Raw genomic sequence first — 57,671 nt, forward strand, 5'->3', positions numbered from 1 at the left:
GATATCCGCAAAAAGCCCCAATTCTGCGCCTCGATGTTCAAATCGAGACCAGATGAAAACATCATTTTATGCAAACAAATCATTGACTTACGATCCTCTGATGTGAAAACGTTGGGACACTAGTGATGTTAAATGATTATCCAGACGGTGCAAAATACGTGTTGTTGTCATGTCGCTCGTACCCTGTCCTTGTCCTTACATTAGCAAGGGCGGTCCTGCACCTATGAGGAGACGAAGTTGAAGAAATGGATAATCCGTATCATCCTGATCCTGTTGGCCTTGCTGGCAGCGGTACTGGCGTATTTGCTGCTGGCCCCGGTACCCATCAACCCGGTTGCCTGGCAGGCCACGCCATTTACCGGCTATTCGCCACCGCATGCGCGCAATGAAAAACTGGCCGCGCTGAAGACCATAGCTATCGGCAATGAAACCGGGCCAGAACATATTGCCATGGGGCCGGATGGGCATCTGTATGCCGCTGTCACTTCCGGCGCCATTTTGCGCATGCTGCCAGATGGTAGCCAGCGCGAAGTCTGGGTGAATACCGATGGCCGGGTTCTGGGGTTCATGTTTGATGCGGCGGGCAATATGATTGCCGCAGATGCCTTCCGTGGCCTGTTGTCGATTGCGCCGGACCGGCAAATAGTGGTGCTGACCGACAAGGTGGGCGACAGCCCGATTTTATATGCCGATGCTGTGGTGGTCGCCAGGTCCGGCAAGATGTATTTTACCGATGCCTCGCAACGGTTTGGCGCGCGCGAATCGGGCGGTACCTTTCATGCCAGCGTGCTCGACATCCTCGAACATTCATCCACCGGGCGGGTGCTGGAATATGATCCCGCCAGCAAACAGACACGCGTAGTGGCAGAAGGAATGTGCTTTGCCAATGGCCTGGCGCTGAGCGAAGACGAACAGCAACTCATCGTTGCAGAAACCGGTGAATACCGTATCTGGAAAATCTCCATCCATGCCAGCCAGTTGAACCTGAAACACAAACCGGATAAAAAGCTGGCCAGCATACTGTTGCGTGATTTGCCCGGTTATCCCGATAATCTGATGCGCGGACGTGATGGCCGTATCTGGCTGGGGCTGGTCAAGCCGCGTGGTGCGGCGATAGACAGCATGGCTGAAAAGCCCTGGCTGCGCAGCCTTACCCTGCGCTTGCCGCGCGCTTTGTGGCCGGTACCGCCAGCCTATGGCCACGTGCTGGCTTTCAATGAAGGAGGCAAGATATTGGCGGATTTGCAAGACCCGTCGGGCCAGTATCCGGAAACCACAGGCGTTACCGAAACCGCTGACCGCCTCTACATACAAAGCCTGCATGCGAATGGTATAGGCTGGTTGCCAAATCACCTGGTCAAGCAATGAATGGCATACCGTAGATGACAGCGCAGATGACAGAATCGATGGTGGAAGTGGATGTGCTGGTGATAGGCGGCGGTATCAATGGCACCGGCATCGCCCGCGATGCGGCTGGCCGTCGCCTGAGTGTGCTGTTGTGTGAAAAAGACGACCTGGCCGCGCATACTTCATCGGCATCCACCAAGCTGATACACGGTGGCCTGCGCTATCTGGAATATTATGAATTTGGCCTGGTACGCAAGGCCCTGCTGGAACGCGAAGTCCTGATGCGGTCTGCACCGCATATCATCAGCCCCCTGCGTTTTGTCATGCCGCATGCGCATGGCCAAAGACCGGCCTGGATGATACGGGCCGGCTTGTTTTTATATGATCACCTGGCCAGGCGTGAATTATTGCCAGGAGCCGAAAGCCTGGATTTGCGCACGCATATTACCGGCAAGCCCCTGCTTGCAGACTTCAGGCGCGGCTTTGCCTATTCCGATGCCTGGGTGAATGACGCCCGCCTGGTGGTGTTGAATGCCATGGATGCGGCAGAAAAAGGTGCCCGTATACTGACCCGCACCACCTGCCTGTCTGCAATAAGAGAAGATCAGCATTGGCTGGTGCAATTGCAGCAAGCCGATGGCAGCCAGATCACGGTGAAAAGCCGCAGTCTTGTGAATGCCAGCGGACCGTGGGCGGTGAATGTACTGCATCAAATACTGCATCAGGGCGCAGCAAAAACCCTGAGGCTGATCAAGGGTAGTCACATCGTGGTGCGACGCCTGTTCCATCATCCGTATGCGTATATTTTCCAGCATCCGGATGGCCGCATCGTGTTTGCGATTCCTTACGAACAAAACTTTACCCTGATAGGGACGACCGATCTGGATTACACCGGCTCGCTGGATCAGGTTGCCATTACTGAACAGGAAATCCTGTATCTGTGCGAGTTGGCCGGGCAATATTTTAGCCAACTGATCACGCCTGCCGACGTGGTCTGGTCGTATTCTGGCGTGCGACCACTGGTGGAAGAGCCGCACATAGGTGGCAAGGAAAAAGCCGCGGCACTGACCCGCGATTACCGGCTGGAACTGGACGCCGATGGCCCGCCCCTGTTGAATGTCTACGGTGGCAAAATCACCACTTACCGCAAGCTGGCAGAAGAAGCGCTGGAGTTACTGGCGCCTCTGCTGAACAATGCCAATTCAGACTGGACGGAACATGCCTGCTTGCCGGGCGGCGATATCCTGGGTGAGCTACCACAAAATCAGGCGGTACTTGAATTTCCCCTCTTCATCCAGCATTGCCAGCAGCAATATGCGTGGCTGCCGCCTCATCTGACAGAAAGGTTTGCGCATGCCTATGGCACCCGCATCCATGTCTTGCTCAAGAACCGGCAATCCTTGTCAGACATGGGGGATATGCTGCTTCCCGGCCTGTATGTTGCTGAGGTGGAATATCTGATCCGTCATGAATGGGCGCGCACCACCGAAGATATCTTATGGCGGCGCAGCCGCCTGGGCTTGCATATGCTGGGTGAAAATACCGAAAGACTGACAAGATGGCTGAGCCATCATCTTGACAAACATTTAAGTTAGTCTTGTTCAAAATATAAAACACGCTTCACGCACAGGATGTTTCATTCCCGCATCCTGCATAAAATACTCGCTAGCCACTGCTGCCTGTCCCTGACTTTTGCATTTCATCCTTCCGAATATGCGCACTGTCGCATGCCGATGGTTTTGCCCCCTGGGATTGTTTATTCTCAAAATACGCAATCAAAAAAACAGGGAGAAATCCATGAACAAGACTGAATACCTGCAGGCCCTGCGCCAGGCACTCGATGGTTTGCCGGCAACAGTAATACAAGAAACCGTCTGGGAATATGAAGCCAGCTTTGCCGATGCCATGGCATCCGGCAAATCGGAAGAAGAAGCTGCGGCCAGCCTGCCCAAACCGGAGTTGGTTGCTGCCCGCAAAAAAGCCAATAACCGCTATCAGGTATTGAAACATCATTTCACCGTCGGCAATATCGCCAGCTGGCTGGTGGCCCTGATCGGCCTGATGGTCTTCAATCTTTTCATGTTCATTCCGGCAGTCGTGTATTTCAGCCTCTTGTGTTCCAGCTATGTGCTTGCCCTGAGCCTGTATGTGGCAGGCATAGGCGTGACCGCCGCCAGCCTGTCAGGTGTTGATCACTTCAGTATGGATGTGCCTTACCAAAACTATCATGCTGTCAGGCACGGTCATCACAAAGTCACGAGTACTCTGCAACATGAGAACATGCGGGTGGAGATTACTGAATCCGGCATTTTCATCGATGGCGAAAAAGCAAACAATGACAGCAAAGTTGCACAAGACGCTGGTGTTATCACGATCGACAGCACCAGCAGTGTCGCTGGCAGTGTGCCCGCCGCTACTGCGGAACCAGGCAAACAGGAATTGCATGTTGAAGTCGGCAATCATTTTTATGGCAGCAAGGCCTTGCTGGGTATCGGCATGATCATCGCCTCTGTGCTGTTACTGATGCTGAGCATGTTCATGACCAAATATACCTTCATCGGTTTCAGGCATTACCTGCGCTGGAACCTGTTGCAATTGCATCTGGTCCGTCCGGCTTGAAAGTCTGTCATTAAGTATCGTTTCTGAGACATCGTTTCAGAGGTATCGTTATAGAAGCATCGCTTCAACATCAGGAGAACAAGATGAAAAACATTATTCGTACCGGCGCAGGCATGTTGGCCCTGTCTGTCATATTGACTGGCGCATCGGTCGTATTTATCAAAGCCCATGCCGCCAATGTTGCTACGGCCAGTGGCGGATCAGCGGCCAGTGAAGCGCGGCCCGTGAATGCCACCGTGGTGAATGTCGTCATGCATGGCCCGGTTGACCTGATACTGAAACAGGCCAGCACACCGGAAATGCTGATCAGGGGTGACGCCAAACTGGTATCCCGCATCACCACTACCATCGAAGGCAATACCCTGCACATCGGTACCCGTGGCATTTATATTTCCATCGGCAAGACTGAGCAGACCAAGGTGGAACTGAGCTTGCCGAATCTGGAAAAACTGCAACTCTCAGGTAGCGGTGATGCAAGCATCAAAGGCTTTCGCGGCAATAAAATGGATATTTCCGTCAATGGTTCAGGAGATGTCAACTTTGATGGCGACTTCCAGCAAGTCAATGCCGGCCTGCATGGCAGTGGCAACCTGAACCTGAACCTGGGTAATAGCGACACGGTTGAACTCAGCGTCAATGGTTCTGGTGATAGCGTCATCAAGGGGCAATCCAAGGTATTGAATGCCAGGCTGAATGGCTCAGGCGACTTGAACGCTGTCTCATTGAAAAGCGCCCAGGTCTTCATCAACTCTGTCGGGTCGTCCAGTGCCAGGGTATTTGCCAGTCAGGAAGCCAGACTGAAGTTGACGGGCAGTGGTGACGTGCACGTTTTTGGTAATCCTGGCAAGCGCAATGTTGAGCGTGCGGGCTCTGGCGAGGTGCGTTGGGACTGAAAAAGCCGGATATCAGTGTTGTTTATTGGCGTAGGGCAAATGTCCTTGCTTTAAGGTATGATATTTTCTTTAGAGGAATATTTTAATTAACGAATTATATTCCGAAAAAATGTGATTAATGCAGCAAAGATTCGACGCTGGCTGGTTGTTACCAAAACTCTATTTACTTGGTGCATTTTTCTGCAATAATCATCGCAGATATGTAAGTATTTGTTTCAATACCAAGAATAAGTTCTGTATTTGTCAATACAGACCCATTGTCAACCTGACCAGCCGAGAATCATGACTGCTACTCAAAGTAAGTGCCTGACCGCGTTGTTTGTTATGTTCAGCTTTATTTCTGGCGCTTTTGCCCAGGATAATCCCATGCAATTTCTTAGCAAGGCGAATGCCAGAGTAGCACGAGCGGCATCCTTGAAAAACCATTGGGAAGGTCCGGCTGACGGACCCCGGCTACAAAAGAAAAAGAAGATTATTTTCGTCGCTGCCGATCTCAGTGATCCGGGCACGGCCGGTGTCTTTGCCCAGGTGCGTGAAGCCAGTGCCAACGGTGGCTGGGAAACCCTGCCTATCGATTGCCGTGGTCGTTGCAACCAGGGTTCTGCCATCGTTGCGCAGGCGCTGGACATGAAGGCCGACGGCATCATCATGGCAGGTGTGGATGTCGGCACCCAGACCAAGGGCATGGCAGCAGCAGCCAAGGCCAAGGTGCCGGTGGTGGGTTGGCATGCTTCCACCAAAAGTGGCCCGACAGATGGTCTGTTCACGAATATTGCCACCAACCCGAAAGAAGTAGCACAGGTTGCTGCACTGTATACCGTGGTGGATTCCAACAACAAGGCAGGCATCGTGGTGTTTACCGATTCCACTAATCCCTATCTGCAGGCCAAGTCCGCCGCCATTATTGAAACCATCAAGCAATGTGAAGGCTGCAAGTTATTGAGCGTGGAAGATGTACCGCTGATCGATGCCCATATCAAAATGAAAGGCGTGGTTGAAAACCTGGTCAAACGCCATGGCAGCAAGTGGACACATGCAATCGGTGTCATTGATTTCTACTTTGACCTGATGGAAGTACCGGCCACTGCCGCCCTGATCGCCAACAACAAACTGGTTGGCGTCGCTGCTGGTGATGGTTCACCTACCGCCTACAAACGTATTCGTGCCAACAGCTTGCAGACCGCCACCGTTCCTGAGCCACTGTCCATGCACGCTTGGCAACTGGTGGACGAACTCAATCGCGCTTTCTCTGGCGTTGAACCGAGTGGATTTATCAGCTCTTCTGCCCATTTGGTGACCGCACAGAATATTGCTTATGACGGCGGACAGAAAAATACCTTTGAACCGGGCAATGATTTCCGCAATCATTACCTGCGTTACTGGTCAAAATAGATTTGTTTGAACATGTTGGGAGCGCAGGCCGGAAATATTCCGGCCTGTTTTTTTAATCAGGACTTACGCAAAACCGCCCCAACTGCGTTGCAGCTCCTAGCCGTACTCAAGTACTGTCTTCGTCGCCGCGTCTTGCTGGGACGATTTTGCGTAAGTCCTATTAATGTGGAATCTACAGGCGCGTTCTTTGCGTGACTGCCGCCAGGATATTGTCGGGGACTGACTTGTCGAGGTACATGCGTTGATCGGCCGCCTGCATCAGGCGGTCGGCAGTGCGTCCATCCGTCGGGTACATGGCAGAACCCAGCGCTGCTTCAATATTCACTATATGGCCTTGTATGGCGCAGGGACCAACCAGCATTTTTTTCAAGCGCAGCAAGGTGCTGTCGAGTTGCGATTCCTGGTTCACACCAAAAGTGATGGCAACAAATTCATCACCACCGATACGGCCGACAAAATCGGCATGCCGGCAAAAATTCTTGAGGCGTTTTGCCACTTCCTTCAGCAACAGGTCACCGACCTGGTGCCCATGACGGTCATTGACTGCCTTGAAATGGTTCAGGTCTATCAGGATAAAACCAAAACCTTGCTGGTTACGGGCGCTCAGGGCTATGGCACGCTCAAGTATTTCATCGACGTGCCTGCGGTTGGGCAGGCTGGTGAGTACATCTTCGCGTGCCATTTGCAATATGCTGTTTTGCGCCCGCAAATTACAGCAGACGCTGACACCATACGTCCAGCCCAGCAGACACAAGACGACCACCAGATACACCATATTCAGCAGGGGATGGCTGGCCAGTTGCGCATTGCTGTCAGCACCGAAGGCCAGGTACCAGCGCAGCATGAAAGCCGCAGCCATGGCGGACAGGGATAAGGCGCCTATGCCTGCGGCCAGCAATTCGAGGTCGCGGGTTTTTCTGAGCAGGATAACGACGGTGGCCAGCATCAAGGCCGCAGCAATCGCGTCATGGAACAGGTAACGGCGTATCATGTCGTCCCGGTTGATGAATGCCAGCAGGACGAATAAGGGAATCAGCACCAGGCCAGCGCGCCAGCGCGTTTGCGACGGGTAGCCACGAAAGCGCAAGGTGCCTTCCAGCATCAGCAGAATGGTGGTGAGGGTCAGGGAATTGTTGATGGCAATGATCAGCGCTTTGGGAACATCAATCACGCCGATGAAACGCGTCACCAGAAATGCGGGTGCGATCACCGACGCGGCTGCTGCCCAGACCCCCGTACCGGGTATGCCGCGATTGATGCGCCAGACAGCCAGCATGACCAGCATGGAAATCACACTGATGCAGACAACGACAAGATCAAGCGTAGTACGATCCAGATTAACCATAGACAGGTATGGGCGGTATGGGTGATATGGGTGACACAGCAGCAGTCGCTTCAGACGATAGATGCGACAATTCCGCATTGATGTCATTCGACCATACATAAAAACTAGTACAAATGACACTACATCCTATTATGACGCAAACTTATGCAAACGCCTTTAAATAATTCACAAAATGACAACGCAGATGAAGTGATCGTCATCGGTGGCGGGCCAGCTGGCCTGATGGCTGCCGAAACCCTGGCCAGCCAAGGTCTGGCTGTCAGTCTGTATGATGCCATGCCTTCGGTAGGACGCAAGTTTTTGATGGCCGGCAAAGGGGGGATGAACCTGACCCATTCGGAAGATTCTGTCTCTTTCATGACACGGTATGGTGAACGAGCAGCTGTTTTATCACCCATGATCAGCCAGTTTGATGCTCAGGCCTTACGTAGCTGGGCTGCCGGTCTGGGTATAGAAACTTATATAGGTAGTTCAGGCCGGGTCTTCCCTGTCGACATGAAAGCAGCGCCTCTGTTGCGTGCCTGGCTGCATCGCTTGCGTATGCAGGGCGTGCGGTTTCACATGCGGCATCGCTGGCTGGGATGGCGTGATGCGCAGACACTTGCGTTCGCCACGCCCACAGGCGAAGTCCTGCGGCCAGCACGTGCGCTGGTGCTGGCCCTGGGCGGTGGCAGTTGGGCCCGCCTGGGCTCGGATGGCAGCTGGGTCGACACCTTGCGCCAGCGTGGTATCGCAGTCGCTGATTTGTTGCCGGCAAATTGCGGTTTCGACGTCGGCTGGACACCTTTTTTCCAGGAACGCTTTGCCGGACATCCGCTGCTGACGGTGGCTGCCAGGGTACAAGGCAGTGACCTGCCGATGCGCAAAGGCCAGTTCGTGATGACTGCCGGTGGTGTCGAAGGCAGCCTGGTGTATGCCCTGTCTGCCGCCCTGCGCGAGCAGTTACGGACTAGCGGGCAGGCAGTGCTGGAACTGGATTTGTTGCCGGATACACCCTTGCAAAAAGTCATGGCGGAATTGCAGCACCCGCGTGGTTCACGTTCTTTATCCAGTTATTTAAAAACCAGGCTCAGGCTGGATGCACTGAAAACCGCCCTTTTGCACGAATGCCTGCAAAAATCGGATTTTGCACAGCCCCAGCTACTGGCACAGGGGATCAAATGCCTGCCGCTGCAACTCAAGGCCGTGCGCCCCATCGATGAAGCCATCAGCAGTGCCGGCGGTGTTTGTTTCGAAGGACTGACTGTCGGGCTGATGGCGCAACAGCATCCAGGCCTGTTTTTTGCGGGAGAAATGCTGGATTGGGAAGCACCAACCGGTGGTTATTTGCTAACGGCATGCATGGCCAGCGGCAAGCAGGCGGCGCAGGGTGTTATAGACTGGCTGAAGAACGACAAATAGTTTTGTATGCTCTTGTTGCAAGTCGGCAGAGCTTGGCAGAAGTCGGTACAATGTGTGTTTCTTGAGATCAATTTTTTGGACTACATGTCTTTGCATTTCTTTTTCGTGTTTGTATGAGTGAAACCCGTACCAATCCGCGCTCTAACGTGACCTGGCGCGGCGCTATCCAGGTGGTCCCCGGTAAAATCGTACCGGTCAAAATCGTTAATTTTTCCATCAGTGGCATACAGATGCAGTGCAGTGCCCTGTTGAAAGAAAAACAAACTTACCAGATGATGATGGAAGTCCCCAGCCTGCGTGATGCGTCCCAGCGCACCCAGGTGGTCTGCAAGGCAACCTGTATCTACTCCATACTCAGTGGTAGCGAATACCGCGCCGGCATGAAATATTTTGACGTGCCGCTAGAATACGTAGACCTGCTTTCTGCATGGTATGGCTGACCTGCCTGCAAGCCAGCCCGCAGTTGCAGTTCACGGCTGACAGCACAGGTTCAAGGCTTGTGATATAAACAGTTTTTAGCTTATTTTTTGCTGCATCATGTCCAAGCATTCTGAATTGCCTGAAACCGCCTTGCGTGTCGCCCGTCTACTGGAAAGCCTGGGGCATGATCAATCCATCGTTATGTTGCCGGCCACCGGCAAGACCTCGGCTGAAGCGGCCGCCGGTCTGGGCTGTGAAGTCGCTGAGATTGCCAAATCCATAGTCTTCCGTCGCTTGCTGGATAATGCTGCCGTCATGGTCGTCGCCAGTGGCATCAATCGCGTGGATGAAACCAAGGTTGCGGCCCTGGTGGGGCCGCTGGGTAAAGCCGATGCGCGTTTTGTCAAAGAAAAAATTGGTTATGCCATAGGTGGTGTCTGTCCTATCGGCCATCTGGAAAAAACCGTGATGCTGATCGACCAGGATTTGCTGCAATACGCCCATGTCTGGGCGGCAGCCGGTCATCCGCATGCCGTGTTCAGGCTTACGCCGGAACAATTGAAAACCATGACAGGTGCACCTGTTGCTGACGTGGCCTTGCGCGCATGAACATTTTGCATGAATTTGATCCGGCCCAGTTTGTCATGGCACCTGGTAGCGCCGTGCCTTCACCTTGTGTGAATATCTGTCGCATGGATGAAAAAACTGCACTGTGTAGTGGCTGTTATCGCAGCATTGATGAAATCATTTGCTGGAGCAAGGCAGATAGTCATAAAAAACTGGAAATCTGGGATTTGATACAGCAAAGAATGTTGCCCTAACGCTTAGAACATCTTTACGTTCTTACAGCATCCCGGGCTGGGTCGGCAGGCAGAGGAGGCGTCATGAAACAGCTGGACTGGTATTTTGATTTTATTTCTCCCTTCGCCTACCTGCAGCATGAACTGCTGGCGCGCGCGCAGATGACCGAAAACCTGCACTACCATCCGGTCTTGTTTGCCAGCCTGCTTAATCACTGGGACAACAAAGGTCCGGCAGAAATTCCGCCCAAGCGACAATGGACTTTTGAACATTGCGTCTGGCTCGCCCGCAAGCACGACATCAGCCTGCGCATGTTGCCCGAACACCCATTCAATCCCCTGCCTTTATTGCGTCTGTGCCTGGTGCTGGGTTCTAGCGCAGCCGTGGTCAGTCGCCTGTTCAGCTTTGTATGGCAAGATGGCCATCTGCCTACCCAGACCGGGCACTGGCAAGCCCTGCTGGCGGAATTGCAGGTGACACCAGCCATGCTGGACACACCCGAAATCAAGCAGATGCTCAGGCTTAATGGTGAAAAGGCCATTGCCGCCGGCGTATTTGGGGTACCCACGACGGTGGTGGATGGCCGCTGTTTCTGGGGGCTGGACAGCACTGACATGTTGCAGGCTTACCTGAATGGCGATGACTTCTTTAACTCGCCCGACCTGCTGGCTGCGCGCAAGATGCCGTATGGCCTGCAGCGCAAGATCACGGAGAAAACATGAGCCAACTGCCCGCCGGTATGCAAGTCTTTGAACGCGGCTGGTTGTCTTCGAATAACATCTTGTTCATCGGTGAACAGCAAACTGCACTGGTGGACAGTGGCTACCTCAGTCATGCGCCACAGACCCTGGCATTGGTGCAGCAAGCCCTGGGTGAGCGCAAGCTGGATTTACTGGTGAATACCCATTTGCATTCCGACCACTGCGGCGGCAATGCCCTGTTGCAGCGCCACTATGGCTGCCATACCCTGATACCGGTTGCCGAAACAGCCGCAGTAGCAGCCTGGGATGAAGCCGCCCTCAGTTATGCCGCCACCGGCCAGCAATGCGAGCGTTTCGGTTTTGATGCCGCCATACAGCATGGCGACAGCCTGCAACTCGGTGGCATGGACTGGCAAGTACTGGCTGCACCCGGGCATGATCCGCATTCCATGATCTTGTATTGTCCACAAGAAGGCCTGCTGATTTCTGCTGACGCCTTGTGGGAAAACGGCTTTGGCGTGATCTTTCCAGAACTGGAGGGCGAATCAGGTTTTGCCGAACAGGCCGCCATACTGCAAGTCATACGTGAATTGAATCCCCGTATCGTCATTCCCGGTCATGGTCCTGCCTTCGGCAATGTGGCTGCCGCACTGGAACGGGCAGAGTCGCGGCTGGATTACCTAAGCGCCGATCCTCGCCGCAACGCCCGCAATGCAGCCAAGGTCCTGCTGGCATTTCTGTTGCTGGAGTCACAGCGACTTAGCCTGAGTGCCACCCTATCCCAATTGGGTAGTACACGTCTGGTAAGCTCCTCTGCCAGACTGTTGGGCCTGGAAACAGACGCGTTGATGCTGCAAATGGCCAATGAATTGGTCACCGCCGGTGCTGCCCGCCTGGAACACGATATGCTGATCAGCACACGTTAGCGTAGTGCTGCACTCTACGGCGTTCATTATTACGCCGCGTTTTTAATTGACCCTGATGGCCATCACATCGAAACCGTAACCAAGACTGCTGAATAAAATTCATTCATGAATACATCAATCCAGATACGCCCTGCCACGCACGATGACGCACTGTGTCTGAGTGTGCTGGCGATGCAGGTTTTTCTTGATACCTATGCGACGACCGGCATACGGCCAGCCATCGCCAAAGAAGTGCTGCATGCATTTTCCGTATCCGCTTTTACAGATTTGCTGACCCGGGATGGCAGGTTCATTCATGTCGCCGAACGTGAAGGGAATTTATTGGGGTTTTCTCAAATTACGCTGGGAACCAGGCAAGAGCTGATCACCGCCACGCATCCTGCCGAACTCGACAGATTGTATGTACAAGAACCCTTTACCCGCATGGGCCTGGGTAGCGAGCTTTTGCGGACTGCGGAAGCCACAGCTGTGCAACATGGTGCGGATGTGATGTGGTTGACGCCGTGGGTACATAACACCAGAGCCTTGCAGTTTTATGCCAGGTTGGGGTATGCGGATATGGGCAATACCAGTTTTTTCATGGAGGGGGAAGCGCATGAAAATAGGGTGTTGTGCAAGCGCTTGTAATGCTATGTCTTCCGTATGGCTTAGTCGAGCTAACGATTCTTTGATACGCGAGCAATATTACACAGTGATGTAGGTTGGGCCGGGCCTCGCTAGGCTACGCTTCATCAGCCCAACACTGGACCTGCGATTAACGTAGGCCTGCGATTGACTTGCGTCCATGCCGGATTTTAGTTCGTTCGTTTCAATACTTTGCTGTAATTACTTTGTCGCTTTGTGATATTTATGGGCCGTGCTTTGAAATGACTTTCTGTCGTTATTGACGATTGCAGGCCGGTGGTAGACCGGCGGCTACATACCTTTTTGCTTCGCCAAAAAGGTATGCCAAAAAGGCGACCCAGGCGTCGTCGCCCCTGCGGGGTTCCCGTTTGTGCATTACAAAAAATGGGAAGGTCCGAAACTCGCTTCGCTCAGACACCGGCCCTTCTTTTTCCATTTTCTGTAATGCACAAACGGCGTCGACACATGGGAACCGCACAAGTCAAAAGCAACCGCAACTTCAAAGGCAACCGCAACTTCAAAGGCAACGTCAATATGACCTATAGTCACATTGTCGGCTTCGTTTTTGATCAAACCACATCTACTTTAAATCATAACCCGCCTCAGAAAACGAACTCACAGGTGCCAGATCTGCATACTCCGTTGGTCTACCCTGCTGTTTCGCCATAAAGGCTTCCATCAGGTTGCTGCTTTGCCAGATGCCGGATTGTAGCCAGCCCATTTGTTGCAGGGCGTCGTGGGTGCTGTGGTCGCGGGCGTAGTGGATGGCTTGTTTGCTGCCCCAGATGGCGACCGGGGGTTTTTCGGCGATTTCTGTGGCCATTTGCAGGGCGGCTTCCAGCATGTTTTCCTGATTATCAAATACCTCGTTGAGCAGGCCAACCGCAAGCGCGCGTTGGGCGGGCAGGCGGCGGCCGGTGTAGGCCATTTCGTGGACTATGCCTTCGGGGATCAGCTTGGGCAGGCGTTGCAGGGTGCCGAGGTCGGCGGTCATGCCTATGTTGATTTCCTGTATGCAAAAGAAGGCATCGCTGCTGGCCAGTCGTATGTCGCTGGCACAGATCATGTCGACACCGCCGCCTATGCAGCCACCGTGGACGGCGCTAATCACCGGCATGCGCAGGGATTCGATCAGGTTGAAGGCGTGATGCATGTCCGTCAGCGCCAGGGCGATATTGGCACGGCCAACGGCGCTGGCATCATCCAGTGTGATGCCGCCACCGGCAAATACATCCAGCGCCATGCCAGCGGTGAAATGCTTGCCGGTCGAAGAAATGATGAGCACGCGGGCATTTGCCTGGTTTTGCAGATTTTGCAAAATTTCTGTCAGTTCACGAAAAAATACCGGCTGCATGGTGTTCAGCGTGGCCGGGCGATTCAGGCGCAGGTGGGCGATTTTATTGCTGATACTGAAGTCAAAACATTGATAAGTCATGGTGTCTCCACAGGATTTTTATTAGCACGGTAAAATCATACTGGATATGTGCAGCAAACTAGCTGTATATGCTTACCGTTAGAGGATACCGACTATGGCTCTCGACTCACCTGTATCACATTCAATGCCACGCTCATCTTCACGCTTGCCAGCAGTGTTACAACATCTGACCTTGCCCGTCATCGGTTCACCCCTGTTCATTGCCAGTGGCCCCAAACTGGTGGCGGCGCAATGCAAGGCGGGCATCGTCGGTTCTTTCCCGGCCCTGAACGCCAGGCCGGCAGAAATGCTGGATGTGTGGCTGACTGAATTGCAGGCTGATCTGGCCGCACACCAGGAAGCCCATCCGGATGCGCTGATAGGCCCGATTGCCGTCAACCAGATCGTCCATCAATCGAATGACAGGCTGGCACATGATGTCGAAGTCTGCGTCAAACACCAGATTCCCATCATCATTTCTTCGTTGCGTGCGCCGCCGCCAGACATGCTGGATGCGATTCATAGCTATGGCGGCATTGTCCTGCATGATGTGATTTCGATACGTCACGCGCAAAAAGCACTGGAAGCCGGGGTCGATGGCTTGATCCTGGTGGCCGCCGGTGCCGGTGGTCATGCCGGTGGTTTGTCACCGTTTGCCCTGGTGGGGGAAGTACGACAGTTCTTTGATGGCCCTATCGCGCTGTCTGGTTCCATCGCGACGGGCGATGCGGTGCTGGCGGCACAGGCCATGGGGGCTGATTTTGCCTATATAGGCTCGCGCTGGCTGGCTACGCTTGAATCGAATGTGGATGAAGCATATCGCCAGGCCATCCTTGATTCGGCAGCGGCAGATATTGTCTATACCAATCTGTTTACCGGCGTGCATGGCAATTACCTCAAGAAATCCATCATTGCTGCCGGGCTGGACCCGGATAATCTGCCAGTGGCCGACAAAAGCCAGATGAATTTCGCTTCCGGTAGCGGCAGCAAGGCCAAGGCCTGGCGCGATATCTGGGGGGCGGGCCAGGGTGTGGGTCTGATGAATGATGTCCTGACTGTGGCAGAAGTCGTGGCGCGCCTTAAATCTGAATATGCTGCAGCCAAAGCCCGTATCCAGGCGCTTTGATAAATTTTTAACCACTCTTTTCAGGAATTGTATGAGTAAAGCATATGTCGTCGCCGAAATTCAGGTGACCAGGCCCGAACCCTATGCCGAGTACCGTGTACTGTCTACCGCCAGTGTAGACCAGTATGGTGGTCAGTTTTTGGTACGCGGGGGTACGCGCTTGCAAAAAGAAGGCGGGGATGACCAGCATCATGAAGGCTGGCGTACCGTGCTGGTCGAATTTCCCTCGCTGGCCCAGGCACAACTGTGGTACGACTCGGTCGAATATAGCAAGGCCAAGGCAATTCGCCAGGCCAATTCCATAGGTCGTTTGTTCATCGTTGAAGGCGTGGCAACGGCAGCCTGACGACACAAAAACCACAAATTGCCAGCAGGAATTCAAGTTTGCAAAGGGACTTGCCGTAATAAGGGTATCTGCCTGTTTTATTCCAGGTACTTGTTCCCTTTGCTTATTCCCGTTACTTATTCCTACTATGCGTCGCTATCTTGCTCTGCTTGTTACCATGCTGATGGCTGCGGCCGTTCACGCGAACGACCCGCCGCCATCCAAGCCGATCAAACCGGCATCTGCGAAAGAAGAGGCGTCTGCATCTGCGTCCGGTTCAGCGTCTGCCTCGGCATCCGCGTCCGCATCCGCCAAGGAAGAACGCAAGCCCACTGCCAAGGAAAGCAGGGAATCCGCCAAGGAAGCCGCTGCCCGCGCCAAGGATGCCCTGGCTGCAGATGAATTGGCAGCGCGCATTGCCGACCGCCTGAGCGTCATCCGCAAGGAAAAAGACGAGACCGCCCGCACGGCCCCCAGAGCCACCGCACGCCCCGCTTATGCACCACCGGTGCGCAGGCCGGAGCTTGCCAAAGCCAAAAGTGAACATGGGACGAATGGCGGCAGCGGTGGCAGCACTGCGGCATCCGCCAGTGGCATGGCTGCCAGCCATGGCGAAATACACTGGAGTTACCAGGGTGAAGGCGGTCCGCTTAACTGGGGCAAGCTGAACCCTGCCAATGCCAAGTGTGATATCGGCGAAAGACAGTCACCGATTGATATCCGCGACGGCATCAAGGTGAATCTGGACCCGATTGCTTTTGACTACAAGCCCAGCCGTTTTTCTGTCCTGGATAATGGCCATACCATACAGGTGAATATGGGGGCTGGTAACTACATCAATGTACTGGGGCACAATTATGAACTGGTGCAGTTTCATTTCCACAAGCCTTCTGAAGAACGTGTGAATGGCAAGAGCTTTGAAATGGTCGCCCATCTGGTACATAAGGATGCGGATGACAAACTGGCTGTGGTGGCCGTGCTGATAGAACAGGGCAAGGCGCACAGTCTGGTGCAACAGGTGTGGAATAACCTGCCGCTGGAAAAGAATGACCCGGCACAGGCTTTGGTTACCATGGACATGAATGACATCTTGCCAGTCAAGCGTGATTATTTTACCTACATGGGCTCGTTGACGACACCGCCTTGCAGTGAAGGCGTATTGTGGCTGGTCATGAAAGAGCCGATAGAAATTTCACCCGATCAGTTGATGATATTCAGTCGTCTGTATCCCATGAATGCGCGGCCTGTACAGAAAAATTCCGGGCGTTTGATCAAGGAATCAAATTAAGCTGACGTAATATAAACATGATGAAATATGCATAGTGCCTGCAAATTTGCAGGCACTATGCATTTGGCCATGCCGCCCGCAGTTCTTTACGCACGACGATCTTCAAGCCTGACCATATCTCGCTGACGGCACAGACCTTGATGTCGACATAACCGAGTGGCAGGGCAACTTCCCTGATGCTGTCTTCGGTGATGTCGGTGGGTACTTTGGATGATTTTTTTGGCCAGGATACCCAGATTGCAGCATCACTGCGCAGCTTTGACTTATACGCAGTCAATTCCTTGACCAGTACCGTTTTCTGCTCAGTAAACAGGTGGACAATATCGGTTGCTGCTGTCAGCTTTTTTTCAAAGACGACATCGGCTGGCAACTCTGCCAGCAAGTCCAGATAATTGTCAGGCGCATGTTTGACCAAGACCAGGCTACCCGCCCGGATCCCCAGTTTCTTTGCCAATGGTGTACCGGAATAGCCGCTAGTTGTTGAAGTCATCGCAGGATGGGGAACAAAAAAAAGCGGTACCTGTTATGCAGGTACCGCTTTTTTTTGGATTAAGCTGCCTTGAACGGCAATTCACGCCAGCGCTTGCCACCTGCCCTGGCTATCGCATTCGCAAATGCCGGTGCCAATGCGGGTAAGCCCGGTTCACCCATGCCGGTAGGCGCATCGGCGCTAGGCACGATGTGCACCGCGATTTGTGGCATGTCGGTAATGCGTGGCACCACAAAATCACTGAAATTGCTCTGCTCGACCACCCCATCCTTGAGCGTGATGGCGGCACCCGGCAGGCACATCGACAATCCCATCAGGGCCGCACCTTGTACCTGGGCTTCCACGGTTTTAGGATTAACCGCCAGGTTGCAATGCACACCAGCCGTCACCTTGTGCAGTTTGGGCTGACCATTTTTCATGGATGCTTCAACCACATAGGCCACGATGGAAGAGAAGGATTCATGCACGGCGACACCATAAGCACGGCCTGCTGGCAGTTTTTTCTTGCCGTAGCCGGATTTTTCCACCGCCAGTTGCAAGGCAGCCTTATGGCGCGGATGCTTGTCACCCATCAGTTTCAGGCGGTAGGCAACCGGGTCTTGCTTGGTGGTCTCGGCTATTTCATCGAGCAGGGTTTCCATCACAAAGGCGGTATGGGTAGAACCCACGCTGCGCCACCACAAGACTGGCACATTGATTTTTGGGTGGTGGACAGACAGCCGCATCGGCATTTCATAGGGCTCTTTCATGCCTTCCACGGCGGTCGCATCGACACCATTCTTGACCATCATGCCTTCGAAAGGTGTACCGCTGACGATGGACTGGCCGACGATCACATGATCCCAACCGAGGATATTGCCCTGGGCATCAAAACCTATTTCAGCCTTATGCAGATGCATGGGGCGGTAGTAACCACCCTTGACATCGTCTTCACGACTCCACAGTGTACGGATGGGGGCATCCAGGCCGGCGGTCACTGCCGCTTTGGCTACGCCACAGGCTTCCACTACATAATCGCTGGTGGGAATGGCGCGACGACCAAAGCCGCCACCGGCCATCTGGGTATGCACGGCTATATTTTCAGGTTTCAGGCCGAGAGCGGTGGATGCGGCAAAACCGTCAAGGCCGGGCATTTGCGTGCCCACCCACAATTCTGCCTTGTCACCTTTTATCGCTACCGTGCAGTTCAAAGGCTCCATCGGCGTATGGGCCAGGTAAGGGAAGATGAATTCTGCATTCAGTTTATGCGGCGCTGTTGCGATTTTTGAAACATCGTCGTTGTACTTCAATGCGCCTTGCTGTTTGGCCGTTTCCCTGTAACTGGCTAGTTGTTTCGCACTATCGACTTTTTCCACACTGCCCAGTTCCCATTCCAGCTTCAGGGCATCGCGGCCCTGTTTGGCTGGCCAGTAGCCGGTGGCGATGATGGCAACGCCTTCACCCCCGCGATCAACCGGCACGCGCAGCACGGCTTTTACACCTTTGATGGCTTTGGCCGCTGTATCGTCCACAGACTTGAGTTTGGCACCAAATACCGGTGGCCGGGCAACCACGGCAGTCAGCATGCCTGGCAAGTGGGTATCAATACCGAAATCCTGGGTGCCGGTAGATTTGGCTTTGGCATCCAGACGACCTGTGGGTTTGCCTATCAGGCGGAAGCTTTTTGGGTCTTTCAGCACGACTTTTTCTGGTACCGGCAATTTCATTGCCGCTTCAGCCAGGTCGCCATAGCCCAGTTTCTTGCCACCTGGTCCGATGACGAAGCCATTTTCTGTACGCAGGGCCGACGCCTCGACATTCCATTGTGTCGCTGCTGCCTGTACCAGCATGGCACGGGTGCGTGCACCCAATTCACGGTATTGGGTGTAAGAGTGGGCGATGGAATTCGAACCCCCCGTCAAATGCATGCCAAATGCCGGATCGACATAGGCCGGGTGATTATTGCCATTCGCGTATTTGACTTTCGACCAGTCGGCATCCAGTTCTTCAGCCAGTATCAGGGGCAGGGCGGTCTGCACGCCCTGGCCAAATTCCAGGCGATTGATGGTGACGGTGACCGTGCCATCCTTGGCAATCTGGACGAAAGCACCAGGTTGTTCCGTGGGTTTTAAACCTGCCGGGGCTTTTGCCGCAGCATCTTGTGCTGTTGCCAGCATGGGGTAACAACCCAGGGCAAAGCCGCTGGCGGTCGCCATTTTGAGGAAACTGCGCCTGCTGAAGCCGTTTGTATCCGGCTTGTCTTCTACAGACGCCTGTTGCATCAGGGACTGCAAATGTTTTGGCATCTCAGCCAAACGGGAATCAAAATGCATAGCGTTCTCCTGAATTAAGCCAAGGTGGATGCGGCGTCGTGAATCGCAGCGCGTATCCGTACATAGGTGCCACAGCGACAGATATTGCCTGCCATGGCGGCATCGATATCGGCGTCGGATGGTTTTTTATTGGTTTTCAGCAGGGCGGTTGCACTCATGATCTGGCCACTTTGACAGTAGCCGCATTGGGCCACGTCGTGTTTGACCCAGGCGGTTTGCACGGCTTTGCCGACCTTATCCTGGCTCATGGCTTCTATGGTGGTGATTTTCTGGCCGGAAACAGCAGAGATGGGGGTAACGCAGGAACGTATGGCCTGGCCGTTCAAATGCACGGTACAGGCACCGCACAGGGCCGCGCCGCAGCCAAACTTGGTGCCAGTCAGGCCGAGGGAATCACGCAGGGCCCATAATACAGGGGTGGAAGGGTCAGCATCGAGCTGATGATCTTTGCTGTTGATATTCAACGAAGTCATTGTGCAGATCTCCATTTTTAAGGGTTAGCAGGCCACTGCCGGGAAAGCCAGCCTGTGAATGATTGCGTAGGATTGTTCAGTTTGTTTACCTAACTACTATAGAATAAATTTGAATATAGCGTGCAGACTGCTGTCAGATGCATATTTTTTGTGCAGTTGTTGCAGTTGTTGCAGCGGGCATGCGAAGTTCTTAAAGTATTCATCAGACCTTGCGCAGCAGTAATTTATACTGTCCAGCTTCTGCATAAATACGACCGTTCTGGCCACTGATGCTGTTTAACTCATTTACCTTCCTGTTGTTTTTTATCCCGGTGTATGGCCTGTTCTGGCTATTACCCGGATGGGCATCCAGGAAGAGTCTGTTGCTGGTGGCAAGCTATGTGTTTTATGCCGCCTGGAATCCGCCCTATGTGATCCTGCTGATGTTGTCCACGCTGGTGGACTGGCTGTTGGCCAATCGCATTGCCGCCTCTGCCTCGCAGGTAGGACGTCGTCTGTACCTGCTGCTCAGCCTGATTTGCAACCTGGGCATGCTCAGTTATTTCAAGTACGGTAATTTCGTGCTGGATATCTATGCGGATCTGGGTGCCGCCCTGGGCTGGCAATTTGTGCATGCCGACCATTCCATCATCCTGCCGATAGGGATATCGTTTTATACCTTTGCCTCGCTGTCGTATACGGTCGATGTATATCGTGGGGTGCTGACTTCGCGCTATAGCCTCAGGGACTATGCCCTGTTTGTCAGTTTTTTCCCGCATCTGGTGGCCGGACCCATCCTCAAAGCGAATATCCTGATGCCGCAGCTGGAAAAGCCGGTATTGCCAGACCAGCACCAGGTCGGCTGGGGATTTTGCCTGTTCTTGCTGGGCCTGTTCTGCAAGCTGGTGCTGGCAGATACCCTGTTTGCACCGCTGGTGAATGAAGTGTATGCGCATCCTGAACAATCCGGCATTCTGGAAACCTGGTGTGCGGTCTTCAGTTTTTCAGGGCAGATTTATTTCGATTTCTGTGGCTACTCGCTATGCGCTATCGGCCTGGCGAAAAGCATGGGGTTTTATTTCCCTGAAAATTTCAATTATCCCTACACTGCCACCAGCTTTTCCGATTTTTGGCGGCGCTGGCATATTTCCCTGTCCAGCTGGTTGCGAGATTATCTGTATATCCCGCTGGGTGGTAACCGTCATGGCTGGGGCCGGACATATCTGGCCCTGTTCGCCACCATGCTGATCGGTGGTTTGTGGCATGGCGCTTCCTGGATGTTTGTGCTGTGGGGCGCTTTGCATGGCAGTTTCCTTATCGTCGAACGTGCCTGCAGCGGTCGCGCAATCGCCGCTTACCTGACCCCAGCCATGCGCAGGGGCCTGGTATTTATACTGGTGACACTGGCATGGATACCCTTCCGCGCAAATTCACTGGCACAGGTGCAAGCCATAGGCGCAGGTTTATTCGGCAAGCATCATGCTGGTGAATACCTGGACTGGTCACACGCCCTGGCGCTGGCCGTGATGGCGCTGGTCGTGGTCGGTGTCACTTACCTGCGGGATATGAGCCTGGATAAAATATTTGCCCGGCTGGGCATGGCGCTGCAGATTGCGCTACTGTGTCTGTGCCTGATGTCCCTGTTTGTTTTTTCAGGGACAGGACAAAATGCCTTTCTGTATTTTCAGTTCTAGCGACCTCATGCCTGCTTATCCCTGGAAGCGTATTTTCGCCTTTATCCTGCTCCTGACACTGGCAGCTATCGTCGCCATGGAACTGAGCCTGCGCAGCCTGGGTTACCAGCCCACTGCCCTGGATTCCAAAGAACGCTGGAGTCATGAACGTGGCCGTGCCAGCCAATTGGGGTCGCAAGCATTGACGTTGATAGGGACATCCCGTTTTCAACTGGGGATGGACCTGGATGTCTTGCGCAAAGGAACAGGGCTGGAGCCGATACAACTGGCTGTCGATGGTAGCTCGTTTGTACCGGTACTGAAAAACCTGGCCGATGATCCCCGTGTCACCGGCACCATACTCATTGATTACACGTCGGGGGCTTTGGCCAATGCCAGGCAGGGCAGTTTTGGTTCGGCCCGCGTGTTTGTCGATGAATATGAAAAGCAGCAGTTACGCTTCCAGGTTTTTTCGGCAGATACACTGGAGAAAAAACTGACGGCTGGCATCCATGAAAACCTGAGTATTTTTTCTGATGGCAGCACTCCCTGGTTTGCCCTGCGTTACCGTATTTTGCCGTGGAAACGCTCTTCCCAATACATCACGACCCGGCCCGACCGTTCGCGGCTGGCAGATTACAGCCGTTTGCCCTGGCCCGATGCGTATTATTCGCGAGTGGCCAAACAGCTGGGCATGGAATGGAATCCGCATGCCGGGCGGGGTAGGGCAGAGGCCCGCTTCCGTGACAAAATTAAATCCATGCCCGTTGCCAGTCAGGAAGATTTTCTATATGGTGCCCAACTCATACGCGGCTATATTGATACCATACAAAAGCGCGGTGGCAAGGTATTGTTTGTCAAAATGCCGACCACCGGCCTGATCAAAGAGGCGGATGACCAGCGCTATCCGGAACAGCAGTTTCTGGAAGTTTTCTTTACCAGCAGCCACCTGCCCATCCTGTATGACAAAAATCAGCCTGCCATCAGGGATTTCAAATGTCCCGACGGTTCCCACCTTGACCAGAGGGACAGGGCCAGTTTCAGCGCCATTGTTGCCAAATTTGTTGTCGATTTTGTAGCTGGCAAGGCTTGAACCTTATTCGTACTTGCGGGCATCATCGATCACCTTGCCATCATTCGGCAAACTGGCTTCCGCCACGAATAAGGCATCCGCCCGCAGCTTGGTGATATCGCGCAGGCTGTCGATAATCGCTGCCTTCAATGCCGGGCTGTGGTCGCGGCTTTCGCAATGCAGGGTCATGGCATCATTCGCCATTTCGCCTGTGACCACCAGTCTGGCCTTACTGATTTCAGGGTGGCGCTTGACCACTTCTGCCACTTGTGAAGGGTGCACGAACATGCCCTTGACCTTGGTAGTCTGGTCGGCGCGCCCCAGCCAACCCTTGATGCGCTGATTGCTGCGGCCGCAGGGCGACATACCCGGCAAGATCGCCGACATGTCGCCAGTACCAAAGCGTATCAGCGGGTAATCTGGATTGAACGAAGTGATGACGATTTCACCGACTTCACCTTCTGCCACCAGATCGCCGGTACCAGGCCGTACAATTTCCAGTATCAGGTCTTCGTCCAGTATCATGCCGGGGTTCACCTGGCCATCTGTTATGCTTTCATAGGCAATATTGCCGATGTCGGCGGTGGCATAGATTTGCAGCACCTGCGCCACGCCATGCTCCTGCAGCCACTTGCGCAGCGAGGGTGGCAGGGCTTCGGCACCGACTATGGCGCGCTGCACGCTGGAAATATCTGCACCCATGTCCAGCGCTTTTTCTATGATGATCTTTAAAAAGCTGGGTGTCCCTATGTAGGCATCGGGGCGCAGTTCTGCCATGGCCTGCACCTGCATTTCAGTCTGGCCTATACCAGCGGGAATAACGGTGCAACCCAGACGGGCAGCGGCGCTTTCCACCATGAAGGCCGCTGGCGTGAAATGATAGGAAAAACAGTTTTGCAGCAGATGCCCGCTACGCAAGCCCACTGCATACATGGGGCGGGCGAAGCGCCACCAGTCCGGCCCACGCCCTTCCGGGTCAAATATAGGGCCGGGTGACATGAAGATGCGCCCCATCTGATGTGAGGAAGTGGTGTTCAGGCCACCGAAGGGTAGTGACTTTTTCTGCAAATCCTTGAGATCGGATTTGCGCGTCACCGGCAATTGCGCCAGGCTGCTGCGGCTGTGGATATCAGCGGCGCTGACACCGGCCAGTATGCCTGCCCAGCCTGGCGCTGTCTGTGCATGCGCAATCAGTTGCGGCAAGCTGTGCATCAGTGTTTGTTCTCGGCTTTGCGGATTGCGGGTTTCCAGTGCGTCCAGATAATCACTCATGAGCGTGCTCTATCGATGATAAGTTGATGTTTGCTGTCAGGGAGCTGGCCTATGCCAGCCAGCGCTTGCGCCTGCGATAAAACTTCATATCCTTGAAACTCTTGCGACCGGCACCCGATACACCAAGATAAAATTCCTTGACGTCTTCGTTCGTGCTCAGGTCTTTGGCATCGCCTTCCATGACGACCCTGCCGTTTTCCAGGATGTACCCAAAGTCGGCATAGCGCAGCGCGATATTGGTGTTTTGTTCGGCCAGCAGGAAAGACACGTTCTCCTGCTTATTCAGGCTTTTGACGATTTCAAAAATTTCTTCCACCAGTTGCGGAGCAATACCCATCGACGGTTCATCCAGCAAAATCATCGATGGCTTGGCCATCAGGGCACGGCCGATGGCGCACATCTGTTGTTCACCGCCCGAGGTATAGCCCGCCTGGGAATTGCGGCGTTCGCGCAGGCGTGGAAAATAGTGATACACCTTGTCCAGTGCTTCCTTCAGTTCTGCACGTGACAGGCTGCGGGTATAGGCACCGGTCAGCAGGTTTTCTTCCACCGTCAGATGCGCAAAGCAGTGGCGTCCTTCCATCACCTGTGACAGGCCACGTTTCACCAGTTCATTCGGTGTCAGATGGTCGACGCGTTGCCCGCGAAAACTGATGTCGCCCTTGGTGATGTCGCCGCGCTCATTTTTCAGCAAGGTTGAAATGGCTTTCAGGGTGGTCGATTTACCCGCCCCATTGGCACCCAGCAAGGCCACGATTTTTCCTTGCGGCACCTGCAAGGAAATACCTTTCAACACCAGGATCACATGATCGTAGATGACTTCAATATTGTTGACGCTGAGGTAGGCCACATCGGCTGTCGCCGCGTCTGCCCTGGCACTCTGAATACTTTGGATACTCATGATCTGGGTTTGCAATGAAGTTGGTGATACTAGTGGACTGTAACAGTAGAAAACAGAGTGCCTTCCGCTTGCGCGACGACCATGGCTGCGTTGCAAATGCTCGCGATAGTTCACTATCGCTGTGCATAAGTGTTAACCTTGCCTTGCCCTGATCGCCGGGCAAGCGTCTTTCACTTCTGTTTCAAAGTTACAGTCCACTAGCGGAGACAGCTTGCTGCCTCCACCGGTTGTACATTTATTTCAAACAGGCAGGCGTGATTTTTTTCTCGACCGCATATTTGTTCGACGATTCTTCCAGCATGGCACGTGTCAAAGCCTTGTCACCCGTGATCCAGTTGGGCGTGATGGCTTTCCATTTGTCACCTGTCCATTGCTGTACTTTGACAGCGCCGGAACCTTCATGGTCTTCACACGACGTTTTGACCGGTGGGAACATGCCCATCGCACCCAGCGCCTTTTGGCGGGCTTCATCGACGTTCAGGTTTTCAAAGCCCCAGCGTATCTGTTCGGACGTCATCAGCTTGCCCTTGCCGAATTTCTCTTGCGCTTTCAGGATGGCTTCTGTCCACAAGATCGCCGCCGTTATACCACGCATGTGATATACCGTACCGATGCGGGATTTGTCGCCCAGGTTGCCCTTGCCAGTTGCATACACCTTACTGCGGATTTCATCCAGCACAGGATAATTGCCAGGGGTATTGAAAGTCATCGTGGTATAACCTTTGGCGGCGTCACCAGCTGGTATCGCATCTTCTTCTGAACCAGCCCACCAGACACCCAGCATTTTTTCACGTGGATAGCCATTGCGTTGCGCAGTTTTGATTGCCACCGCGTTCATGACACCCCAGCCCCACAGAATTACATAATCAGGATTGGCCTGGCGGATTTGCAGCCATTGTGATTGTTGTTCATTGCCTGGATGGGCGACCGGGATCTTGATCAGTTCAAAACCATATTGTTTGGCCTGAGCTTCAAGCACCGGGATAGGTTCTTTGCCGAAAGCCGAGTCATGGTACAGATGGACAATTTTCTTGCCTTTGAGTTTATCCATGCCACCCGACTTATCACCCAGGTATTTGGTCATGGCTGCGGCCTGGTTCCAGTAACTGGTAATCAGCGGGAAAATATACGGAAATACTTTGCCATTGGCGGCGTCAGAGCGTCCATAACCCAGCGTCGTCATGGGGATTTTGTCTTCAGCAACGCGATCCAGGATACCGTAGGCGATACCGGTAGACAGTGGTTCTATCAGGGATGCACCACCCTGTGTCTTTTTCAGGCGTTCATAGCATTCAATACCGCGTGACGCATTGTATTCAGTCTCGCACTCTTCCCAGGAAATCTTGATGCCATTCAGGCCGCCTTTGGAGTTGACCAGGTTGAAATAATCGATAGCCCCACCGAAAAACCCGGAGCCGCCAGCCGCATACGGGCCGACGCGATAGGACAGGATGGGAATGAATTGGTCATTCGCCTGCGCTGTGCCGATTGCCCCGCAGATCGCCGAGGCCAGTAGTAGGGATTTAAGCAGTTTCATAGTGTCTCCTTGTGGTTGGATGGGTATTGCCTGACGCTTGTCATCTTCGATAAGATGCTGCGTCTTTTTATGAATTTCTTTTTCACACCTGATACATCTCTTGTTACATCAAAACTTATTGTCAGCACTTAATGAGGAAACGGCCAAAGCCGCAATTTCTCTTTAGTGATTTGCCACAGTCTTGCCAGCCCATGTGGTTCAACGATCAGGAAGAAAATGATCAGGGCACCGAACACCATCAATTCCAGGTTGGATGCCACATTGGTCGGTAATGACAGGCCGTGGGCCAGCAGGTTCAATACGATGGGCAGCAGGATGATGAAGGCCGAACCCAGGAAAGAGCCGAGGATGGAGCCGACACCACCAATGATGATCATGAACAGGATGCGGAAAGACAGGTCCAGGTTATATGCTTCCGGTTCCACCGTACCCAGGTAGGCATAGGCATACAGGGCACCGGCAATGCCACAATAGAATGAAGACACGGCAAAGGCCAGCAGCTTGGTGCGCATCAGGCGAAAACCAATGACTTCGGCCGCCACGTCCATGTCGCGCACCGCCATCCATGAGCGACCGACGTTGGAGCGCACCATGTTTTTCGCCAGCAGGGCCAGTACACACACCACGCTCAGTGTCAACAGGTATTTTTTGACCGGGGTATTGAAGCTCATGCCCATGATCACCATCTCTTGCGCGGTGATGACGCCGGAAGAGCTGTAGTTGGTGAACCACTGTATCTTGGTCAGGCACCAGACCACAAAGAACTGGGTCGCCAGGGTCGCTGCCGCCAGATAAAATCCACGTATGCGCAGGGATGGCAAACCAAAGGCAATGCCAACCATTGCAGCTGACAGGCCGCCCAGCACAAAGGCCAGCAGCACCGGGATGCCAGGTATCCTCAGCACGAAATTGTAAGATGCAAATGCACCCACCGCCATGAAAGCAGCCGAACCCAGCGACAATTGCCCGGCATAGCCAGTCAGGATATTCAAGCCCAGTGCCGCCAGTGAGAAAATCAGGAAAGGAATAAAGACGGCAGAAAAGGCATAGTCGGATGCCAGCCAGGGCACGCCGAAAAATGCCGCCACCAGGATAATCACGATGGCGATGCGGTCCTGTCGTATCGGGAAGATTTGATTATCCGCCTGATAACTTGTTTTGAACTGACCTGCTTCACGGTAGAACATGCTTGACCTCTGATCTTGATTTGCCGGTATGGCCCGCGCAATATTTCATTCAAATTCTGCGTATGATTTTTTCGCCAAACAAACCTTCCGGCCTGACCAGCAAGAACAGCAACGCCAGTACATACGGGAACCAGCCTTCTATGCCACCCCCCACCAGCGGGCCTATATACACTTCCGCCAGTTTTTCTGAGGCACCGATGATCAGGCCACCGACTATCGCTCCTGGCACCGAGGTAAATCCTCCCAGTATCAAGACCGGCAAGGCTTTCAGCGCCACAAAGGTCAGCGCAAACTGCACACCATTGCGGGCACCCCACAGCAAGCCGGCTACCAGGGCAACAAAACCAGCCACTGCCCAGACGATGCCCCAGATCTGTTGCAGGGGAATACCGACAGCCAGTGCCGCCTGATGGTCATCTGCCACTGCGCGCAGGGCACGGCCTATCTTGGTTTTGGAAAACAGCAGGGCCAGACCGGTCACCAGCATGGCGCAGATCAGGGCGGCAATGACATCAAATTGCGATACCAGGATATTGAATTTTTCCATCAGAAATTCTATCGGCACGTCATCAATCGGCAATGTCAGTTTGTGTGGTTGCGAACCCCACAGCAATTGCGCCAGGCCTTCGATAAAAAAGGTCAGGCCTATGGTGGCCATGAACAGGGTAATTTCTGGCTGGTTAACCAGTGGGCGCAAGACGATGCGTTCTATCGCCAGACCCAGCGCTACCATCACCAGCATGGTCAGCGGTATCGCCAGCCACAAGGGCAGTTCAAATTTTTCTGTCAGGCCGACACAGGTCAGGGCGGCAAAAAAAACCATGGCTCCCTGCGCAAAATTGAATACGCCGGATGCCTTGTAGATCAGCACAAAACCCAGCGCAACCAGTGCATACATGACCCCGGACAACAAGCCACCAATAAACACTTCAAAGAAAAAACTGATATTCATTTCAACCTCTTGTTCACATCAACATGCGCGAATAACTGGGATGATTAACGAAGACCCCTCAACACAGAGGCACAGAGACACAAAGGAAAACCATGAGGAAAGCTTTTCAATTCCAGATTTTTCTTGTGATTTTCTTTGTGCTTTTCTCTGTGTCTCTGTGCCTCTGTGGTTAATGGTCTTAAGTTCTTCCATATTTAATGCGCCACGCCCAGATAGGCATTGATCACTTCCTGATTCGCCAGTACTTCGGCAGGGGTGCCGTCGCCAATTTTTTTGCCGTAATCAAGCACCACCACACGATCAGAAATATCCATGACCACACCCATGTCATGTTCAATCAGTACGATGGTGGTGCCAAGCTGGTCATTGACATCCAGGATGAAGCGGCTCATGTCCTGTTTTTCTTCCACGTTCATGCCAGCCATGGGTTCATCGAGCAGTAAAATTTCTGGCTCGGCTGCCAGCGCCCGTCCCAGTTCCACCCGTTTTTGCAAACCATAAGACAGGCGACCTACCGGTATCTTGCGGATGTGCTGGATTTCCAGAAAGTCGATGATTTCCTCAACTTTCTGGCGGTGGGCAATCTCTTCCTTTTGCGCAGGTCCCCAGTACAAAGCCTGCATGAGGAAATTGCTTTTCATTTTCAGGTTACGCCCGGTCATGATGTTGTCGAGCACACTCATGCCTTTGAACAGTGCGATGTTCTGGAAGGTACGGGCGATGCCACTCTTGGCTGCCGCATAGGTATTCATGCCCTTGCGATGCTTGCCGCGATACGTGATGTCACCCTGCTGTGGCCGGTATACGCCATTGATGACGTTCAGCATCGAGCTTTTGCCCGCACCGTTGGGGCCGATGATGGCGCGTATTTCATGTTCCTTTACATTGAAGGAAATATTGGTCAATGCCTTGACGCCGCCGAAAGACAGCGAGATGCCTTGCATGTCCAAAATCACCTCGCCGATTTTCCTGTTATCTGCCATTACTCTTCCTCACGCCGCCAGCTTTTGGGCAGAAAATGTTTTGACATCGCTGATATGCAAATCGGCACTGACCTGGCCCTGACGGCCATCTTCAAATTTGACCAGGGTTTCTATGAATTGCGAACGCTTGCCGGAATACAGGGCATCAATCAGCACAGCATATTTGTGTGAAATGAAACTGCGCCTGACCTTGCGGGTACGCGTCAGTTCATCATCATCCGGGTCCAGCTCTTTATGCAGTACCAGGAAGCGATGGATTTGCGTGCCCGCCATCAAGTCTTCACTGGCCAGGTCGGCATTCACTTTTTCCACACAAGACAAAATCAGCTGATAGGTCTCGGCCTTGGCCGCCAGGTCGGTATAACCGGAATAGGCAATGCCGCGTCGTTCCGACCAGTTGCCGACGGCTTCCATATCGATGTTGATGAAAGCGCACACCATGTCACGTTCATTGCCAAAGGCGACGGCTTCCTTGATGTAGGGGAAAAACTTGAGTTTGTTTTCAATATAGTTGGGGGCGAAGATGTCGCCCTGCCTGAGCTTGCCGACGTCGGCAGCGCGGTCTATGATTTTCAGGTGTCCATCCTGATCAAAAATGCCAGCGTCACCGGTATGGAAGTAACCTTCTGCATCCATCACTTCTGCCGTGGCATCTGGCCGTTTGTAATAACCGGTCAGCATGGCATCCGACTTCACCAGCACTTCTCCATTCGTGGCCAGTTTGACCTCGACACCGGGGGCTGCGGCACCAACGCTGTCGAACTTGATTTTGCCATCAGGTTGCAGGCAGACGTAGGCACAGGTTTCGGTGGAACCATACAACTGCTTCAGGTTGACACCGATAGAGCGGTAGAAACGAAACAGGTCAGGGCCGATGGCGGCACCAGCGGTATATGCAACCCTGACGCGGGATAAGCCCAGTACATTCTTGAGCGGTCCGTACACCAGCAATTTGCCTAGTCCATAACGAATTTTATCGATGAGTGCGACCGGCTTTTTATCCAGGATATCGGCACCAACGCGGCGCGCCACTTCCATGAAATGCGCAAACAGATGACGCTTAATGGTACCGCCATCTTCCATGCGTATCATCACCGTGGTCAGCATATTTTCAAACACGCGCGGTGGTGCAAAATAATAGGTGGGGCCGACTTCGCGCAAGTCTGTCAATACGGTTTCGCTGGATTCCGGACAGTTCACCGTGAAACCTGCAGCCATGGCCTGTGCAAACGAAAACAGATGATCACCAACCCAGGCCATCGGCAGATAAGACAGGATGTCTTCATTTGCAGTCAACTGGTCAAACTGCATGCCGCCTATGGCGGCTGTCATGAAAGAACGATGGGACTGACATACCCCTTTCGGTTTGCCGGTGGTGCCTGAGGTGTACAGCATGACGGCGGTGTCATCCGGTTGGCCCAGTTCCACTTCCTGCATGAAAAAATCAGGGTGTGTCCGATCATAGGCGCGCCCCAGTTCTTGCAGTGCCGCATAGGAAATCAATTCGGGCTGATGATAATGACGCATGCCACGGTCATCATCAAAGGCAATGTGCTGTATGCCTGCATAATGCTGTTTGATTTCCAGCAGCTTGTCGACCTGTTCCTGGTCTTCGACGACAGCGAAGACAATTTCTGCATTTTCCAGCACATAGGCCATGTCGGCGGCTGGTGCATCCTGATACAGTGGCACCGGTATGCCACCCAGGCATTGGGCGGCTGCCATGGCCCAGTACAGGCGTGGACGGTTGTCGCCGATGATGGCGAGGTTCATGCCGCGCTTGAAACCCTGCGCAGCCAGGCCACAGGCGAGCGCGCGCACTTCCGCATTCACCTGTTGCCAGTTCCAGGTTTGCCAGATACCCAGATCCTTTTCGCGGAAAGCCGGATGCGCTGGCCGTGTTTTCCCGTGCTGTAGCAATAGTCGCGGGAAAGTCGAATTTGCTGCTTCTTTTTGCTTCATGTCTCCACCACTAGCCTTATTTCATATACTAATTTTTATGGGCTTGTTGTCCTGTGAGTTTCCTCACTTCCCCTTACGGCAAACTTACGCTTCTTGCGTAGTTTATCTGGGGAAATTATTGCGGAGCGCCTGTTGTGGCGAGATTGAATGATTTGGACGTGAACCATCCTCCAGTGTTAGCTGTAGGGGGAAAACCTCGCTTACAATGACTCCGTATTTCTTTTTGTTGATGGGATAGTAGTCTCTTCATGAACTATGGGTTGTCATTCGACGGACAATCTCGAAGAATGAAACAATTATCGGTGGTGCGTTGCACAAATATGACAAAACAAATCGGCGACCCAAAAGAGCGTTTTAGCAAAACCATGTGGGCCAGCATGCTGGCACCGGAACATATGCAAAAGGTGGAAGAGGAAGTGATGGAACGCTTCATCCCCGCCGGTGGCTATGTCTGCCGCAAAGGTGACCCGGTAGAGTATTGGATGGGTGTCGTCGATGGCTTTCTGAAAATGAGCAGCATCTCACCAGATGGCAAGACCGTCACTTTCAGTTGCATGTTGGCCGGTGGCTGGTTTGGCGAAGGTTCATTGCTGAAGACCGAAGCGCGTCGCTATGATGTCGTGGCTTTGCGCGACACCCGTGTGGTCTATATGCCGCGTTCCACTTTCACTTACCTGCTGGATAACAGCATTCCCTTTAACCGCTTTCTCTTGCATCAATTGAATGAAAGACTGGGGATGTTTATTTCCCTGGTCGAATATGACCGTATGCTTGATCCGGATACCCGTGTGGCGCGTTGTCTGGCGGCGATGTTCAATTCTTACCTGAACCCCGGCAGCAGCATGCAGATCCAGATTTCTCAGGAAGAGATAGGCTATATCTCCAGCGTGTCGCGCCAGCGCGCCAATCAGGCTTTGCAACTGTTGGAAAAGAAAAAACTGTTGAGTGTCGATTATGGCGGCATCACCATACTTGACCTGGATGGCCTGCGTCGCTTTCCAGAAGAGTCTGCGGATGAGCCGGCAGCATGAAGACCCTGAACGTCATCGGGGCCGGCAAGGTCGGTAGCGTACTGGCAAAGAATTTTATTGCACGGCAGGTTTTTTCGATACAGCAAGTCATGAACCGCACGCTGCACAGTAGTCAGGCAGCAGTAGCCTGGCTGGGTGAGGGAACTGCTGTGGATGCGCTGCATCACATGCAGCCTGCTGATGTCACCATGCTGACGGTGACGGATGACCAGATCGTCCCAGTTTGTGCGGCAATGGCCGCAGCCGGTGTGCTGCACGCAGGCAGTATCGTGTTTCATTGTAGCGGTGCCAAGGCATCGACCGAATTGCAGGCGGCCATGTCAGCCGGCGCGGCGGTTGCCAGTGTCCACCCGGTGCGCAGTTTTGCCGATGGCAAGGCTATCGCAGCGGAGTTCGCTGGCACCATCTGCAGTGTGGAAGGCGATGTCCGTGCCCTGGCCGTGCTGCTGCCTGCCTTGCAGACGATAGGTGCGCAAACGGTAGAGATCCGTGCCGACAGCAAATTGCTGTACCACGCAGGGTCCGTGTTTGCCAGCAATTATCTGGTGACACTGATGGAAACCGCCTTGCGCAGCTATCAGGCCGCCGGCATACCCTTCGATCTGGCACAACAGATGGCGGCACCACTTGCCAGGCAAACGCTGGATAATGTCTTTGCCATGGGAACCGTGCAAGCGCTGACCGGCCCGATCGCTCGCGGTGACATGCAGACCGTGGCCCTGCAGCAAAAAACGGTGGCTGCCTGGGACCAGGCGGCGGGTGACTTATATCAAGCCTTTATACCGATGACCCAGGATGTGGCGGCCCGCCGTCATTCAGAAAAATAAACACTGTTGCGGCCATTTTCCTTGGCCTGGTACAGCGCCTGGTCGGCGCGTTCAAACACGCTGTCTTCGGTATCTTTGTCACGGCATTCTGCCACCCCCATGCTGACGGTAATCGACAGTCGGGTGCGGGTCAGGTCTGTTGTGCGTGAAAAATCATTGTTGGCAATCGTATTGCGCAGGTTTTCGGCGATTGACGTGGCTTTTTCCAGCGTACAATTTTTCAGCAGGATCAGGAATTCTTCGCCACCCCAGCGGCAGATGATGTCGCTTTCACGCAGTGAGCGCTTGGCGATCAGGGAAATTTCCTTCAGCACATGGTCACCCACCAGATGCCCTTGCTTGTCATTGATCGTCTTGAAAAAATCGACATCCAGCAAGACCACGCACATGGGCTGGCGCGAGCGTTCACCATCCAGCAGTGCTTGCTGAAAGACAAAGTCAAATGCCTGGCGATTCAGCAGATTGGTCAAGGTATCGGTAGAGGCCGATTTTTCCAGACGTTTTTGATAACGTCTTACCGTCACCAGCAAAATGATCAAGACCAGGATCGTGATACCTGCACTCACCCCGATATTGATGAGAAAGACATTTTGCAGCGGTTTGATTTCATTGCTGGTTTCCTGCTCTACCAGCAGGTGCCAGCCCAATTCAGGGATGAAACGGGAATTGACCAGCATGGTTTCATTTTCGGCCTTGTATTCCAGGTGCAGGGATTCACTTTTGCGGTTGCCCAGTATCTGTTGTGCCAGGCCGCTGATGCCAGGCATATTGCTGAGATTGCTGCGTATCTTTTTCATGTTGTTGCCAGCCAGGGCGATATTGCCTTTCTGGTCGACGAAAAAGATATTCCTGTGGAAACGGGCCTGATAATTGTCGATCAGGGTCTTCATGGTGTCGAGTGTCATGCCGATCCCGGTGGCACCGATGAATTTGCCAGAATAATCGACGATACGGTAATTGATGAAGATGGTCATGGTGTCACGATTGGCCATGTCCGCATCTACATTGGTTTCGTAGTCTGTTTTCAGGTTACGGATACGAAAAAACCATTGATCGCGTGGTTCGGTCTCGCTGACGGCTTTCAGCACACCATCGGCGGTGTAATACTGATGGCTTTGCTCGGATACCAGGAAGCTGGAAATGGCGTGATTCTTGAGCTTGATTTCTTTCAGGTATTTGGCGATCAGGTCCTTGTCTTCTTCACCGTTAATGATCCAGTCACGCAAAAACGTGTCATGCGCCATTTGTGAAGAAACAAATACCGGGCGCAAGATATCTTTTTGAATTTCGGAATACACATTGTCGCCCGTGATGGGCAAAGTCTGTTCAGATATACCCTGCTGTATCACATCACGGGATACGACAAAAGACGCCACGGTAGTGGAAACAAAACCTGCAATCAGGATCAAGGATAGCCATACCAGCAGACCATATTTTTTTAACATTGTTTGCATGAATGATAGACGGAGCGTAAGCGTGAGGTTTGCCGCACGATAATACTATAAACCCATGCAGTTTCAGGGGTATTTGCTTGCCTGTCACGGGCATAAATCATCAGTTTGATGCCTGATACGCTTAAATTTAAGTGGATGCCTGGCGATTATTCCTGATTTTGGGTACGGGGCTGTCATTACCCGGTTTTTTCATAGCGATGCCATCCGTATCGCTGCCGCTGTATCCATGGAGCACGAAAAAAATGCCGCGATTCGCGGCATTTTTGTCCATCGCCCGATAAGCTTAAGGACGTGGTGTCAGTGAAACATGCAGACGCAGGCGTGAACCCGGGTCATACGGCATGACGGACGTATAAGTGCGGTTCTGGTACTCATAGGTAACGGCATAGCCATTGGTACGCGATTCCCAGTGGTCTATATTGCGGCATTGGCGTACCGGACGGCTTTCATAGACAGGTTGGTTATTGTTGTAATTATTGTTATTGTCATTATTGTCAACCCGATCGCCAACGATTGCACCTGTCAGGGCACCGGCTGCTGCGGCTGCAATACGGCCATTACCGCCGCCGACCTGGCTACCCAGCAAACCACCGGCGATACCGCCGATGATGGCACCGCCGCTGCTGCGTTCAGCCTGCCTTTGTGGGGCCTGGCGCTGGCTGGTTTCGTATTCGGTACGGCATTCCTGGCGTGGTACATTGACTTGCTCGACTTGTGGCGTGACGCTGACGACGCGCGCAAAATCATCAAAGTCGGCAGCATAGACAGCGGGAAGTGCCATACCCAATGCCATTACGGAAGCCACTTTGGACAGTGTATTGAAGGAAATAGTCATGTTTTACCTCTTTTGACGTGGATTGTATGCAAAACCGCTGTATTTGCCCGTGTTCAGGCTGATCACAAGGCAGCCGGGGTCGATCAACAGTCATGGCGAATTTGCTTTGGTCCTGTGATAGTCTCTATTTAACGTCTGAACTCAAAAAAAGAAGACATAAAAGTGTAAGCGTGTGTTTCAAAGGGCTTCTTGCACTTTAATTAATTGCCCTCATATGCAGCCTTCGTGCGCGCATGTGCTCATTTGCTCATTTGTATTGATCCCGATTGGAGACTGTATGCAATTGCTTTGGACTTCCTGGCTGACCGTCGCGGTACTGGGGTTTTATATCTGGATAATCTATAAGGTCGGCCATGCCCGTACCCAATTTCAGGTCAAGGCCCCCGCCACCGATGGCCCCCCAGAATTTCTGCGTGTCTTGCGCGTGCATGCCAATACGGTGGAGCAAATGGTTCTCTTCTTTCCAGCGCTGTGGCTATGCGCGATCTGGGCTGGCGATAAACTGGCGGCAGCCATGGGTCTGGTCTGGCTGGTAGGGCGTTGCATGTATGCCATTGGCTATTACGCCGATGCCAGTAAGCGTTCCAAGGGATTCATGATTTCTACTTTGGCGGCCATGGCCCTGTTGCTGGCGGCGATGACTGGAATGAGCGGGGTACTGAAATGAAAGGCAAATCTTTGCTGGTGTCCAGTCAATTGTCTGCGTCGGTATGGGCATCTTATGTATTGGCGGCCATTGCCTTGTTGCTGGTCTTGAAAGCCGGCCTGGTGGTGGCTCTGTTTTCTGGTTTGCTGGTGTTTTCCCTGATACACGTCCTGGCACCCGCCATAGAACGGCGCTTCAAACACCGCCAGCCGCGCATGATCGCCGTGGCATTGTTATCAATTGTAATGATTGTCGCCGTCATCGTGGTGATCTGGGGTGTGCATGTCTTCTTGCGCAGCGATGCCGGCAACCTGCATAATTTATTACAAAAACTCGCCGACATCATCGAAGCCTCGCGCAGTCAATTACCGGAGTGGGTAAGTACCAACTTACCGGAAGATGTTGATGATTTAAAAACCATCATGACCCAATGGCTGCGCGAACACGCTGGCGAAGCGAAGCAACTGGTGCCAGAAGCCGGTCACCTGATCGTGCATTTGCTGCTGGGTATGATCATTGGCAGCATGGTTGCCTTGCGTGATGCCAGTGGTGACCGTAATAACAAACCCTTTGCCGCTGCCATGTTGCAAAGAGTCAGCAACCTGAGCCAGATTTTCCATAAAATCGTTTTTGCGCAAGTACAGATATCCTTGATCAATACGGCAATGACGGCAATCTATCTGCTCGCAGTGCTACCCATGGCGGGCATACACTTACCGCTGACCAAGACCATGATTGCCATCACCTTTGTGGCTGGCCTGATACCGGTGGCCGGGAATATCATTTCGAATTCCGTGATCGTGATTGTCGCCTTGTCTCATTCACTGAATGTAGCCATTGCTTCCCTGGTATTCATGGTGGTGATACATAAGGCAGAATATTTCCTGAATGCCCGCATTATTGGTGCCCAGGTGAATGCCCGTGCCTGGGAACTGTTGACCGCCATTCTGGTAATGGAAACCCTGTTTGGCGTGCCTGGGGTAGTGGCAGCGCCGGTTTTTTATGCCTATATCAAGAAAGAACTCAGTGATCGTGGCCTGGTTTGACGCAACATAAATACGATGCAGGTCAATTTTATTAATAAATATTTAATTATTAAAAGGTAAATGATGATATTGGAAATTGCCGATATTCGTATCCACGCAGGGCAGCAGACCGAGTTTGATGTTGCCATTCAGCGTGGTCTGGCAGAAGTGATACAGCATGCCAAAGGTTTTCTTGGTTTTAAAGTCAATAAAAGCATAGAGTCGCCGGAACGCTACGTCCTCATGATTTACTGGGCAACGCTGGAAAACCATACGATAGATTTTCGTGGTTCGGAAGCCTTCCAGCAATGGCGTGCGATTGTTGGCCCTTACTTTGCGGCGGCACCTGTGGTCGAGCATTTTGACCTGCTGGCAAAGTCAGGCTGAGTCTGACGGATTTTTTCTGGCAGTATCTGGTGAGCCTGCCTTGATTCTGGCCATTTCATCCCAAGCTTAGGCAGCGATACCGTGCAGCGTTAACCTGGCGCGGTGTCGTTGGCTTTTGTTGTCATCTGTGCGTGTTGTGCGGGATATGTGACCATGGAAGCAAGTCAATTTGGCAAAAAACCTGCACTACTAAAAGGTCATTATGGTTCCGCATCTCGTCACCGCTCTCAACGGCCCCCTGCTCGATCTCGAAAAGAAGATACTCGAAGCCACTCCTGCGATTGAACGCTGGTTCCGTCTCGAATGGCAGGAACATACACCGCCTTTCTATTGTTCCGTCGATTTGCGCAATGCCGGTTTCAAACTGGCACCGGTAGACACCAATTTATTCCCGGGCGGCTTTAATAATCTGGCATCAGAAATGCTGCCGCTGGCAGTACAGGCGGCGATGGCGGCGATAGAAAAATATTGTCCAGACGCCAAGAACCTGCTGGTGATTCCCGAAAGCCATACGCGCAACGTGTTTTATTTGCAAAACATTGCACGCATGATGCAAATCTTCCGCCAGACCGGTCTGAATGTACGCCTGGGTTCCCTGTCGGCTGATATTACCGAACCGACACCGATTGATTTGCCAGACGGCAGCCAACTGGTGCTGGAACCGCTGGAACGTTCTGCCAATGGCCGTCGCCTGGGCCTGAAAAATTTCGACCCCTGCACCATTTTGCTGAACAATGATTTGTCGGCAGGCATACCGGCGATACTGGAAGACATCAACGAACAAACCTTGCTGCCGCCCCTGCATGCAGGCTGGGCTTTGCGTCGCAAGAGTAATCACTTCCATGCGTATGATGAAGTGGTCAAGAAATTCGCCAAGATGGTGGATATTGATCCCTGGATGCTGAACCCCTATTTTGCCAAGTGCAAGGACGTGAATTTCCACGACCGCAGCGGCGAAGATGCGTTGGTGGCGACGGTGGATACCATCCTGGCCAAGATACGCAAAAAATACAAGGAATACGGTATCAAGGAAAAACCTTTCGTCATCGTCAAGGCCGACGCCGGTACCTATGGCATGGGAATCATGACCGTGCATGATTCCAGCGAAGTGCGTGACCTGAATCGCAAGCAGCGCAACAAGATGTCCGTCGTCAAGGACGGCATGGAAGTCAGGGATGTCATCGTGCAGGAAGGTGTCTACACCTTTGAGCAGATCAATGAATCGGTGGCCGAACCGGTGGTGTACATGATAGACCGTTATGTCGTCGGCGGCTTTTACCGCGTGCATGAAGACCGTGGTGTCGATGAAAACCTGAACGCGCCCGGCATGCATTTTGTACCACTGGCTTTTGCCCAGCAACATGCGGTGCCGGACATGAAGGCCAAGCCGGGTACGGCAGCACCAAATCGTTTTTACATGTATGGTGTGGTTGCGCGCCTGGCTTTGCTGGCAGCGTCACTGGAGTTGGAAAAGACTGATCCCAACCCCGAAGTATACTAATTTCTGATTCGTCACCAATATCAAATATTGCCATGAAAATCGCTTTCCTAACCGATCCGCTGTCGCAGTTCAAGACATATAAAGATTCCACTTACGCCATGATGGTGGAGGCGGGCAAGCGTGGCTATGCGGTATATGCTTTCGGCCCCGATGATCTGGCGCTGGAAAGTGGCAAGGTGGTCGCGAATATCCGCCGCGTCATCCTGACTGGTGACAGCCATGACTGGTACCGTCTGGAACCAGCAGAAGCGCTGCCCCTGAATGCCTTCGATGCGATCCTGCAACGCAAGGACCCGCCTTTCGACATGGAATACATTTATTCCACCTATCTGCTGGAACTGGCTGAGCAGCAAGGGGCAAAGGTATTCAACAAACCGGCAGCGATACGTAATCACAATGAAAAACTCAGCATTGCCCAGTTCAGCCAGTTCACTGCGCCTACGCTGGTAACACGCGACGAGCAAAGAATCCGGGCCTTTCACCGTGAACATCAGGACATCATCCTGAAACCGCTGGATGGCATGGGTGGCACCGGTATTTTCCGCATTCGTGAAGATGGCATGAACCTGGGTTCTGTCATAGAGACACTGACCGTGAACGGCAGCCGTACCATCATGGTACAGCGCTATATCCCTGACATTGTCCATGGTGACAAAAGGATATTGCTGATCGGTGGCAAAGTGGTACCGTTTTCGCTCGCACGTATCCCGCAAAATGGCGAGGTCCGTGGCAATCTGGCTGCCGGTGGGCTGGGCGTCGCGCAGGAATTGTCAGCGCGCGACCTTGAGATTGCACAGACTTTGGCACCCGAACTTTATCAAAGAGGCTTGTTGCTGGTAGGATTAGATGTAATTGGCAGTAACCTGACCGAAATCAATGTCACCAGCCCGACCTGTTTCCAGGAAATTACCCAGCAAAAGGGATTCAATGTTGCGGCTATGTTTATCGATGCGCTGGAAGTCGCTATTGGTGACCATTAGTGACCGTTAATGGGGTGATGACAGGTGATGCCGCTTTGGCCGCTGTGCTGAATACCCGGATAGATAAGATTCCCCCGACACACATGATCGCAACTCCGTAAGAACTGAATAGATATGGTTGGCATACTTTTGATGACGCATGCACCGCTGGGCACTGCTTTTATGCAGGCCGCAGCCCATGTTTTTCGTGGCATGCCGGAGCGCTTTGAAGCGATTGATGTGATCGCTGACCAGAACATCGAGGAAGTCAACCGCCTCGCACGTGAAGCCGTGCAGCGTCTTGATGATGGTTCCGGTGTGTTGGTGATTACTGATGTCATGGGGGGAACGCCCTCGAATTGTTGCCGTCAACTGGGTGATCCTGACCGGGTCGCCATCATTGCCGGCATCAGCCTGCCGATGTTGCTGCGGGCGATTACTTATCGTAGTGATGTGCTGGATGTGGTGGTGGAAATGGCGCTGGCGGGTGGTCAGAATGGTGCCATCCGTCTGGATAACCGCGTTCGCCTTTCACCGAATTAATTGAAGGAAAGTAAAGCATGATTCAACAGGAAATTGAAATTGTGAACAAACTGGGCCTGCATGCACGTGCTTCAGCCAAGTTCACACAAACTGCAAGCAAGTTCAAAGCCGAAGTCTGGCTGACCCGCAATAATCGCCGGGTGAATGGCAAATCCATCATGGGTGTGATGATGCTGGCAGCAGGCAAGGGTAGCAAAGTATTACTGGAAACCGAGGGGGCTGACGAGCAGGCGTGTTTCGATGCGATAGTCAGCCTGGTCAATGACAAGTTTGGTGAAGGTGAATAAGGCGCTGCTGCAGCGGATGCTTCGTCAGATTTGAAACAAAGTTTGTCCAGGCGGTTGGGGGGAAGCCCGAGGTTTCATCAGTCGACGACAGGCACGCAGTTAGCCAGTTCTTGCAGTGCATATGCCTGACTGAACCTGGAGAAAAAACTGCTGTAAATGAAACAAATGGCAACACATTCTGCATTGTTGCTTTGGCTATATTCTGTTAAGTTGTTCTTTCTTGAATATACCTATAAGAACCTGTTTACGATCTGTAGCGAGCGTGCATCAGCGGGAGTAGGGTAACAAAAACGCAGCGCAAAAAGCGGAATGTACTTAAGACCATGAGCATTTTGAGCAGCACATGAGCCCCGATCACGCCCGCGCTTAAGATCGTAAACAGATTCTAAATGGATGTCTCATCCTTTGAGATACACAAGAAATAACAACAGGGTTGCATGATGGCTGGCACCCTGGACTATTGCAATTTTGGGGGACAAGGCATGGCATCATTTACATTGCAAGGCATCCCCGTTTCACGCGGTATTGCTATCGGGCGCGCGCATTTACTGCGGCCAGCGGCCCTTGATGTACAACATTATCTGGTCGGGCAAGAGCAGGTCGAAGCCGAAGTGTACAGACTGCAGGCAGCCATCGTCCAGGTCCATAAGGAATTACAGGCCATCTGGTCGGATTTACCGCCAGATGCGCCCACCGAACTCGGTGCCTTTATCGACGTTCATGTATTGATCCTGTCTGATCCCATGATTTCCGAAGCACCGCTGGATATCATCCGTACCCGTCACTACAACGCTGAATGGGCACTGGTGAGCCAGATCGATGAATTGTCGGCTCAGTTTGATGAAATTGAAGACGACTATCTGCGTGAACGCAAGGCCGATATCCAGCAGGTGGCAGAACGGGTACTCAAGGTACTGACCGGCACAGCTGGCAATGCCATCCGTTCTGACGGTATTGATGAACGCAGTGCCAACATGATCGTGGTCGCCAGGGACATATCGCCAGCAGACATGATGCAATTCCGCGATATGGCGTTTACCGGGTTTGTTACGGATGAAGGCGGACATAACTCGCACACGGCCATCGTTTCGCGCAGTCTGGGAATACCGGCAGTGGTTGGTATGGGCAATGCGTCACGCCTGATCGAACAGGATGACTGGCTGATTATCGACAGTGATGCTGGTGTGGTCATCGTCGCCCCAAGTAATCTGGTACTGGAACAATACCGTGAGCGTCAGACGGTGCTGATGAAAGCCAGGAAGAAACTGGGCAAGCTGAAAAAGACGCCGGCTATTACCCAGGATGGTGTCGAAATTACCCTGCTGGCGAATATCGAATTGCCGCAGGATGCGGCAGCGGCGCTGGAAGCCGGGGCCAGTGGTGTGGGTCTGTTCCGTTCTGAATTCCTGTTCATGGAAAGCAGTGGACTGGAACATAAATTGCCGACTGAAGAGGAGCAATTCGAGGCGTATCGCGCGGCAGTCACCGCCATGAAAGGCCGGCCAGTCACTATCCGTACCCTGGATGTTGGTGCCGACAAGCCGCTCGATACCACCGACCACAATATCCTCAACCCCGCACTGGGTTTGCGGGCGATACGTTATTGCCTGGCAGAGCCACAATTGTTCCTGACACAATTGCGGGCGATTTTGCGCGCTTCTGCATTTGGATCGGTGAAGATACTGATACCGATGATGGCGCATGGTTTTGAAATTGACCAGTCACTGGCGATGATAGAACAGGCAAAGGCCGAGCTGCACAAGGAGGGCAAGGAATTTGATGCCAAAATCGCGGTTGGTGCAATGATAGAAATCCCGGCGGCCGCCTTGTCGCTGCCGATGTTTGTGAAGAAGCTGGATTTCCTGTCGGTAGGGACAAATGACCTGATTCAATACACCCTGGCGATTGACCGCGCTGATCATGAAGTGGCGCACTTGTATGACGATCTGCACCCGGCCATTCTGCAATTGTTGCAGATGATTATCACAGCCGGCGAACGTGCCGGTATCCCGGTATCCATCTGTGGGGGCATGGCCGGTGATATACGGCTGACTCGTTTGCTGACGGGCATGGGTTTCCGCGAATTATCGATGCCTGCCGCCTTGTTGCCGGAAATTAAGCAGGAAATTCTGAACACCCGGCTGGATGCCTTGCAGGGGCATGTGAAGAAGATATTGCGTAGTTACGATTCCGCAAGCATTCGTGAAACCCTGGCAGTGATGGCCAGCATTACGCCAACCCCGCCAACCTTGCATTAGCGGACATTCGTGGACTGCAGCCAGCACGGCGCTGAAGGTTTGACGGCAGCGCCGGACTTGGTTATCCTTAGTGTATTGCGCCGATTTGAAAATCAGCTTGCGGGCGCGTTTCGGGAAGTTTCCCGAATGATAAATACGGCTAAAGCGAGCTTGAATGCAGCTTTCCCCCTCCCCACATTCAGCCCTTCTTTTAGCCTTCCTGAGTTTTTTGATAACGTAATAACGAGTTGATTCTCGATGGAAGAGTGTATGTCATCCTCACCTGGATCAGTTGGAATTGTGACGCCACAAGCGTTTCAATTCGATGAGCCTTTGGCTTTGCAAAACGGCACCTCGATTGCCGGCTATACCCTGATGCTGGAAACCTATGGCAGTCTGAATGCCGACAAGTCAAATGCCGTCCTGGTTTGCCACGCCCTGAATGCTTCACACCATGTGGCTGGCGTGTATGCCGACCAGCCCAAGAATATAGGCTGGTGGGACAATATGGTGGGACCCGGCAAGCCGGTCGATACAAATCGTTTTTTCGTCATCGGCGTGAATAACCTGGGTTCCTGTTTTGGTTCTACCGGCCCCATGCATACCAATCCTGCGACCGGCAAACCGTATGGAGCAGATTTCCCGGTCGTGACGGTGGAAGACTGGGTCAATGCGCAAGCCAGGCTGGCTGATCGTCTTGGGATTGTCCAATTTGCTGCCGTCATGGGTGGCTCGCTCGGTGGCATGCAGGCATTGGCCTGGAGTATTTTGTATCCTGATCGCCTGCGTCATTGCGTAGTGGTGGCGTCCACCCCCAAATTGTCAGCCCAGAATATTGCTTTCAATGATGTGGCAAGACAGGCGATTTTGACTGATCCCGATTTTCATGGGGGTGATTTTTATGCCCATGGTGTGGTGCCGCGCCGCGGCTTGCGGGTAGCACGCATGATAGGTCATATCACCTATTTGTCTGATGATGACATGGCAGAAAAATTTGGCCGTGACCTGAAGGGTGGCGACTATCAGTTTGGCTTTGGTGTGGACTTTGAAATTGAATCTTACCTGCGCTATCAGGGTGATAAATTCTCGGATTATTTCGATGCAAATACCTATTTGCTGATTACCAAGGCACTCGATTATTTTGACCCTGCCCGTCATACCGGCGGTGATTTGGCCAGGGCGCTGGCGCAGACCAAGGCCAAGTTCCTGCTGGCTTCTTTCACGACTGACTGGCGCTTTTCGCCGGAACGCAGCCGCGAAATCGTCAAGGCCCTGGTCAGCAACAAACGAACCGTCAGTTATGCAGAAATTGATGCGCCGCACGGCCATGATGCTTTCTTGCTGGACGACCCGCGTTACCTGAATCTGGTGGCCGCCTATTACCAACGCATTGATGCAGAATTGCAGGGAGTGGCAGCATGAACTTTTCCGAATTAAGCCATCTGCGCCCTGACCTGGCTTTTATCGCGCACTGGATCAAGCAACAGGCACAAGTGCTGGATGTCGGTTGTGGCGACGGTGTCATGCTCGACTATCTGCAATCCGACAAACTATGCACTGGCTATGGCATAGAAATCGCTGACGACAAGGTGCTTGATTGTGCCCGGCGCGGCGTCAATGTGATCCAGCAGGACATGGAAAATGGCCTCGACATGTTTGGCGACGATGCCTTTGATACCGTGCTGTGCCTGTCTTCGCTACAGATGATGAAACATGTGGAACCACTGCTCAGGGACATCGCCAGGGTTGGGCGCGAAGCGATTGTTTCTTTCCCCAACTTTGGTTACTGGCCACATCGTACCGCGCTGTTGCAGGGCAAGATGCCAGTATCCAAATCCTTGCCGTATCAGTGGTATGACACACCGAATGTACGCTGTGCGACGATTTATGATTTTTATGACCTCGCCAATGAGGTCGGGCTGGAAGTGCTGGAATGCGTCGCCCTGCATGAGGGTAAGCTGGTGACCTGGCTGCCCAATTGGCGTGGCAGCCTGGCGGTGTTCCGCCTGCGCAAAAAGTGACAGTGCAAGAAGTGACGGCGCAGATGCTGGTAAAAGCAGCGGATATGATGAAAGAATCTTTTTCAAAGAATCGCCCCCTTTAAATGAACACAACTGCTACCATTTCCTGCAATGAGATTGTGTACCTTCAACGACTGTCTGCTGCCATGAAACTGACTTGCCTTGCCCTCGTATTTTCCAGCCTGTTTGGGGTTGCCAGCCTTGGTCATGCCCAAAACAATGCTAATCAGGACGGTGTCAAGGTGGGCGACATGTCCATCATGCGCAAGTTCGCTCCTACCGGTGCGCTGGAAAACCAGGCGGCTGCCCAGTATGCGCAGACCATGCAACAGGCGCAAAGGCAGCGCGCGCTTGGACCGGATGATAATCCCCAGGTGATGCGCCTGCGTGCCATCGCAAAAAAATTGATTCCTTACGCGCTGAAGTGGAATGAACGTTCCCAGCAATGGAAATGGGAAGTCAATCTGATTGGTTCCAAGCAAATCAATGCCTATTGCATGCCGGGCGGGAAGATTGCGTTTTATACAGGCATTCTTGATAGCCTGAAACTCACCGATGATGAAGTCGCCATCGTCATGGGTCATGAAATCGCCCATGCACTGCGTGAGCATGGTGCCGAAAGAGCCGGTACTGCAAATATCGCCAATGTCGGTGTTCGTATCGTTGAAATGTGGGCCGGTGCCAAAGGCTATGACCCCAACCTGGCAGGTGGGGTAGCCAGCGGGGTTGCCAAAGTCAGCATGCTAAAATTTTCCCGTGGGGATGAAACCGAGGCGGACGTGGTCGGCTTAGATATTGCGGCACGTGCCGGCTATGATCCGCGTGCTGGCGTTGCCTTGTGGCAAAAAATGGGCATGGTCAGCAAAGGTGCGCCGCCGCAGTGGCTGTCTACCCACCCTGCGGGTACCGCCCGTATTGCCGAAATCCAGCGTCATTTGCCCGAAGTCATGCCTTTATATGCACATGCCAAAGGCGTCAGCATCACTTCGCTGCCACCGTATCAAACCAATGTGAAGGGCATCGCGCCCGTTCTATATTCGGCAAAATAAGCGCAAAACTGGTAAATAACGTTGCTGCAACGATAATTTGTGGCGCAATTGTGACAGTTTATTGCTGCTTAAACCACTTTGTCATCATCCTTTCATAATTGGATGTGACACTCTGCTAGTTCAAAATTTTATGTGATAGACTATTTTCACATATCAAAATATCTAATTAACAGATCATCTGCCCAGGCATTTGCTCAAGTTTAAAAGATGTCATTAGGGGATAGACGCACTGTAATAAGTCCGTCTGTTTTTTGTTTGGAAATAGCAATCGTTTGCGCCGTTCGAGATTATTTATTTTCTCAAAAAAGCAATCGTTTGCGCGACCTGATATGGCCACAGGATATTTCTAATGTGACATGTAATAGCAGATGAGTGTTGTGGAATTACAACCAGTTACAAAAAAAAGCCAAAAAATTTGGCAAAAAACAAGCTGTGTAGGGGATGTCATCAGGCAGTTGTGATGGCTTGAGATGATGAACGGGGTTTTGCACTAATTTTAATTTCCATTTGTAAAATGATTCGGGAGCTTCAATGAAACAATCTAACAAATCGTCCATATTTCCATCGCGTTTGTCGATGGTAGCGATCGCATGCCAACTGGCATGCCTGAGCATGTCCTCTGCTTACGCACAAACAGTAGAAGTCAAACAAACTGCTGAATCGACAGAAAGTGCGGACGCCAAGCGCGTTACCATTACCGGCCGTAAAGTTGGTACTGGTTTGATGGTGGATGAAGACGCACCAAAAGCACGTAGTACTGTTACCCGTGAGGAGTTGATCAAACAACGTCCAACCGGCAACGCATACCAGGCGTTGGATCTGTTGCCTGCGGTGAACTCATACAACTATGACGCTACAGGTTTGTTTGGTGGTGGTTTGACATTGCGTGGCTTTAACAGTGACCAGATTGGTTTTACTGTTAACGGTGTACCCGTCAATGACTCCGGTAGCTTCTCGGTTTTCCCACAAGAATTTGTGGATCAGGAAAATACCTGTTCCAACTTTGTTACCCAAGGCTCTACTGATGTTGACTCTCCTCACGTAGGTGCAACCGGCGGTAATATTGGTATTACTACATGTGAACCAGAAAAAGAAAGCCGTATCCGTGTCATGCAGACATTTGGTGGCCTGAAGATGTACAAATCTTTCCTGCGTTATGACACAGGTTTGATTGGCGAAAGCAAAGCCCGCTTCTTCATCTCTGCATCTCATGCCCGTTCCGACAAATGGAAGGGTGAAGGCCAGGCTCAACGTAATCACGTTGATCTGGGTGGTCGTATAGATTTCGATCGTTTTAATTACATTAACGGCAACATATTGGTTAATAGTGCAGTTAACAATAACATCGGCACCCTAAGTTTGGCCCAGTTGAACCAGTTTGGTTACAACTATGATTTCGGTTCCACTTTTACCCCAGGCCATTTAACCCCGGTAAACGGACAACCACCCCAGGTAGAAACTGGTCCTAGCCCGCAATATTACAAATTGGCTACCAATCCATTCCAGAACGTGATCGCCTCAGTAACAGGTCAATTCCGTATAGCTGAAAATACTGATCTGAAGGTATTGCCTTATTTCTGGTATGGCTACGGTACAGGTGGTGTGCAGCAAAAAGTGGTTGCCGAAAATGGCTTCCTGAACGCGGGTAAATTGACAGGTACTGTTGATCTGAATGGTGATGGCGATACTCTCGACAAAATCATCATGGCTGGCAGCAGTGTCACACGTACACAGCGCCCTGGTATCACTGCATCCATCAGCCACACGATGGACAACCACACTATCCTCGGCGGTTTCTGGTTTGAACAGGCGACACATCGTCAAACTAGCCCTATCGTACCGGTCGACGCTTCTGGCAATCCTGCGGATTTCTGGCTGCGTGACGGCATCATTTTGCGTCCAGATGGAACACGATATGAAGCTCGTGACTGGAAAACCATCAGTACTGCATGGCAGTTCTTCCTGCAAGACACCATCAGTTTGCTGAACAATAAAATGTCCATCAATGTTGGTGTGCGTTCGCCCCATGTCAAACGTGACTTCACCAACTATGCGAATGAAGGCGGCACGCTACCCACTTACACGACGACATACAATGTGCAGCAGACATACAGCGATTTGTTGCCACAACTGGGTATCAAGTACCAGATCGACAATACCAATCAGTTGTATGCAAGTCTGGCTAAAAACATGAAAGCCCCGCCTAACTTTGCGTTTGCGCCTACTAGCAACAATGTACAGTTCGTGAATGGTGTAGCCACGATTACCGGCAATCTGAAAGAAGAAACAGCATGGAACCTGGACGTTGGTTACCGTCATCAAAGTGATGTATTGACTGCTCAAGTTGACGTTTTCAATGTTGACTTCAAAAACCGCCAGGGTAATGCTTACGATCCTATCGCTGACAAGAGTATCTATACCAACGTAGGTGCAGTGTCCATGCGCGGGATGGAAATTGAATTGGGTAACAAGCCTATTAATGGTTTGTCATTCTACGGTTCGGTCAGCTATACACAAAGTAAAGTCAAAGATAATATCGTTTTCAGTAAAACGTCTTTCTTGCCAACATCTGGCAATGAATTTGCTCTGACACCAAACTGGAAATATGGTTTGAGTGCGCAATATGAAACAGGTGCGTTCTATAGCCGCCTCAAGTTCAAACATACTAGTGCGCAGTATGCAAGTTTGATGAATGATGAACTTGTTCCTGGCTACCATGTTGTGGATTTTGATGCCGGTTATCAATTCCCAAATTGGGGCATGATGAAGAAGCCTACCGTGCGTTTTAATGTGAGCAACATATTCAACGAGCAATATCGTAATCCTAGTTCCGCCACTATCCTTAATACCAAGGCAATCAATGGTGTTAGCGCTAGTACCGCGTTCTACTATCTGGGTTCACCACGTTTCACATCTGTCACTCTATCCGCCGATTTCTGATAGGTTGGCATAATGCTGTGAACTCGCAATCTCACGGCAGCTAGATTGTTTTGGGCCCGCAACAAGCTTTCTTGTTGCGGGTTTTTTCTTTTGAATTCAAGAATCGTTTTTATGCAAAAGCTTAAACTTATTTCAGTGCTGCTCGCCAGCAATTTGCTGGCAGCCTGTGCAAGTACCGACATGGCTGGCAAGAGCACTACCATAGACATTACCATTTTCAGCATCAACGATTTTCACGGCAATCTGCAGGCCAGCCAACCCGTGCCGTATATGGCAACCAAGATGGACCCGGCACATCCGGGTGAAAAAATCTCGGTTCCGGCCGGTGGTTATGCCTACCTCAGCAGCAAGCTGAGTGAGCGGCGCAAGGCTGTTACCAACAGCATACTGGTGGGCGGCGGTGACCTGATCGGTGCTTCGCCCATGGGTTCTGCACTGATGAAGGATGAACCTGTGATCGAGGCCATAAACCGGCTCGATCTGTCTGCCACCGCTGTGGGTAATCATGAGTTTGACAATGGTACTGCCGACCTGATGCGCAAGATCAATGGCAACTGCCCGGCTGGCGGTTGTGCTTATCAGGAATTCAGTGGTGCCCGTTTTAGCTATCTGGGCGCGAACGTATACGAGCAGGGTAGTAGCACGCCGTGGCTGACACCGTATGTGATCCGTCAGGTGGGCGAAGTGAAAGTCGGTTTCATCGGTGCCGTGACTTCCGACGTGCCAAATCTGGTGGCAGGTGATGCTGTCAAGCATTTGCGCTTTGAAGATGAAGCCACCGCCATTAACCGCTACGTGCCGGAGCTGCAAAAACAGGGTGTCGCCGCGATCGTGGTATTGATACATGAAGGTGCTACCTACAAGGGCGCAGAAACCGATCCGACCTATCGTTGCGAGGGCTTGCAAGGTCCTATCATAGAGATCAGCAAAAAGCTGGACAAGGCGATTAGCCTGGTGGTGTCAGGCCATTCGCATCAGGGCTATACCTGCAAGATCGATGGGCGACTGGTGGTGCAGGGGCGCAGTTATGGTTCGTTTTTGACAGAATCGACGCTGACGATAGACCGCAACAGCAATACGGTGATCAAGGCAGTGGCGGTGAATCATCTTATTGATCAGCAGCTACTGAAGCCGGACCCGGCCGCACAGGTGCTGGTGGATCTGGTGGCGAACCAGACTGCCAGCCTGCGTCTGCGTCCGATCGTGAATCTGAATGCGCCTTTGTCGCGTTCCAGCGAGGGCGGCACATTTGACAGCAGCCTGGGTAACATCATCGCCGATGCCCAGTTGCACCATGCGCAGCATATGGGTGGGGGCGAGGGCGGGGGCGATATGGCATTCATGAATGCAGGCGGGATACGCAGTGACGTGCCATCCGGCAAATCGCAAGGGCCAGTCGCCATCAATTACGGTGACCTGTATGCTGCCCAGCCCTTTGGTAATAATCTGGTACGCATGCGTCTCAGCGGTTCCCAGATACTGGGTGTGTTACAGCAGCAGTGGGAAGGCCGCAGCATCGACGACCCGAAGAAACTGTTTGTATCCCATACCATCACCTATAGCTGGGACCCGCAAGCCGCAGCAGAAAAGCGTATCAGCAATGTGCTGATCAAGGGCAAGCCGCTGGATATGAATCAGCAGTACCTGGTGGTGGTGAATAGCTTCCTGGCAGATGGTGGTGACGGCTTTACCCTACTGAAGCAGGGCAAGGACCGCGAAATAGTTGGTCGCGACATGGAAGCTTTTGAAGCTTATGTGCGCGAGCAGGGCAGCCAGTTGGGTGAAGTCAGGCGTGACCGTGTCAAGCGCGTGGCAGGCAGTGTCACCAAGCCTTGATCGCATGAGTCACTGCCTGGTACGGTTACCAGGCAGTGACTGGGGTGACTGCAGTCGCCACAGTGCTCAGTACCGGCTTATTTGTAATGGATGATCAAGGGGGCATGATCGGAAAAACGCTGTTCTTTATAGATGGATGCAGAATGCGCTTTTTTCCCTATGCCACCTGTGGCAACGTGGTAATCGATACGCCAACCGACGTTGTTTGCCCAGGCCTGTCCACGATTGCTCCACCAGGTATAGGCGTCGCCAGTGGTTTCGGGGTGCAGGTGGCGGTACACATCCAGCCAGCCTTGTTCGTCAAACAGGCGTGTCATCCAGGCGCGCTCTTCTGGCAGGAAGCCGGAATTCTTTTGATTGCTTTTCCAGTTCTTTAAGTCGATTTCCTTGTGAGCGATATTCCAGTCGCCACAGATAATGATTTCTCTGCCTTCAGCTATCAATCCCTGCAGGTGTGGGAAGAAGGCATCCATGAAGCGGAATTTGGCCTCCTGCCTTTCTGGCGACGACGAACCGGAAGGGCAATATAGGGAAATCACCGACAATTTTCCAAAATCGCAACGCACATAACGGCCTTCGGCATCGAATTCCGGGTAGCCAAAACCGATGGCGACCGTATCTGGTTGTTTTTTACTGTAGACGCCCACACCTGAATACCCTTTTTTTTCGGCATAGTGGAAATGACCGTGATAAGCATGGGGATTCAAAAAGTCAGGCGTCATGTCTGCTTCCTGGGCTTTCAGCTCCTGTACGCAGACAACATCCGGTTTTTCTTTTTCCATCCATTCAAAAAACCCTTTTTTTGCGGCTGAACGTATGCCATTCAGATTGGCGGAGATGATTTTGGTCATGATGAGTGTGGGCTCCAGATGGGAAGTGAAAAAGCATACCAGATGCTAGCCTAACGTGTGAACTTGAGTGGAGCCGCTGGTTGATGGTTTATACTGGCGAGCTATTTGGGTACGATTTTAGATTGCTTATGACCATGAATGAAGATCAATTGCGTGCAGAGCTCAAGGCGGTGTATGCCAGTTCATCCTGGAAAATCACTGCTCCGCTACGAATGGTGTTTCAACTGCTCAAGCGTGGCGGTTGGCAGAAATTGTATCTGGATATCAAGATTTTGATCAAGAAAGCCAGGGCTCGTCCTGCGGCCGTTGGTCCGGCTCAGGTAAGACATATCCGCACGGAGCGACTCGGGGTCGAGGGCAGGAAAGTATTGTGCGAGCTGCAAAATCGAATAAAACACAACAAACATATGGAATAGTGAGCACCATTCGTTATGCGTATTCTGATAGATTTACAAGCTTGCCAATCCACTGGTAGTCGTGATCGTGGCATAGGCCGTTATTCTCTTGCCTTGGCCAAGGCCATGGCCAGCAACGCCGGGCAACATGAAATATGGCTGATGTTGAGTGGCCTGTTTCCTGAAACGATACAACCCATAAGAAACATTTTTGCTGAGCTTGTACCCAGTGAGCGAATAGTCACCTGGCGTACCCCGGCCCCTGTTGCCGAACTGGTACCGGACAATTATTGGCGTAACCGTACGGCAGAACTGGTCAGGGAACATGCCCTGGCCAGCATACGTCCTGATTTTGTCCATGTGACCAGTCTGTTTGAAGGCTCGGGTGATGATGCCGTCTCCAGTGTCGGCTTGACAGACGAGCGTCTGGCGACGGCCGTCACTTTGTATGACCTGATACCGCTGGTGTATGAGAAGCAATACTTGCAGCAACCATCTCAACGCGCATGGTATTACCGCAAACTGGCCAGCCTGAAGAGGGCAGACCTGTTACTGGCGATCTCTGATTTTTCGAGGCAGGAAGGGATTGAATTACTGCAACTGCCACCCGAGCGTGTAGTGAGTATCTCATCTGCGGTGGCTGAAGATTTTCAGTTATGCATGGGTACGCAGGAAGCGCTCAGCGCCAAGGTGGATTTGCGCAAACGTTATGGTCTGCAGCGTAGTTTCATCATGTATACCGGTGGCATAGACATACGCAAAAATATTGAAGGCCTGATTGCTGCCTATGCAGAATTGCCTGTCGCCCTGCGTCAACAATACCAACTGGCGATAGTCTGCAGCGTGCAGGATACCGTGCGCCAGCGTTTGGACGCATTGGGTCGGAAGCTGGGGCTGGCTGAAGATGATGTGGTGTTGACGGGTTTTGTGCCGGATGCGGATTTGCCCCTGCTCTATCAGGCTTGCGCATTATTTGTATTTCCCTCATGGCATGAGGGCTTTGGTTTGCCCGCTTTGGAAGCCATGTCTTGCGGTGCACCGGTGATTGCCTCGAATGCCAGTAGCCTGCCTGAAGTGCTTGGTTGTCCTGAGGCTTTATTTAATCCCAGAGATATCAAATCTATTGCCGGCAAGATGGCCGAGGTGCTGCAAAATCCGGCATTTGCAGATCAACTGCGCCAGCGTGGTTTGATTCAGGCAAAGAAATTTTCCTGGGATGCGTCAGCCAAAAAAGCAATTGAAGCGATACAGCACAGTCATGCCAGGCAGAATGAAATCGCCAGCACAAAAGTGACGCTGACCTCGCACCGGGCCAAGCCAAGACTCGCCTATATTTCACCGCTGCCGCCTTTGGCTACAGGAATTGCCAATTACAGTGCCGACTTGTTACCGGAGCTGGCTGACTATTACGACATTACCCTGATTTGTGAGCAGGATGAAGTTGCATCACCCTGGCTCAACGCCAATTTCCGTATCCGTGATACCAACTGGTTCGCCCGCCATGCCGATGAGTTTGACCGTAGTGTCTACCATTTTGGCAATTCACCGGCACATGCCTTCATGTACCCCCTGTTTTCAGATCATCCCGGGGTGATGGTATTGCATGATTACTTTTTAGGTGATTCGCTGGCGCATCTGGAACTGAGCAAGCAGATACCGGGGATCTGGACTTCGCACATGTATCAGTCGCATGCTTATGCCGGATTGCTGGAGCGACGTGATGCCGGGGATGACCTTGCCTTGATCCGGAAATTTCCATGCAGTGGCGGCTTGCTGGACATGGCGGAAGGCGTGATCGTGCATTCTGCGCATGCCATGGAATTGGGGCGTTTCTGGGGAACGGCGCAACAAACCGCGCACTGGAAGCAGGTGGCTCTTCTGCGCAAAATACCCATACAACTGGATAAGCGCACGGCGCGTGAAGCATTGGGCTTGAAGGAAGATGATTTTGTCATCTGTTCCTTCGGTATGCTCGGTGCCACCAAACTGAATCAGGTATTGCTGGAGACCTGGCTGGCTTCTTCATTCGCTGGTGATGCGCGTTGCCATCTGGTTTTCGTGGGTAAAAATGATACGGGTAGTTACGGTGCAAAACTGCAAAAAGATATCCAGCAATGTGCGGCTGCCGGTCGCATCAGTATTACCGGATTTATTGAACCATCCATCTACAGTCAGTATTTGCAGGCGGCTGATGTGGCGGTTCAATTGCGTACCTATTCGCGTGGTGAAACATCGGCAGCCGTGCTTGAATGCATGGCATATGGCTTGCCCGTCATCGTGAACCGCAATGGTTCCATGGCAGAATTGCCGCAGGACTGCGTGGTATCCATTGCGGATGATTTTGAACCGGCTGAACTCTTGCGTGCCATCGAGCAAGTCCGGCAAGATGCCTCTGGCCGGCAAGTGATGGGACATGCTGCGCGCACCATGCTAAAGACACAGCATGCACCAGCCCTGATTGCGAGAAAATACTTTGACGCCATAGAATGGTTTGCCGAAAACGAACCCTCTGCCCGCTTGCACCGTAGCCTGGATGCGATTGCCAACATCACGCCTTTGTCGGCTTCTTTGGACGACGACTTGCCAGAGCTTGCACGCTGTCTTGTGACCCAGCAAAGACGGTCTGGTAAGCGCCTGATCATGGTGGATGTCAGCCCATGGTGCAAGCAAGGGGAACCGGTCCCGCCAATGCTAAAACCCTTGTTGGAACAATTGATGCTGAGCAGGCCTGACTTGCGGATAGAAACCGTTGTGCACGACGACCACGATTTCCGGTATGCGAGATCCTGGACATGCAAATTCCTGCAATTGCCTGCATTGAGGCTGCCTGATGATATCGTTGAATTTCAAGCTGGGGACTTTTATCTTGATTTGCATGGGGGCGAGGATTTGCAGAACATATCTGAGAATCTGAGGACGCCCATGCTTGAGATGAACCTGGCACGGGCCAGCTTGCAGGTCAGGAATGTGGGCATATCTGCCGATAAAGATGTCATAAAGGCAATGTTGGCCGCGTTTTCCCTGGCCATTTCCGCCTGAAACAAACATGAAAACAACAAAGTCACATGATATCCTTGGTGCCAGGGACCGTGGTGACACAGTTAAGCAGAGGTTATTTTGAGCACTTTAAGACAAGAATTCATACAATTTTCGGTAGAGGCCGGTGTCATACGCTTTGGCGAATTTGTGACGAAAGCGGGACGCAAGTCGCCTTATTTTTTTAATGCCGGCCTGTTTAACGACGGTGCCAATCTGGGCCGCATTGCTGACTTTTATGCGCAGACCTTGCTCGACTCAGGTATAGAATTTGATATGCTGTTTGGCCCGGCTTACAAAGGCATCACCCTGGCCTCCGCGACTGCAGTGGCACTCGCCCGCAAAGGCAGAAACGTCCCTTTTGCGTATAACCGCAAGGAAGCCAAAGACCATGGCGAAGGCGGGAACATCGTTGGTGCCAAGCTCGAAGGCAAAGTCGTCATTATTGATGACGTCATTTCTGCCGGTACTTCGGTACGAGAATCCGTGGAAATCATCCGCCATGCCGGTGCCATCCCATGCGCCGTGCTGATTGCACTTGATCGTATGGAACGTTCTGGCAAGGATGATGCGCTGTCCACGCATTCTGCGGCACAGGAAGTAAGCCAGGCGTATGGCATGCCGGTCGCCGCAATTGCCAATCTAAACGATTTATTCGATTATTTGACGACAGTCAGCGCCAGTGAGCAATTGTCAATGTACAAAGATTCGGTCGAAAATTACCGTAAGCGCTACGGTGCAGTCTGAATAATCGTTTAAAGAATTGCCTGGGTATCGTTTGAAATTCAGTCGAAATTCAGTCGCAATCCAGTTTCAATTAAAATTTTGATTGTGTAAGTGTTAATAATTAACGTCACTTACAAGCGCTTGCATTAATTTTCCGCAGTGCGGCGAACACTCATTGTATACTGGGCAACCTTGGATAAATTGTGACCGCTGTCACAGATGATTTCAAATGAGCGGTTCATTATCTGATTAAAAAAAGAATGTTGAATGTTCGCATTTGCGAAGAGGTTTTTTGTAATGAGTAAAAAAGCGTTAATCACTGGTATTACTGGTCAGGATGGAGCCTATCTGGCGCAATTGCTGCTGGAAAAAGGTTACACCGTCTATGGTACTTACCGTCGTACCAGTTCAGTCAATTTTTGGCGCATAGAAGAGCTGGGTATTGCCGCGCATCCGGCACTGCATCTGGTCGAATATGATTTGACGGATCTGTCAGCCAGCATACGTCTGTTGCAAACCACCGGCGTGACTGAAGTATATAACCTGGCGGCACAAAGTTTTGTCGGCGTGTCTTTTGAACAGCCGCTGACCACCACGGAGATTACCGGCATTGGCGCCCTGAATTTGCTGGAAGCGATCCGCATCGTGAATACCGAGATCCGCTTTTATCAGGCATCGACTTCCGAAATGTTTGGCAAGGTGCAAGCCGTACCGCAAGTCGAATCCACGCCGTTTTATCCGCGCAGCCCGTATGGTGTCGCCAAGTTATATGCACACTGGATGTCGATCAATTATCGCGAATCGTATGGCATTTTTGCCTGCAGCGGCATTTTGTTCAATCACGAATCACCATTGCGTGGGCGTGAATTTGTGACCCGTAAAATTACTGATTCGGTCGCCAAGATCAAGCTGGGCAAGCTGGATGTGCTGGAATTGGGCAACATGGATGCCAAGCGTGACTGGGGCTTTGCCAAGGAATATGTGGAAGGCATGTGGCGCATGTTGCAGGCCGATAAGCCAGATACTTTTGTGCTGGCGACCAATCGCACCGAAACCGTACGTGATTTTGTGACCATGGCCTTCAAGGCTGCAGACATCCAGCTCAACTGGTCCGGTGAAGGCGAAAATGAAACTGCCAGTTGCACCAGGACCGGCAAGGTATTGGTGCGTGTCAATCCAAAATTCTATCGCCCTGCCGAAGTGGAATTGTTGATCGGTGATCCGGCCAAGGCCAAGCAGGTATTGGGCTGGGAACCAAAAACGACGCTGGAAGAATTGTGCCAGATGATGGTGGAGGCTGATGTGCGTCGTAATCAGAACGGCGCGTCGTTCTGATGACTGCGATGCCACGCGCCCTGATCACAGGTATTAAAGGTTTTACAGGTCGCTATCTGGCGCAAGAATTGCAGGCTGCTGGTTACCGCGTATTTGGTACAACTCACGGTGCCGAATCACAGGGGCAGGACAATTTTTCGGTTGACCTGTGTGACAAATCAGGTTTGCGTCAAGTGCTGGAAGACGTGCAGCCTGACGTGGTTGCCCACCTGGCGGCGATTTCGTTTGTAGCCCACGGTGATGCAGAAGAAATTTATCGCGTCAATGTGGTTGGAACGCGCAACCTGCTGGAAGGCCTGGCTGCGCTCGACAAGAAACCTCGCGCCGTGCTGGTG

Annotated in this window: 53 protein-coding genes (1 of these 53 running past the window's edge); 37 read left to right on the top strand and 16 right to left on the bottom strand. The window is 52.4% G+C overall.

The annotated features are described in order from the left end of the window. The first annotated feature begins 237 nt into the window (after positions 1 to 237). From ACO0K9_RS25465 to ACO0K9_RS25485, 5 genes are all read left to right on the top strand, one after another. Complete coding sequence (locus tag ACO0K9_RS25465; RefSeq protein WP_422989732.1) at positions 238 to 1,368, top strand: SMP-30/gluconolactonase/LRE family protein; 1,131 nt, start codon at positions 238 to 240, stop codon at positions 1,366 to 1,368. 26 nt (positions 1,369 to 1,394) lie between these two features. Continuing rightward, positions 1,395 to 2,942: a glycerol-3-phosphate dehydrogenase gene (glpD, locus tag ACO0K9_RS25470; protein WP_422989734.1), complete on the top strand. Its 1,548-nt coding sequence runs from the start codon at positions 1,395 to 1,397 to the stop codon at positions 2,940 to 2,942. A 202-nt stretch (positions 2,943 to 3,144) separates the two neighbouring features. Continuing rightward, positions 3,145 to 3,966, top strand: coding sequence for a DUF1700 domain-containing protein (locus tag ACO0K9_RS25475; protein WP_422989736.1), 822 nt, complete (start codon positions 3,145 to 3,147; stop codon positions 3,964 to 3,966). 83 nt (positions 3,967 to 4,049) lie between these two features. Beyond that, entirely contained in the window at positions 4,050 to 4,859 is an 810-nt protein-coding gene (locus tag ACO0K9_RS25480; RefSeq protein WP_422989738.1) for a head GIN domain-containing protein, read from the top strand. A gap of 282 nt (positions 4,860 to 5,141) precedes the next feature. Beyond that, positions 5,142 to 6,251 (top strand): substrate-binding domain-containing protein, encoded by a 1,110-nt coding sequence (locus ACO0K9_RS25485; RefSeq protein WP_422989740.1) that lies wholly within the window; start codon positions 5,142 to 5,144, stop codon positions 6,249 to 6,251. 172 nt (positions 6,252 to 6,423) lie between these two features. Here ACO0K9_RS25485 and ACO0K9_RS25490 read toward each other — a convergent pair whose 3' ends face one another. Then, on the bottom strand, positions 6,424 to 7,596 hold the full coding sequence (locus ACO0K9_RS25490; RefSeq protein ID WP_422989742.1) for a GGDEF domain-containing protein: 1,173 nt from the start codon (positions 7,594 to 7,596) through the stop codon (positions 6,424 to 6,426). 144 nt (positions 7,597 to 7,740) lie between these two features. Between ACO0K9_RS25490 and ACO0K9_RS25495 the strand changes: the two genes are divergently transcribed. From ACO0K9_RS25495 to ACO0K9_RS25525, 7 genes are all read left to right on the top strand, one after another. Further along, the gene (locus ACO0K9_RS25495; protein WP_422989744.1) at positions 7,741 to 8,997 is read left to right on the top strand and encodes a TIGR03862 family flavoprotein; all 1,257 of its coding nucleotides are present in this window, start codon (positions 7,741 to 7,743) and stop codon (positions 8,995 to 8,997) included. A 113-nt stretch (positions 8,998 to 9,110) separates the two neighbouring features. Further along, a complete protein-coding gene (locus ACO0K9_RS25500) occupies positions 9,111 to 9,437 on the top strand; it encodes a hypothetical protein (protein ID WP_422989746.1) in 327 nt (108 codons plus the stop codon). Between the two features lie 97 nt (positions 9,438 to 9,534). After that, positions 9,535 to 10,026 (top strand): YbaK/EbsC family protein, encoded by a 492-nt coding sequence (locus tag ACO0K9_RS25505; RefSeq protein ID WP_422989748.1) that lies wholly within the window; start codon positions 9,535 to 9,537, stop codon positions 10,024 to 10,026. Next, positions 10,023 to 10,238, top strand: coding sequence for a DUF1289 domain-containing protein (locus tag ACO0K9_RS25510; RefSeq protein WP_422989750.1), 216 nt, complete (start codon positions 10,023 to 10,025; stop codon positions 10,236 to 10,238). Before ACO0K9_RS25505 ends, ACO0K9_RS25510 begins: the two co-directional genes overlap by 4 nt. A 63-nt stretch (positions 10,239 to 10,301) precedes the next feature. Then, positions 10,302 to 10,940, top strand: coding sequence for a 2-hydroxychromene-2-carboxylate isomerase (locus ACO0K9_RS25515; RefSeq protein ID WP_422989752.1), 639 nt, complete (start codon positions 10,302 to 10,304; stop codon positions 10,938 to 10,940). Continuing rightward, a complete protein-coding gene (locus ACO0K9_RS25520; RefSeq protein ID WP_422989754.1) occupies positions 10,937 to 11,845 on the top strand; it encodes an MBL fold metallo-hydrolase in 909 nt (302 codons plus the stop codon). The genes ACO0K9_RS25515 and ACO0K9_RS25520 overlap by 4 nt, the downstream gene beginning before the upstream one ends. Positions 11,846 to 11,950: 105 nt before the next feature. Further along, positions 11,951 to 12,472 carry a GNAT family N-acetyltransferase gene (locus tag ACO0K9_RS25525; RefSeq protein ID WP_422989756.1) on the top strand — a complete coding sequence of 174 codons (522 nt, stop codon included), beginning with the start codon at positions 11,951 to 11,953 and terminating at the stop codon, positions 12,470 to 12,472. 577 nt (positions 12,473 to 13,049) lie between these two features. On the opposite strand, the gene ACO0K9_RS25530 is transcribed toward ACO0K9_RS25525, so the two are convergent. Beyond that, complete coding sequence (locus ACO0K9_RS25530; RefSeq protein ID WP_422989758.1) at positions 13,050 to 13,904, bottom strand: enoyl-CoA hydratase-related protein; 855 nt, start codon at positions 13,902 to 13,904, stop codon at positions 13,050 to 13,052. A gap of 124 nt (positions 13,905 to 14,028) precedes the next feature. Between ACO0K9_RS25530 and ACO0K9_RS25535 the strand changes: the two genes are divergently transcribed. From ACO0K9_RS25535 to ACO0K9_RS25545, 3 genes are all read left to right on the top strand, one after another. Continuing rightward, the gene (locus ACO0K9_RS25535) at positions 14,029 to 15,009 is read left to right on the top strand and encodes an NAD(P)H-dependent flavin oxidoreductase (protein WP_422989760.1); all 981 of its coding nucleotides are present in this window, start codon (positions 14,029 to 14,031) and stop codon (positions 15,007 to 15,009) included. A gap of 31 nt (positions 15,010 to 15,040) precedes the next feature. Next, positions 15,041 to 15,355 (top strand): DUF1330 domain-containing protein, encoded by a 315-nt coding sequence (locus tag ACO0K9_RS25540; protein ID WP_422989762.1) that lies wholly within the window; start codon positions 15,041 to 15,043, stop codon positions 15,353 to 15,355. A gap of 127 nt (positions 15,356 to 15,482) precedes the next feature. Continuing rightward, a complete protein-coding gene (locus ACO0K9_RS25545; protein WP_422989764.1) occupies positions 15,483 to 16,622 on the top strand; it encodes a carbonic anhydrase in 1,140 nt (379 codons plus the stop codon). A 55-nt stretch (positions 16,623 to 16,677) separates the two neighbouring features. Here the strand turns inward: ACO0K9_RS25545 and ACO0K9_RS25550 are convergent, their stop codons facing one another. From ACO0K9_RS25550 to ACO0K9_RS25560, 3 genes are read right to left on the bottom strand one after another with little or no spacing between them, the layout of a single operon-like run. Then, the gene (locus tag ACO0K9_RS25550) at positions 16,678 to 17,112 is read right to left on the bottom strand and encodes a DUF3052 family protein (protein ID WP_422989766.1); all 435 of its coding nucleotides are present in this window, start codon (positions 17,110 to 17,112) and stop codon (positions 16,678 to 16,680) included. Positions 17,113 to 17,171: 59 nt separating this feature from the next. After that, entirely contained in the window at positions 17,172 to 19,424 is a 2,253-nt protein-coding gene (locus tag ACO0K9_RS25555; protein WP_422989768.1) for a molybdopterin cofactor-binding domain-containing protein, read from the bottom strand. Between the two features lie 14 nt (positions 19,425 to 19,438). After that, entirely contained in the window at positions 19,439 to 19,897 is a 459-nt protein-coding gene (locus tag ACO0K9_RS25560; protein ID WP_422989770.1) for a (2Fe-2S)-binding protein, read from the bottom strand. 269 nt (positions 19,898 to 20,166) lie between these two features. On the opposite strand from ACO0K9_RS25560, the gene ACO0K9_RS25565 reads away from it, so the two are divergent. Further along, entirely contained in the window at positions 20,167 to 21,570 is a 1,404-nt protein-coding gene (locus ACO0K9_RS25565; RefSeq protein WP_422989772.1) for an MBOAT family O-acyltransferase, read from the top strand. Beyond that, a complete protein-coding gene (locus ACO0K9_RS25570; protein ID WP_422989774.1) occupies positions 21,545 to 22,642 on the top strand; it encodes a hypothetical protein in 1,098 nt (365 codons plus the stop codon). Before ACO0K9_RS25565 ends, ACO0K9_RS25570 begins: the two co-directional genes overlap by 26 nt. A 3-nt stretch (positions 22,643 to 22,645) precedes the next feature. On the opposite strand, the gene ACO0K9_RS25575 is transcribed toward ACO0K9_RS25570, so the two are convergent. From ACO0K9_RS25575 to ACO0K9_RS25605, 7 genes are all read right to left on the bottom strand, one after another. After that, complete coding sequence (locus ACO0K9_RS25575; protein ID WP_422989776.1) at positions 22,646 to 23,893, bottom strand: phenylacetate--CoA ligase family protein; 1,248 nt, start codon at positions 23,891 to 23,893, stop codon at positions 22,646 to 22,648. 49 nt (positions 23,894 to 23,942) lie between these two features. Next, the gene (locus ACO0K9_RS25580) at positions 23,943 to 24,794 is read right to left on the bottom strand and encodes an ABC transporter ATP-binding protein (RefSeq protein WP_422989778.1); all 852 of its coding nucleotides are present in this window, start codon (positions 24,792 to 24,794) and stop codon (positions 23,943 to 23,945) included. 235 nt (positions 24,795 to 25,029) lie between these two features. Further along, positions 25,030 to 26,331: an ABC transporter substrate-binding protein gene (locus ACO0K9_RS25585; RefSeq protein ID WP_422989780.1), complete on the bottom strand. Its 1,302-nt coding sequence runs from the start codon at positions 26,329 to 26,331 to the stop codon at positions 25,030 to 25,032. 128 nt (positions 26,332 to 26,459) lie between these two features. Continuing rightward, positions 26,460 to 27,518, bottom strand: a complete 1,059-nt coding sequence (locus ACO0K9_RS25590) for a branched-chain amino acid ABC transporter permease (protein ID WP_422989782.1) — start codon at positions 27,516 to 27,518, stop codon at positions 26,460 to 26,462. Positions 27,519 to 27,567: 49 nt separating this feature from the next. Then, complete coding sequence (locus ACO0K9_RS25595; protein WP_422989862.1) at positions 27,568 to 28,464, bottom strand: branched-chain amino acid ABC transporter permease; 897 nt, start codon at positions 28,462 to 28,464, stop codon at positions 27,568 to 27,570. Positions 28,465 to 28,664: 200 nt separating this feature from the next. Further along, complete coding sequence (locus ACO0K9_RS25600) at positions 28,665 to 29,453, bottom strand: ABC transporter ATP-binding protein (RefSeq protein WP_422989784.1); 789 nt, start codon at positions 29,451 to 29,453, stop codon at positions 28,665 to 28,667. A gap of 9 nt (positions 29,454 to 29,462) precedes the next feature. After that, a complete protein-coding gene (locus tag ACO0K9_RS25605; RefSeq protein WP_422989786.1) occupies positions 29,463 to 31,415 on the bottom strand; it encodes an AMP-dependent synthetase/ligase in 1,953 nt (650 codons plus the stop codon). Between the two features lie 320 nt (positions 31,416 to 31,735). Here ACO0K9_RS25605 and ACO0K9_RS25610 point away from each other — a divergent pair, with 320 nt between their 5' ends. Beyond that, on the top strand, positions 31,736 to 32,446 hold the full coding sequence (locus ACO0K9_RS25610) for a Crp/Fnr family transcriptional regulator (RefSeq protein ID WP_422989788.1): 711 nt from the start codon (positions 31,736 to 31,738) through the stop codon (positions 32,444 to 32,446). After that, complete coding sequence (locus ACO0K9_RS25615; protein ID WP_422989790.1) at positions 32,443 to 33,273, top strand: Rossmann-like and DUF2520 domain-containing protein; 831 nt, start codon at positions 32,443 to 32,445, stop codon at positions 33,271 to 33,273. Before ACO0K9_RS25610 ends, ACO0K9_RS25615 begins: the two co-directional genes overlap by 4 nt. Here ACO0K9_RS25615 and ACO0K9_RS25620 read toward each other — a convergent pair. Beyond that, positions 33,258 to 34,727 (bottom strand): sensor domain-containing diguanylate cyclase, encoded by a 1,470-nt coding sequence (locus tag ACO0K9_RS25620; protein WP_422989792.1) that lies wholly within the window; start codon positions 34,725 to 34,727, stop codon positions 33,258 to 33,260. The genes ACO0K9_RS25615 and ACO0K9_RS25620 overlap by 16 nt on opposite strands. A 283-nt stretch (positions 34,728 to 35,010) precedes the next feature. After that, a complete protein-coding gene (locus ACO0K9_RS25625; RefSeq protein WP_422989794.1) occupies positions 35,011 to 35,562 on the bottom strand; it encodes a glycine zipper 2TM domain-containing protein in 552 nt (183 codons plus the stop codon). 277 nt (positions 35,563 to 35,839) lie between these two features. Between ACO0K9_RS25625 and ACO0K9_RS25630 the strand changes: the two genes are divergently transcribed. From ACO0K9_RS25630 to ACO0K9_RS25680, 11 genes are all read left to right on the top strand, one after another. Beyond that, positions 35,840 to 36,229, top strand: coding sequence for an MAPEG family protein (locus tag ACO0K9_RS25630; RefSeq protein WP_422989796.1), 390 nt, complete (start codon positions 35,840 to 35,842; stop codon positions 36,227 to 36,229). After that, complete coding sequence (locus ACO0K9_RS25635) at positions 36,226 to 37,254, top strand: AI-2E family transporter (protein WP_422989798.1); 1,029 nt, start codon at positions 36,226 to 36,228, stop codon at positions 37,252 to 37,254. Before ACO0K9_RS25630 ends, ACO0K9_RS25635 begins: the two co-directional genes overlap by 4 nt. 63 nt (positions 37,255 to 37,317) lie before the next feature. Beyond that, a complete protein-coding gene (locus ACO0K9_RS25640) occupies positions 37,318 to 37,620 on the top strand; it encodes an antibiotic biosynthesis monooxygenase family protein (RefSeq protein WP_422989800.1) in 303 nt (100 codons plus the stop codon). A gap of 202 nt (positions 37,621 to 37,822) precedes the next feature. Beyond that, positions 37,823 to 39,121: a glutamate--cysteine ligase gene (gene gshA, locus ACO0K9_RS25645; RefSeq protein ID WP_422989802.1), complete on the top strand. Its 1,299-nt coding sequence runs from the start codon at positions 37,823 to 37,825 to the stop codon at positions 39,119 to 39,121. 32 nt (positions 39,122 to 39,153) lie between these two features. Beyond that, a complete protein-coding gene (gshB, locus tag ACO0K9_RS25650) occupies positions 39,154 to 40,101 on the top strand; it encodes a glutathione synthase (RefSeq protein ID WP_422989803.1) in 948 nt (315 codons plus the stop codon). 114 nt (positions 40,102 to 40,215) lie between these two features. Beyond that, positions 40,216 to 40,623 (top strand): PTS sugar transporter subunit IIA, encoded by a 408-nt coding sequence (locus tag ACO0K9_RS25655; protein ID WP_422989805.1) that lies wholly within the window; start codon positions 40,216 to 40,218, stop codon positions 40,621 to 40,623. 17 nt (positions 40,624 to 40,640) lie between these two features. Then, positions 40,641 to 40,910 carry an HPr family phosphocarrier protein gene (locus tag ACO0K9_RS25660; protein WP_422989806.1) on the top strand — a complete coding sequence of 90 codons (270 nt, stop codon included), beginning with the start codon at positions 40,641 to 40,643 and terminating at the stop codon, positions 40,908 to 40,910. 482 nt (positions 40,911 to 41,392) lie between these two features. Then, positions 41,393 to 43,168: a phosphoenolpyruvate--protein phosphotransferase gene (gene ptsP, locus ACO0K9_RS25665; RefSeq protein ID WP_422989808.1), complete on the top strand. Its 1,776-nt coding sequence runs from the start codon at positions 41,393 to 41,395 to the stop codon at positions 43,166 to 43,168. Positions 43,169 to 43,417: 249 nt separating this feature from the next. Beyond that, positions 43,418 to 44,569: a homoserine O-succinyltransferase MetX gene (gene metX / locus ACO0K9_RS25670; protein WP_422989810.1), complete on the top strand. Its 1,152-nt coding sequence runs from the start codon at positions 43,418 to 43,420 to the stop codon at positions 44,567 to 44,569. Further along, positions 44,566 to 45,168 carry a methionine biosynthesis protein MetW gene (metW, locus tag ACO0K9_RS25675; RefSeq protein WP_422989812.1) on the top strand — a complete coding sequence of 201 codons (603 nt, stop codon included), beginning with the start codon at positions 44,566 to 44,568 and terminating at the stop codon, positions 45,166 to 45,168. Before metX ends, metW begins: the two co-directional genes overlap by 4 nt. Before the next feature lie 83 nt (positions 45,169 to 45,251). Further along, positions 45,252 to 46,217 (top strand): M48 family metallopeptidase, encoded by a 966-nt coding sequence (locus ACO0K9_RS25680; RefSeq protein WP_422989814.1) that lies wholly within the window; start codon positions 45,252 to 45,254, stop codon positions 46,215 to 46,217. Between the two features lie 383 nt (positions 46,218 to 46,600). Here ACO0K9_RS25680 and ACO0K9_RS25685 read toward each other — a convergent pair whose 3' ends face one another. Further along, complete coding sequence (locus ACO0K9_RS25685) at positions 46,601 to 46,831, bottom strand: hypothetical protein (protein ID WP_422989816.1); 231 nt, start codon at positions 46,829 to 46,831, stop codon at positions 46,601 to 46,603. Here ACO0K9_RS25685 and ACO0K9_RS25690 point away from each other — a divergent pair. Together ACO0K9_RS25690 and ACO0K9_RS25695 are read left to right on the top strand one after the other, a co-directional pair. Beyond that, entirely contained in the window at positions 46,830 to 49,157 is a 2,328-nt protein-coding gene (locus ACO0K9_RS25690) for a TonB-dependent receptor (RefSeq protein WP_422989818.1), read from the top strand. The two genes, ACO0K9_RS25685 and ACO0K9_RS25690, sit on opposite strands and share 2 nt — an antisense overlap. Positions 49,158 to 49,268: 111 nt before the next feature. Further along, a complete protein-coding gene (locus tag ACO0K9_RS25695; RefSeq protein WP_422989820.1) occupies positions 49,269 to 50,993 on the top strand; it encodes a bifunctional metallophosphatase/5'-nucleotidase in 1,725 nt (574 codons plus the stop codon). Between the two features lie 77 nt (positions 50,994 to 51,070). Here ACO0K9_RS25695 and ACO0K9_RS25700 read toward each other — a convergent pair whose 3' ends face one another. Further along, positions 51,071 to 51,844, bottom strand: a complete 774-nt coding sequence (locus ACO0K9_RS25700) for an exodeoxyribonuclease III (protein ID WP_422989822.1) — start codon at positions 51,842 to 51,844, stop codon at positions 51,071 to 51,073. A 134-nt stretch (positions 51,845 to 51,978) separates the two neighbouring features. Here ACO0K9_RS25700 and ACO0K9_RS25705 point away from each other — a divergent pair, with 134 nt between their 5' ends. From ACO0K9_RS25705 to ACO0K9_RS25725, 5 genes are all read left to right on the top strand, one after another. Beyond that, positions 51,979 to 52,260 (top strand): hypothetical protein, encoded by a 282-nt coding sequence (locus ACO0K9_RS25705; protein ID WP_422989824.1) that lies wholly within the window; start codon positions 51,979 to 51,981, stop codon positions 52,258 to 52,260. 15 nt (positions 52,261 to 52,275) lie between these two features. Continuing rightward, positions 52,276 to 55,278, top strand: coding sequence for a glycosyltransferase (locus tag ACO0K9_RS25710; protein WP_422989826.1), 3,003 nt, complete (start codon positions 52,276 to 52,278; stop codon positions 55,276 to 55,278). Positions 55,279 to 55,356: 78 nt separating this feature from the next. Continuing rightward, positions 55,357 to 56,022: an orotate phosphoribosyltransferase gene (pyrE, locus tag ACO0K9_RS25715; RefSeq protein ID WP_422989828.1), complete on the top strand. Its 666-nt coding sequence runs from the start codon at positions 55,357 to 55,359 to the stop codon at positions 56,020 to 56,022. Positions 56,023 to 56,298: 276 nt separating this feature from the next. Beyond that, positions 56,299 to 57,336 carry a GDP-mannose 4,6-dehydratase gene (gmd, locus tag ACO0K9_RS25720; RefSeq protein WP_422989830.1) on the top strand — a complete coding sequence of 346 codons (1,038 nt, stop codon included), beginning with the start codon at positions 56,299 to 56,301 and terminating at the stop codon, positions 57,334 to 57,336. Between the two features lie 8 nt (positions 57,337 to 57,344). Continuing rightward, on the top strand, positions 57,345 to 57,671 hold the beginning of the coding sequence (locus ACO0K9_RS25725; protein WP_422989864.1) for a GDP-mannose 4,6-dehydratase. Its footprint extends 570 nt past the window's final position; only the first 327 of its 897 coding nucleotides appear in the window; it begins with the start codon at positions 57,345 to 57,347; its stop codon lies beyond the right edge, outside the window.

The organism is Undibacterium sp. Ji50W (genome assembly GCF_049340445.1).
Taxonomy (GTDB): domain Bacteria; phylum Pseudomonadota; class Gammaproteobacteria; order Burkholderiales; family Burkholderiaceae_D; genus Undibacterium.

Bases quoted from the DNA above. Each gene is read 5' to 3' on its own strand.
- glpD (WP_422989734.1), top strand. From the start codon at position 1,395: ATGACAGAATCGATGGTGGAAGTGGATGTGCTGGTGATAGGCGGCGGT.
- ACO0K9_RS25475 (WP_422989736.1), top strand. From the start codon at position 3,145: ATGAACAAGACTGAATACCTGCAGGCCCTGCGCCAGGCACTCGATGGT.
- ACO0K9_RS25480 (WP_422989738.1), top strand. From the start codon at position 4,050: ATGAAAAACATTATTCGTACCGGCGCAGGCATGTTGGCCCTGTCTGTC.
- ACO0K9_RS25485 (WP_422989740.1), top strand. From the start codon at position 5,142: ATGACTGCTACTCAAAGTAAGTGCCTGACCGCGTTGTTTGTTATGTTC.
- ACO0K9_RS25490 (WP_422989742.1), bottom strand. From the start codon at position 7,596: ATGGTTAATCTGGATCGTACTACGCTTGATCTTGTCGTTGTCTGCATC.
- ACO0K9_RS25495 (WP_422989744.1), top strand. From the start codon at position 7,741: ATGCAAACGCCTTTAAATAATTCACAAAATGACAACGCAGATGAAGTG.
- ACO0K9_RS25500 (WP_422989746.1), top strand. From the start codon at position 9,111: ATGAGTGAAACCCGTACCAATCCGCGCTCTAACGTGACCTGGCGCGGC.
- ACO0K9_RS25505 (WP_422989748.1), top strand. From the start codon at position 9,535: ATGTCCAAGCATTCTGAATTGCCTGAAACCGCCTTGCGTGTCGCCCGT.
- ACO0K9_RS25510 (WP_422989750.1), top strand. From the start codon at position 10,023: ATGAACATTTTGCATGAATTTGATCCGGCCCAGTTTGTCATGGCACCT.
- ACO0K9_RS25515 (WP_422989752.1), top strand. From the start codon at position 10,302: ATGAAACAGCTGGACTGGTATTTTGATTTTATTTCTCCCTTCGCCTAC.
- ACO0K9_RS25520 (WP_422989754.1), top strand. From the start codon at position 10,937: ATGAGCCAACTGCCCGCCGGTATGCAAGTCTTTGAACGCGGCTGGTTG.
- ACO0K9_RS25525 (WP_422989756.1), top strand. From the start codon at position 11,951: ATGAATACATCAATCCAGATACGCCCTGCCACGCACGATGACGCACTG.
- ACO0K9_RS25530 (WP_422989758.1), bottom strand. From the start codon at position 13,904: ATGACTTATCAATGTTTTGACTTCAGTATCAGCAATAAAATCGCCCAC.
- ACO0K9_RS25535 (WP_422989760.1), top strand. From the start codon at position 14,029: ATGCCACGCTCATCTTCACGCTTGCCAGCAGTGTTACAACATCTGACC.
- ACO0K9_RS25540 (WP_422989762.1), top strand. From the start codon at position 15,041: ATGAGTAAAGCATATGTCGTCGCCGAAATTCAGGTGACCAGGCCCGAA.
- ACO0K9_RS25545 (WP_422989764.1), top strand. From the start codon at position 15,483: ATGCGTCGCTATCTTGCTCTGCTTGTTACCATGCTGATGGCTGCGGCC.
- ACO0K9_RS25550 (WP_422989766.1), bottom strand. From the start codon at position 17,112: ATGACTTCAACAACTAGCGGCTATTCCGGTACACCATTGGCAAAGAAA.
- ACO0K9_RS25555 (WP_422989768.1), bottom strand. From the start codon at position 19,424: ATGCATTTTGATTCCCGTTTGGCTGAGATGCCAAAACATTTGCAGTCC.
- ACO0K9_RS25560 (WP_422989770.1), bottom strand. From the start codon at position 19,897: ATGACTTCGTTGAATATCAACAGCAAAGATCATCAGCTCGATGCTGAC.
- ACO0K9_RS25565 (WP_422989772.1), top strand. From the start codon at position 20,167: ATGCTGTTTAACTCATTTACCTTCCTGTTGTTTTTTATCCCGGTGTAT.
- ACO0K9_RS25570 (WP_422989774.1), top strand. From the start codon at position 21,545: ATGCCTTTCTGTATTTTCAGTTCTAGCGACCTCATGCCTGCTTATCCC.
- ACO0K9_RS25575 (WP_422989776.1), bottom strand. From the start codon at position 23,893: ATGAGTGATTATCTGGACGCACTGGAAACCCGCAATCCGCAAAGCCGA.
- ACO0K9_RS25580 (WP_422989778.1), bottom strand. From the start codon at position 24,794: ATGAGTATCCAAAGTATTCAGAGTGCCAGGGCAGACGCGGCGACAGCC.
- ACO0K9_RS25585 (WP_422989780.1), bottom strand. From the start codon at position 26,331: ATGAAACTGCTTAAATCCCTACTACTGGCCTCGGCGATCTGCGGGGCA.
- ACO0K9_RS25590 (WP_422989782.1), bottom strand. From the start codon at position 27,518: ATGTTCTACCGTGAAGCAGGTCAGTTCAAAACAAGTTATCAGGCGGAT.
- ACO0K9_RS25600 (WP_422989784.1), bottom strand. From the start codon at position 29,453: ATGGCAGATAACAGGAAAATCGGCGAGGTGATTTTGGACATGCAAGGC.
- ACO0K9_RS25605 (WP_422989786.1), bottom strand. From the start codon at position 31,415: ATGAAGCAAAAAGAAGCAGCAAATTCGACTTTCCCGCGACTATTGCTA.
- ACO0K9_RS25610 (WP_422989788.1), top strand. From the start codon at position 31,736: ATGACAAAACAAATCGGCGACCCAAAAGAGCGTTTTAGCAAAACCATG.
- ACO0K9_RS25615 (WP_422989790.1), top strand. From the start codon at position 32,443: ATGAAGACCCTGAACGTCATCGGGGCCGGCAAGGTCGGTAGCGTACTG.
- ACO0K9_RS25620 (WP_422989792.1), bottom strand. From the start codon at position 34,727: ATGCAAACAATGTTAAAAAAATATGGTCTGCTGGTATGGCTATCCTTG.
- ACO0K9_RS25625 (WP_422989794.1), bottom strand. From the start codon at position 35,562: ATGACTATTTCCTTCAATACACTGTCCAAAGTGGCTTCCGTAATGGCA.
- ACO0K9_RS25630 (WP_422989796.1), top strand. From the start codon at position 35,840: ATGCAATTGCTTTGGACTTCCTGGCTGACCGTCGCGGTACTGGGGTTT.
- ACO0K9_RS25635 (WP_422989798.1), top strand. From the start codon at position 36,226: ATGAAAGGCAAATCTTTGCTGGTGTCCAGTCAATTGTCTGCGTCGGTA.
- ACO0K9_RS25640 (WP_422989800.1), top strand. From the start codon at position 37,318: ATGATATTGGAAATTGCCGATATTCGTATCCACGCAGGGCAGCAGACC.
- gshA (WP_422989802.1), top strand. From the start codon at position 37,823: ATGGTTCCGCATCTCGTCACCGCTCTCAACGGCCCCCTGCTCGATCTC.
- gshB (WP_422989803.1), top strand. From the start codon at position 39,154: ATGAAAATCGCTTTCCTAACCGATCCGCTGTCGCAGTTCAAGACATAT.
- ACO0K9_RS25655 (WP_422989805.1), top strand. From the start codon at position 40,216: ATGGTTGGCATACTTTTGATGACGCATGCACCGCTGGGCACTGCTTTT.
- ACO0K9_RS25660 (WP_422989806.1), top strand. From the start codon at position 40,641: ATGATTCAACAGGAAATTGAAATTGTGAACAAACTGGGCCTGCATGCA.
- ptsP (WP_422989808.1), top strand. From the start codon at position 41,393: ATGGCATCATTTACATTGCAAGGCATCCCCGTTTCACGCGGTATTGCT.
- metX (WP_422989810.1), top strand. From the start codon at position 43,418: ATGTCATCCTCACCTGGATCAGTTGGAATTGTGACGCCACAAGCGTTT.
- metW (WP_422989812.1), top strand. From the start codon at position 44,566: ATGAACTTTTCCGAATTAAGCCATCTGCGCCCTGACCTGGCTTTTATC.
- ACO0K9_RS25680 (WP_422989814.1), top strand. From the start codon at position 45,252: ATGAACACAACTGCTACCATTTCCTGCAATGAGATTGTGTACCTTCAA.
- ACO0K9_RS25690 (WP_422989818.1), top strand. From the start codon at position 46,830: ATGTCCTCTGCTTACGCACAAACAGTAGAAGTCAAACAAACTGCTGAA.
- ACO0K9_RS25685 (WP_422989816.1), bottom strand. From the start codon at position 46,831: ATGCTCAGGCATGCCAGTTGGCATGCGATCGCTACCATCGACAAACGC.
- ACO0K9_RS25695 (WP_422989820.1), top strand. From the start codon at position 49,269: ATGCAAAAGCTTAAACTTATTTCAGTGCTGCTCGCCAGCAATTTGCTG.
- ACO0K9_RS25700 (WP_422989822.1), bottom strand. From the start codon at position 51,844: ATGACCAAAATCATCTCCGCCAATCTGAATGGCATACGTTCAGCCGCA.
- ACO0K9_RS25705 (WP_422989824.1), top strand. From the start codon at position 51,979: ATGAATGAAGATCAATTGCGTGCAGAGCTCAAGGCGGTGTATGCCAGT.
- ACO0K9_RS25710 (WP_422989826.1), top strand. From the start codon at position 52,276: ATGCGTATTCTGATAGATTTACAAGCTTGCCAATCCACTGGTAGTCGT.
- gmd (WP_422989830.1), top strand. From the start codon at position 56,299: ATGAGTAAAAAAGCGTTAATCACTGGTATTACTGGTCAGGATGGAGCC.